A 57,671-nucleotide genomic window follows, 5' to 3' on the forward strand; every position below is an offset into this window, starting at 1 on the left:
TTTGCTGGAATAAATTGGCCGGCATGAACACACCGGCCTTTCCGCATTCAACACCCATGGCGAAGACGAACGCGCCCAGGATCTGGTTTTCATAAGGTGTACCCATGCAGTCGCACTTTCCTGTTCCAGAGTGAGTCTCTGATGGTAGAGATTCGGGCATTCAGAGACCGTAGGGCTATTCCCCACAGGCGCAGCCCACCGGCTGGCCACTTCCTAAGGTTGATGCCTCGGATGGGGGTCGATCTTTTGTTGGCATGGCATCGAGGAAGCTCCGTGCGCCTTGCACTCTCTGCCGGCGGATGGTCAACCTGGACTGACGATCCTGATGCCGGTCCAATCTCACGCTGTGCGACGCCTGATGCTGATGATCGCTCAGTCAACCACGAGATAGGCTGGGATCATGGAACGAGGAAACTGGATGGTGGTGCGAGCGTACGGTCTATCTGCGTCGCTGCTGGTGCTGGCTGCGCTATGTGTAGCCATGCTGTCAGCTTGGCCTCAGAACCCTCTGCTGGCTGGCCTGAAGTCCATGGCCAGCTTGGTGCCTGTCGGCCTTGTGGCCGCAAGCCTGGTGCTGATGGGGATGGCCACTTACCGGCTGCACAGGTGGCAGCGTGGTGCGGGCCATGACTGCTCTCATTGCGGTGGGCCGCTCGGCGCCGAGCGTGCCGGCCGTGCCCGGATGGGAGGTGCCTATCGGCGTTGCTATGCCTGTGGCTCCAACGTCAACCATCGACACTACCATTAGACGGCAATGACCGGGCCGGTCGGGTGTTGTCCAGGTTCAGCCACTTGAGCGCAGTGGTTTGAGTCGCGAGGATGGCGTACTCCAGCATGGTGCCGCCCGCGGCAACCTTGGCGCGATAGAAGCCGATCAATCGAGATCGATGCCAGAAAGTCTAAGCCCGCAGGAAGAAGGCCATTGCCAAGCAGGGCTAGTGGATCCCACCCAAGCGGTGGGTTGGAACAGCGCCTTCACATCGAGACGGCACTACTGAAAGAGATAGCCTTGAATCGATTGTGCTGGAAGGGGCTCCCTGACGGGAAAATTACCAGATTCACTCCGCCTGGGTGGGCCGCACTTGGGAAGATTAGTCCGTCGATGGAAACGCCATCGTCTCGAGAAAAAGACTGAGCTACGTACTCACAAACGATCTGCGAGGGGACATAGTCAATATGTTCTCTGCCATCCTTGTCGACAGGCTGTGTGATTGCCGTCACGAAGCCGGTCAAGAACAGCGCCCTGATGCGCTCAGACCTTAGGTCAGTTGCAAAGACGGAGGGCGCTCGGGGAAGCTCCACCAGGTCCACAACGTTAAGCAGTCGATCGGTACGGAAGACCGCGGTCGCGGGCACCGTGCCTTCGGGGGCCGCGCCGATCTCCGCAAGGGCGGTTTTCGCATCGAACGCGGCATAGAAGTATGGGATCCCTGCAGGGTTCATACGGCCGGCCGTGGCCCGCTCTTTCGGAGGCGGCCCTAGGGTCGACCCTGATACCTCAATGGATCCGTCAGCCGGGAGATACCTTGCCCTGTACAGTTCCGTTCCGGTATCGAGCGGCCTGATCAAGGAGCTTATTTCCACACCGACGACTTCCAGCATGTCGGCGACGGGTATCTCCTGCGAGTCCGTATCCGTACGAACATTTCGGAAGTTGAATCGAGTCTGATGCTTCACCGCATAGGAGAAGCTCTTCCAGGAGTGGAGCATGAGTTCCTCGTCCTGGACATCCGCCCAATGCCCGCGCGCAGCTTCAACCCAGTATCCAGTGACATCAGCCTCGACAATATCCTCACGCAGCGCGTCGGCCGGATAGAAGCCGAGCACGTCCAGAACATCGTCCGTGTCCAAGGTGGGAACGATCCACCCTCCGTCCATCCAGGGAGTACCCGCATTTGCAGGCTCGGCGTAGTACTTTCCCACCACTTCGTAGAGGTGTTCTTGAACGTGTTCGACAGCAAGAACAGGGATGCTGCTCTTGTCACAGTAGTCGCACTCGCCTTGGCAAATGTTGGCCTTCGACAGTCGCCAGATATCTGCCTGATTCAGGCAATCCTCGCAGGTGCTCCCCTCGATGGAGCTCCAGCCTCTGTCCTGATCCTCCATCCATTCGTGCTTTGCCCGTCCCATTGTTACGCCCCCGATCGACCCATGCTGGCGCGAGTATAGCTACAGAGAGCGATGTCTTTGATCGAGGCGGCCGGTCCTTGGGGCGGCTTCCAAAAGGGGCGCCAGATCCTACGCCGGTCCCAGGTACTGGGTAGCCGCTACTCATATCGGAGGCAATACAGTTCTAGAGGGCAAGCCCAGGGCGCCTAAGTGCTTAAAACTATAGAGGGGGGCTAGGGGTTTGGTATGCGCAATCTAACTGCCAGTCGCGCAACTTATGATCCAGTCGCGTTCAATGTGAATCGTGACAGAGGTTGAGCTTGATCCAACTATGAAAACCGAATCAGACACCAACAACAAGAGCTTCAACGACCGCCTCTGCGACGAATGCCTCAACGAGCAGTCATTCCGGACAGTACTGCACGCCGGCACCGAGATCGAAACCTGATGGCGGGAATACGACGTCGAACGACCAAGGAAGATGCGGAGCACTTGGCACCAGCTGCCCTAGCCCAACAGATGGCGATCAAGGCCACTGCAGTGCGACTTGGACTCCCCTGATCTCTGCTTCTGAAATCAGGGCATGCGGGAATCACCAGGCAGTCGATAGCGAATTTTCATATACAATAAGAGCATGTAAATCAAGCGTGACGGAATATGAACTGGATTGCGGGTGTCGATGAAGTAGGTTCTGAAACTCAAATATCAGAAGGCTGGACTTACGCCATCCTTCCCGACATCGCCATCTCGGCAATCGATCGCGCCGTTTCAAGTTGTGACGTCAAAAATTTTCACGGAAAGAAATTCAAGAAGGCACAAGAGTCGCAGTATGAGACTTTTCTTTCTGCAGCACGGGATGAGCTGATTAAACATCAAAACTCATCTCTAACATTTACGCTTCTTAATCTCTCCTGGAAGAGTACGTTCATTGATTTCTCAAACCGGCTAGTTTCCGGGGGACTGGGAGGCGCGGACGTGAATGATAGCGATGCGCTAGCGATAGCCCAGCACCTCTTCCCCGGCCTTATCACTTTCCAGCGACTTACAGCGTCATCAAATCTGGAAGCTATCGACATTGAGATAGATTCAGATGATATTGCCAAGAAGCTTTCGCTGAAAACAGTCTTGATCAATGGACGATCCGTGCCGGTAGCCAATCTTCTGTGCTGGGCATACGAGGCGCATAGAAAACAACGGTTTCAAGGCTCACCCAGACTCGGCACTGGCGGCATTCGCGCGTTGAGCGACGCCAAATCGCGCGCCATCCAATTGGCTGACGTATTTGGAAACTTCGCGCTTTCCTACATTTTCGTCCAGCATGGCAACCAATCCAAGAGTCGCATCGTCAAGGCGGGAATATTCGAGAGAGTTTTTGGTAACGAGATCAAGCCCGGCCCTATCCTTAGCGATACAAGGTTGTCAGGTAAAAACTTGAATGATATTGAGATTTCTCATTCGGGCGCGCTGACACTGCGGCTGGGCTAGTAGCAGAAGGCGAGGAAAGGTTACGTCGCCCGAGGGAGCGACCGCACAAGCACCACCAGTAGACCAACGCGCGATTATCGATCGCATCCGCTCTATCACGTCTATCCCAGCGTGGGCGTGAGCGCACTCATCTATGATCGACACTCCTGACCTCTGATCGAGCACGACACTTCCAAAGCTGCTTCGTCGAACATCCTGGTGTGCCCAGTCTCATTTCATCAGGCACAGACCCGTGATCCACGCCGCAGCGGATCACGATAGTGCCGCACAGCACGATCGTCTTCGGACGACTCCTGGCGCTTGGAGCATAACTGGCATTTGGACGCAGCCTAGCGCTGGCGCACGCAGACTTTGGTTAGTTCGAAAGGGGGTTATCGGAATCGGAGGCCCGACAAGCGTGCTACCAAGGGCGCAGTGGGCAACTTGAATGCTGTTTCCACAGGGAAACAAAGTTGGCCCACGCCGCGCGCGGAGCATCCCAATGTTTCCCCGGGGAAACATCTCTGAGGCGTGCGGTCGCGAAGGTAGCAGCGTTAAGTTTGCGCACATTCGACCTCATCCGTGAGAAATCGCGCATCACGACATCGAAGTTGCGATCCGCAAACGTGCTTTCGTAATACACCTTAAGCCCTCGCAACTTCCTGATTCGTCGGGAAGTCAAAATTTCTGTCGCAAGCCTCAGATGGACGCTCATCAGCAAAGCATGCGGAACCTGCGCCACTGATCTTTGCTATCCGCGGGAAATCGTTTAGGTTCTCCCGATGCACAGTTCAATCCAGTTGCTGGCCCTTCGCGCAACCAGCGAAGACGATCTGGCAGAGCAAATCACGATGGATCACGGCCTCTTCGTGCCAGTGGCTGACGCTTGGCAGGCACTGGGCTATCCGTCGCGGGGAGCTGCGCGCCGAGCGGCCGCCAGCGACAGGCTAGGCATGGAGTGCATTCAGATCCCAGGGAGAAGAGCCCGCGTGGTGAGATCTGTCGATCTGGCCCATTGGCTCTTCCGTCACTTTGGCAGGTCAGCATGACCACAAGTACGGCAACCGACACAGGAGGCTGCGCACTGAATTAGGCCAAACCTGAAAAGCAAAGCCCGTGCTTAGGGGCACGGGCTTCGCCTACGACTGGGCTTGTCTGCTTTGGAGGCTAGACGAGCTCAAGATAGGATCTTCTTGGGTGCCCGTCAAGGCGGGACGGCTTTGCTTTGCGCCTAGAAAATGGGCAAGTCAAATGTACCGCGACAAGCCGATCAAGCCGGGGAGGGCGAAGGAACGACACCCTCAGTACAACCGGAAGACTTGGTGCGCTCCGATCTGCTGGTGTGGACCCCGGCTTTCACGCCCCGCACGCGTGAACGCCACATTGCCCCATTGCCACAAGAGGAAGTTGAGCGCCACGCAAAATCTCTTGGTGTGACTCCTCCTGGGATCGAGTATCTGATCTCGGCCATCCTCCTCCCCCCGGCCAGAAAGGTCGGAAACTCGCACGGAACAAACCGAATTGGCGAACGCCATGGCTACGTCCAGGGGAGCTTTCTCTCAGAGGACTCTGAAGCGCGTGTTCAGACCGAGTCAGATGGTGAGATGGCCTTTGCGGAGATCGTGTCCTGCAATCCGTCTACGTTGATCCTCTTGGATCAGCCCAGCACTGTCGCGGTGACCTACGCCGACTCAATTGGTCGCCGACAGCCACGTAGGTATACGCCAGACTACCTATTGGTCATGTCTGACAGAGTGGTCGCGATTGAAGTTAAGCCCTTACAGGCACTCCTGAAAAACCACCAACGTCGTCCAGACCTTTGGACGTTCCGCGATGGAAGATTTTCCTTCGGCCCCGCCGAAGACCACTTCGGATCCATCGGTATCGACCACGAAGTTGTTCCGACTGAGACAATCCCCTGGATTCTCGCCCGTAACCTCTCTCTGTTGGAACCCGTCCCCCACCCCATCACCGATGCCGATCAGGCGGCGATCAAAGCAGTGCAACGTGCGGTTCATCGCAGGCAGCCGGTGTCCATTGAAGGGGTAATGAACCATTGCGGTCTGGCGAGCGGACTGCCGGTACTCCAGGCCATTCTGCTGCAGAAGGTATACGTGGATCTCTCCCGGTGCTGTCTGTGGGAACCCGACTCCTCCACAATCTGCTCAACCCTTGACCGGGCTACAAAGATTGGCATTGCGATCGAGCAGAGGGATCACGTGCTGCAGAGAGGCCTCGGCGAGGCCGAGCAGCTGTTCAGCCCGCGATACCTTGAGAAAATTGGATTCCGGCTTGCCGTCATCAATGGACAGGCCTTGGCCCTGTTTCCCGGATCAGCTGAGGTTAGCGAACGAACTATTCAGCGCTGGCGCGCGAGCTATAGAGATCATGGACTAGCAGGACTCGCGCCAAGATCAGAGAACGCCGGCCGCCCCCGCTCGATTACGGATGCCAATCTTGACATCGCAGTTTGCCAGATAGCGTCTGATCGATCGTCAGGGAATGGGGTGACGATTGAGAAGTCCTATGCGAGCTACTGCGTGACAGTGGATCGCATGAGCGCAGGGCCGCATGGGCTTCATCCAATGTCCAAGGCGTCCTACAACCGGCTATGGCACTTACGCGATCACAACAGGATCGACGCACTTAGGGCTGGAGGTAAACGAGCTGCCAATGCGGACGCGGGGCGTGTGGCCACTGAGAAACAAGCTCCACTTGCCGTCATGCCATTCCAGATCGCCCAAGTAGATCACTGCACTTTGCCCGTGGCCTGCGAGGTGAAGGGCGACGCGATCCTCAGCATGCTAGTTGACCAAGTGAATGAGGAAGTACTCGCATGGATAATTCTGTTCTCACCGCCAAGTTCGACTACAAACGCTCTACTCCTGCGCGATTGCGTCCGCAGGCATGGACGGCTTCCTAGGACGATCTACTCCGATGGCGGTAGCGACTTCCGCAGCGATGCCTTCCAGTTATCCCTTTGGGATCTCAAGATCAACTTCCTCCAGCGAGGAGCCGCACACCCGAAAAGTGGGAGTCAGGTTGAGCGTAGACATAACCTAGTTCAGGAAGCGGCCATTCGTGGAGCAACAGGCTTCAAGGTAGACGTAAAGAGCAGCCGCGCCGTATCTGCTAGCCATAGCCCTGAGGCCAGGAGTAAGCAACTGCGTAGCCGAGTTCTCAAGAAAGTCTCCTTGGCAATAGACATGATCAACCAGGGCACTGCGTGGGAAGGTGCGCCAAGCCTCATCGACACGCGCCATCACCTAGAGAAGATCTATGGAGAACAGGGTGTTCCGGTCAAGAAGGATCTGCATTTCTTCATTACCACTTCACCCTTCATTGAAATCCGCGGCTACACCAACCCTCGGGGCGCCATCCGCTGGGATCAGCGCCACTTCACCTCGACGGTCCTTATCTCGAAATCCATCGCGGTTGCTAACCTCTCACCTCGACTGGACCCAGAGAGTGACGGCAATGTCATCTACTTCTATCTCGATAAAGCTTGGCACAGGGCAGTCTGTCGGAAGCACAGTCTTCGCACAGGCATCAGCGACGAACTTCTCTCCGGAACTGCACCATTCGCCACCAGGCCCTCGTCGGAAAGAGGGATACATCCAATGCACAGGGCGATAGAGCTGGAGCAGAGAGCATACGATCAGGCGGCGCGGGCTGATGACTTCGTTCCCACTGAAGGCTCTGTAATGACAGGCAAGAGTTCCGAGCTCGCGGAACAGTCCAGTCAAGGCTTGGTCGACAGTGAAGAGCCTCCTCCGACCTGCACATCCAGCCTGTGTGTGGACGATGGCTGGGATGACGTCCAGCCAGCACCTGTGGATCCTGCGACAGGTGTCTGATGACAGCAGAGCCAACGTCATTCGAGCGCGATCTTGATCGCATCACGCCAAGACTCATCGGAGTGGTCGGGCATCGCAACTTCATAGCGACAGAGGTGTTCCTTAGAACATTTTGCGAGAACATCGGCGGAGGAAACATCATTGCGATCATTGGCCCGTCAAACAGCGGGAAGTCTCTTCTTCTCCTGAGGCTAGCCAAGCATCTCCGAGAGGTTGTCTTCAAAGCGGCAAAGCCAGAGTCAACTCCCATCATTGGCGCTTTCGTCCTGCCTTCTAATGATTCTCGCGTAACGCCGAAGTACGTGATTCAGATGCTTCTCGGTGATGCTCGCCATCCTCTTTACGATCCGGTGAAGCTAGAGCAGTCGCGCCATCGCGGAAGTGCTGGATCCAAGACTGAGGCCGACCACCTAAAGCTGCTCAGGAACCTGTTCTCCATCAGCAGGATCGAATTCGTACTGCTGGATGACGCACAGAGCATTGCACGCACGAAGAACGAGGAGTTCGGGGCCACGCTTTTGGAGGCCCTGAAAGTACTGTCAGGGCCTGGACAGAACCTCGTGCTCACCGGGGGATATGAGCTACTTGGTCCACTGCTAGCCCACAGAGCACACCTGGCCGCGAGAGTCACGATTGTCCATCTGGCCCCTTACGAGGGCGAGGCCGACTATGGCGCGTGGCAGAGCATCATCAAAGCTATCGAGAAGGCCAACCCCCATGGCATCGGCGAGAGTGGCGCACTGAGAGCCTGCAGTCGCGAACTCTACATCCAATGCCATGGATGCATTGGTGTTCTGGACAAACGTCTCCAGCAGGTGGTTGCGTACGCAGCCGCCTGTAACGAAAGCATCACCACTAAGATGATTCGCGCCGTCAAGCCGGTGCAGGCCGAATGGTCCACTATCGCGAAGGACATCGAGCTTGGCAAGGCCGCCCTTGCTCAGGTTTCCGATGTGATCACGCCCGGAGCACCTCACATCGACTCGAACCGAGAAGGCGGCCGCTCCTCAGAGCGCACTGAGGGCACGAAGAGCAGCACCAGCCCAGCACTTAAGAAGCGACGCGCCGGTAGTCGTCCATTCCAGCGAAAGCCTGCACGAGTTCCAGGAGGCTGATTGATGAGCACCTTCTTGCTACCTGTCCAACCCATATCATTTGGAACTGTGGAGACCGAGTCGCTCTCGTCTTTCTACTCACGAGTGGCGATTCTTCACGGATATGGCAGCTCGCAGCTCCTACGAGCGCTGCGGGGCGCCTTCAATCCAGGTGCCGCCGCCGACGGCGAGTCCAGGCTCTACACGGGCAATGGGCTCAATGGCACAGGTCAATGGGTAAGGGGAGTTTCGTATCTCCTGGAACGGGGACTTGGCAGAACCGACCTCAGCAGGCTCACGTTGTTCGCACTTCCGTCATACCTCCCAAGGACGAGCCGGAGCGTGCGTGCTGGAACAAAGAACATCGCGCGTCTGCGCACTTGGTGCGAGATGTGCTTGTTGGAAGATGCCAGGCACCATATCGATGCACATGACCGGCTGATCTGGAGCATCAGCTATATCGAGAGATGTCCATTCCATCGGGTGCGGCTCCGCGCCAGCTGTCCATCCTGTTTCCAGTCTCAGAGGTACCACAACATGAGGCTCGGCCTTTCCCATTGCTACTCATGCGATGCGTCGCTCGTTGGCAGTGAGACTCTCATTCAGCCGGATTTGCTTCCCCATTACGGAGAGAAAGAGTGCCTAGAGCTGGTTGCCGCCATCGCCTCCGGAGACATCCTAAGCGTCGCCCCCGATGTTGTCCCTCGCTTCTATCGTACGTTGGACGCGATGTGTGCCCGTTTACACCGACTTGATAGGCGCAAAGTGAAGGACAAAGTAGTGTCTCGCGGAGTGAAAAACTCCTCTACTTTGAGCAACTTGATCGAGATCTCCATGCGACACCAGGTCTCGATCTCGCAGCTTGCGATTGAACCTGAGCTTGCTGCGAAGGCATCCTTTGGACTGGTTCTGGCTTGCCCAGGTAAAGAGATTCCCTTCGAAGGACGGAGCTACGACGAAATCATCGACGACGTTCGCTCCCTAATGGAGAGGGGACTTGCCTCCCCCGATGGAATCCGCATTCCAACGCTCGCTGAGATCTCCACACTATTTCGCCTGCGCAGCTTCTCCTTCCGACTTGAGTTCCCGAACCTCGCTCAGCGCTACATAGGAAAAATTAGGCGACAGGCGCAGATGCTGCTGCGGCGAGAGACGGGCATGGCGCTCATAGAGCGTCTTGACGCGGAAGGAAAGCTTCCGTATCTCACCGAAGGAGAAGTGCGGAGCATGCTGGAGGACGAGCTCGACATGAGCCATGGCTCAGCCCGTACGCTGCTTAGCCAATGTAGGCGGAGGCGCGCTGCCCGAGCTCCTTAGACTGCTGAGCCTGAGCCTACTGTCTCTTCCTTCCTCCGATCCGGCTCAATGGAGTGGTAACCATGCCCCACCTTCCAGGCAGCATCTCGAAGCGCGCCTTCTCGGTACTTGCCAAGCTCGGTGAAATTAGTGAAGTTTCCAAGCCATCAACCGAGCTATTGGATCAGGACGAGATCCTCAGCAAGAGCTTCAGCTTTCTTGAGCTTGAAATGCGCGGAATGCGCCTACTTCTGGCCTGCTCGCGTGGCGGGTACAAGCTGGATTGGATAGTAGCCAGGCACTTGGCCTACCGTACATCAGGGCTGTACGACATAGTGACCGTTTCCGCTGAGAACCTTGTGGCGACGGAGAGGCTGGCGCTGATGTCCGCTGGGCTGTCCTACATCATCATAGATCGAGAGATCTTCATTCCAGATCTGAACGTCAATACTGCCGAAAGACCCCCCGACACCCGACCCGGTGCCAAGCTATCGGTCGCAACACAGGCCGTGCTTACCCATGCGCTCAACAGCGGTAAGTGCCGCTATGAGATTTCCGGGACGTTAGCCCAACTCGCAATTCCGCTGAAGCAGCTCAGTTGTGTCAGCCAAGAGATAGTTATTGCCGGAATTGGCGCAGTGGATCGCTTCGGAGCAAGGTCTCATGTCGAGATGGATGAGTGCAGCGTCACTTGGGCGAGAGTAGAGCCGGTGTTGTCGACTCCGATTATCGATGTTCTGCGTGTCCGCACGCGCTCCGTGGCGCGCCTCGGACAGATGCGCATCGCGAGTGAGGCCGCACTCCCTTGGAGGGAGTGCGGCCAGGACGAGCATCCGCGTCATCTCGCAGTACACCAACGTCTTCTGAGGTCAACAAGAAGAAATCTGTCACCTGACGAAGCCGATTCATTCGCCGAAGTTGAGATCTGGAACCGCTGCCCAGCAAGGCTGAGTCCGCATTCCACTCAAGTTGACCCCATCTCGCTCTATCTCTGCAGGCGCCGTCACGCCACGCTAGCCGAACTTGGCCGACTGCGGCAGATCATCAGCGAAAGATGGTAGATGACATACCCGTTCAAAGCTGATCGGAACCCAGCTTGGACTGTCCTCCAGCGCACCACCACCGAAACGGTAGCCTACAGGTTTCAGCGCGTGCGGGCCGGAAGCAGTGCAGCAAGATGCTTGGCAAAGAGCTTGGGCCGGCCAGCGCAGCTGCTCCGCCCTCAGCTGGCCCGTTTGCGCAACCGCGTGGCTTTGAGCATTGCCATAGGGCTGACTGTCGGGAGGCTGGCAATCGAGTTCAGCTGATGCTCCAAGCCGAGAGCTTTGAGCACACAGATCAGGGTGCGCACAGTCGATCCTTGTCCTCCTTCAAGTTGCACCAAGGCTCTGCGGGAGATCCCCGCTTTGTCGGCTAGGTCGGCTTGTGAGATGTTGATTCTGAGGCGGCGCTCCTTGATTCGCTGCCCGAGAGCCTCAGTTATCTCTTCTGGTGACTGGATAGGCGTGTGCTTCATTTGCGCGCAATTCTGCTCACTAGTGCGGAATCTAGTCGAAGTGCGCGGAAAAGCGCGCAATCTATGACCCATCCAAGAAGATGACGCTGGGTGCCGCCGACGCCCCCTCCCCCGCCGTGAGTATTGGTCGGGTTTAGAGTCCGGGGTTGATGATATCGATGTTGACCAGATGTTTCGCGTAGGCGGCCGGTGTCATGCCGCCGATGGCGTCCTTGGGGCGTTCTTCGTTGTATTCTCGGCGCCATCGCTCGATCTCGGTGGGCACTTGCACAGCTCCGTGGCTCTATGCTTGCGAAATGAATGCCTTGGATTCCGTTATGGCAAGCGAGTCAGCCTTTCTCCGTGGATCGCAATTCTGTCGAAGTCGGCTTCGGTCAGCTTGATGAGGCTTGTGGGGAACGTGGCTACGAACCTTGCCTCTTCCTGATCTGCAGAGTCCATACCGGCAGGACTACCGATGTAGATCATTGCTCCCCTATTAGGACCCTTAGAAAGGTAGTGGTGAAAGGTACGAACCCTTAGGGCGTGTGACTGGTCAGACATGATGTCGGCCACGCGCCTGATCCGGAATGGATTCAGAGAGTATTTGCTAAAGCCCATATCCAAGGGCTTTCCTGCATCTGACACCAGGATGAAGTGGCCGTTCGGCTCCTTCGGCTCTCCACTACCCGCATCAAAGAAGGGCTCGAGTCCAAGGTTGTCGTATACGCCACCGTCGTAGAGATGGATCACAGAGCCTGGCTGGGAGTCTACGGTTTCGTGTGCAGGACCGCTCCAGCTCGCTCGACGCTTCCACCTGAATTTGTCCGCCCTGAGGCGAAGCGGACCAAAGCCGCCTGGGAAGGCGGCCGAGACAGCCATTGCGCTGGCCAGGGGGAAGTTGCCCGTCGCTGCGTAACCCGTGAGGTAGTCTCCCAAGTTTGCACGCTTGAACCGGAAGCGGCGTCCGTTCTCAGCGTTGGTCCCGTTGATTGACCAATCAGGTGTCGCGGGAAGATCGCTAAGCTTGTTCTCAATGCCCCACCGACGCCGCAGGGCAGCGGCCAAGAGATTTGAGCGGCTTAATAAGAAGCGGAGATTCGAGATGCTCGACAGTTCGCGGAGGGCATCCCACTGGAGACTGCGTGAAGTGAGCTCATCGCGGAGTGCCGGGTAGATCTCTCCCAGAAATCGCTCTGAAGTCGGCCATTTCATGCCAGAGCGATGCAGCACGAGTCCGGTGACAAGGCTCCCTCCCGACACGCTGGATATCCTAGACACTGACTCCAAACAACCAGCATTTGCCAGCGCCCGCATGACCCCCAAGTGGAAGGTCATTGCTCTGATCCCTCCACCGGAAAGCACTAGATCGATCTGGCGATCTTTCAAGGCTGAACCTCCGCCTGGACAACACGAATGTCATGGCTCCCAACGATGACTTGGATTACCGGAAGGCCTTCTTCGTGCATTCCCATAGCGAGCTCGACCAGCTGCACAAGATCAGCTCGGCTTGGCTCTGGCGGACAGCCGTCTGGGTGGCTGTGCCACTCTCCAACGTATCCAACGATTCCAGCAGTGCGGTTCTGTGCCTCTGCAACGGCCTCTGGCATTCCTGCAACACCGCGCTCGAACGAAGCGGGCGTACCCTTACTGTCAGTTGGCGCCGACAGCGCATCTACAACGACGAGGAGGTTCTGCGTGAAGTCGTGGTAGCCGAGGAGGATACCGCCCGTCTCGTTGGGAAGACTCGTTGTGCGCAGAGCATGCAGGTGTTCGTGTAGGCCTTCATCCATGTAGATGCTGAGGCCATTAGTTGCCTGGTGTATCCGCCTATCAAACAGTGGGACCTCTATCGCTTCCGTTTGGCCACTCACATCTCGCTGCCAGATCAACGCGGCAGCCTGGGGGTCGGCAATATGGGCTGGGATGCTCTCGGCAAACTGACAGGCATGAATCATCACACTGGAGTACGGTAGGACCATTGAGATGTCACGGCACGATGCTCCGCTCCAGAACGCTCCGCGATGGCCCTCAAGATGGACTCTTCCCCAATCGGAATTGATGATGGCGCGGTAGTACTGAGCTTCAATCGTACGCAGGCACCGCTCCTTGGCGACGTCCTCAAGCATCATAACTCCCGACCGACCGTTGGGAGTTACGAACACGCTCACATGCCGTGATCGATCATCCACGACTGCTGACGCCCGCGGGTAGCTCAGGTCCGCAGTTGCATCTACGACTAGGTCTGCACTCCGAAGGGCCTGCTCCAGCTCCGGCAAGGTGCTGGTAAGGACGTCTTCCTCGAGAGGAGTCACAGCCGAACCGTTGCGCGTGACCTCCCTGGCATTTGCGGAGACTGCCAGAACCTTGGGTAGCCCAATCTGTCTATTGAATGCAGTGTGGCGTGACAGATTGTGCGGTCGGACATGATCCTTATCCACTACAGTCCACCGACCCCAGCCAGATCGAACCCATAGGTCCAGCAGAGCACTTCCCAAAGATCCAACGCCGATCAACACGCCTTGCGGCCCCGCATCGCTGAAGCCCGACTGGCTTCGTGCACGTTCAGGGCTGTTCTCCCAAAGAACGGTGACTGGATCAAGCCCGATAGACTCCCATCCTTCCTGCGGCTGATTTCCAACAACACCAACTGAGCTGAAGTATCGACCGTCATGCGGAATAAGGGCACCGAGCATAGTGCCGATCTTCAGTGTCCCACCATCAAGGAAGAAGGCGCGATAGGTGATTCCTTCTACCTCGCCGGTCGACGCACGCTTGATGGGAACAGAGAGCAGCACAAGCGTGCTCGGAACCTCATCCTGGCGAGTGAGTCCGCATGAAGGCGTAGCTGCCTGGATAGCCGCTGTTACAAGCGGAACCAGGTCCGCTCCTCGCCGTGCCAAGAGTTCATTCAGCTGTCCGAGAGTATGCGGATCCCATTCAATCATCCCGCTTTCAATAGGCTCAAGATCTACCTTGACCAGAGTAGCGTGGAGAGATTTGTTGGCAGGCAGTTGATCAACGATGCGCAGTGTCCAGCCATCGCTCTTGCGCGCTGCTGCAGCGATGACGCTGAGCTTTCCCCTTGCCGCCAGTTGATCAAGATCCCAGGGGATCAGCAGTTCATTCCGAGACTCAAAGAACAGCATGTCCAAAGGCTGATCGGCCAGATGCAGCTCGCCCTTAGCATTCTTCTCCATCCACCACTGGATCCGAGCGAGAAATGACGAAGGAGTCCAGGTGCGGGCGACAACCGAGGGCGGCTCGAAATACAAGCAGAGCTGAGCTGGGCCCTGCGACGTTACGCTGTTCTGGTGTGCAAGCCTCGGAAAGTCCTTCCGCATGGACCAAACGACCGTTGCCTTCGCATCGTCCTGAGGCACATGTATGAGCATGCGCTCCCGAAAGCGGAGCCCGTATTCATTGTGGGTTGGCACGCCATGGCATTCGACGTCCACCATTAGGTAGACGGTGTCCAGCTCATCTACCTTGGCGCTACGCATCACCTCGATGAGTTTGAAGTCACGGTGAGCATTGACAGCGGCGATCATCGCGCTTGTACGCGGTGTGACTGCCGCTAGCTCGTCGAGAGCAGTCAATGTATGCGCAAAGTACTCCGAGCTCATGTTCCTGCCCTGGCAGGGCGGGAGGCAACGATAGCCGCAGAGCCAAATGACGACGCTGCTTTCGTCCAGGTGACGCCTGCGGCAGCCACCTCAAAGACAATCGGCTTAGGCTTGTTCGCGTTGGGCTCTTCCATAGTTACGAGGAAGGATCGTCCACCAACCTTCTCAAGATAGGACTCGTAGGTCCTGCGGGCTTGGATGTGGGGTGGTTGGACCCGCTCGTAGGACTCTTTGATGTCGGGCAGCGGTATGCAGCAGGCTACGATGTACGAGTCCTTCTTCCCCTTCATGAGAAGCTCAGCGACCTTCTCGGAGGGAACAGTGTCCTTGTCTCCCTTCTCTTTCCCAAGCGCCTTGTAGCTGCAGTGATGGGGAATGTTGAAGAGATCCCAGGCAAGGCGGTCTTCATTGCCGTGGTACTTCGTAATGTCGACAATTCTCTCCAGGTCGCGGTAGTCGGCATCACCAACTTCCAGGTAGTCGTAGGTGCGGCCGTCTGCCTGGAGCCTCACGTTGAACACCAAGGCTGCCGAGTTTCTGATGATGTCGCCGTCTTCGCAATGGTCGATAAAGGGCGAGTGGCAGAAGAACTCCACGTTGTCTTCTTGCAAGGTAAAACCCGGAACGATAGTGCCAGCATCGACAAACAGGTGATCCCGGGCCGTCGATGCTTCATCACGAGCCTTCAGCTTGGGCTCCAGCCACTCCATCAATTCGGGTGGCTTGGAGAAGACCAGAATACCTTCGCCTTCGAGAAGACGGTGGCGCGCCTCTTGCCTCAGAAGCACGAACTCTTCGCTCAGCTGTTCTTGGGTAGCCTTCTCCACGAGCATCGCTGCAGGGACCCAGAGCTGGTCGATCTTGATCCGACCCTCGCCGTGATAGATCTTTGCATGCTCAAGCCAGAAGAAGTCAGCGCTTCCCTCGATGTGATCGTTGTCTGCGTGGGTGAATGCAACGACATCGAAACTTTCCTTGCCTGCGTCGGCAAGGTCTTTCTTGAGAGTTGCTTTCAGATCAATCTCTGGTGTCGACTCTTCTTCCGCGCACTGTTTGTGACGGAAGTCGAAGAGAATTCGTTTTCCATTATCAAGAATGATCTGCGTCGTGTCCCCGTTACCAACCGGGTAGAAAATCACTTCGTGCTTGGTCGCCATCTCGACATCCCCCTGAAGGTTGGTCCATCAATCTCAGATTGCCGCTCTGCCGTCTCGAGCAATGAGACCGCCTGCAGCCGGCTGTTCTTGTTCAGCCAACTGTCAATTTTGTGATGCACATCAACTTTTTCAAGGGGGCGAGCGGAAACTTCTTTCTTGTTCTGGAAGGAGGGCCTGGGCCCTTTAAAATCAATCACATAACAGGCCATTGAATCGTTCGTCGGCTTGTTTGAAGGAGAGGTATCCCGAGTGAGACACGATCCCATCTGGATCTTCTCGTCCTGGGTCATCCGCGCAACCAGCTCATGTGCCCGGCTGTCTGCCAAGGCACCATCAGTGGCCGCTGGCTCTGCCGCAACAGCCAACGGCAGTCCCAGAGCAATAGCCATCGAAAGTCCCAGCACGCGCTTGCTCAGCGTACGGGACGCTCCAATCTGAAATCTCTTCAAAACCACTCCCTCACCTTGGTTGTCCGCCCAACCCCCGGAAATGACGGATGGTTGAGTCCGACTGTGATATGAGCGATTTAGGGCTAAAGCTCTAGCTGTCTGCTTGATTGGAGAGGCGCAGGCGCTAGTCGAGCCACGTGCCAGTGTTGTTAGCGGGAATTCGTCGCCCTAAGATCGGGCTGCGCCAGTTGGACGACCTCTCGATTCAGCTCGCAACGCAAGCCAAGCAACCGGGCCCGGGGATCGGCCTATCGGATATCCTGCCCAAGGAGAATTATGCGCAAGCTGATAGTTCCACCAGCACTCAAAGAAGAGTTCAGTACGGTTGAGGCACTCTGGCAGTGCAATGGCAGTACTCGCAGGGTAGACGCGTTGGTAGTGAGCTGGGTGAAGTACGAAAAGCAACTACGGCGGCTCTTCAGCTTCTTCGTTTTTCAGCATCCCGCGATCACTGAGAAGACTCTGGACGCGGTTATCGAGGCGTTTGTCGCTAACAGGAACTTGAATCCAGAGACCTTCATTTCTGGAATCAAAGCGCTTGGCGTAACGCCGATACCGAAGCTACTAGGTTCTTCGCATGCTCCCCTGTGGAAAGAGATCAAGCGAATAAAGATCTATCGCAACAAGATCATGCACGGACAACAGACTGGCCAAGGAATTCAGTCTGCTCAGCTGGAGAAGGACGTCATACACATCATCAACTGGATGTCTGCGCTAGCAGAGGCATCGAACTCCGCGTACGGATATGACGGACTCAGGCGGGGCGCATATCGGATAGCGAAGGCAAGTGCCGACGTCCCTGTTCAGCGATATCCTTTTAGCAACCCTGCGGAGCTCAAGAGCTGGCTCTCACGGCTCAAGGCGGATGCCAATGGCTGAAACCCAATTCGCTGCGCCGAGAGCCTGACTACAGTTGGCCTAGCTTAGAGGGCGTACAGATCGGCGGTGTACCAGCTCCACGGGGATTACGATCTTCCGTGCCGCTCATTTGTCACCGCGCATTCTCGCTTGCAACGACTGGAAGGCCCACTTGGCCTGTTCCCGCATGTCCTAGCGCAGGGTCGTCAGGGAAAGGGTGTCAGTTGCAGCTGCCGGGATGTCATCGAAGCCGGTGACGGAGACGTCGCCGGGAACAGTCAGACCGAGTCCCCCTTGCTTCACCAAGAGTCCCCTGGACCCGTACCAGAGGGCTCACACCCGTGCGTACCACTAGGCTCACGCGATAGACAGCCGTCCGCCTAAGGAGCAAGGTGGGCATAAGCTCCTATGGCGGAGGCAGCGGGTGAGCCCATTAGCCTGATCGCAGGGTCTCCTCCAAAGAGCGGATTGAGGTTCGCACGGTGAATCCATGCGTCCGCCTGTGCTGGGTTTGCAAAGATGGTATGCAGGCTTCGGTAGATCGAGATAATGATGCCAATGCGAAGCAGGAGATCTGGGCCGGCCGGTCCTTTCAGATCTTCGGGCACAGGCAGAGCAGGCACAGCGAGGATCTGACACTGTTCCTCCTCAGTCAGTGCCCATGCCACTGCGATCTTTCTGTAGACCCTAAGAACAGCTACTTCAAGGTCCGCTGGCCGGCTGCTGGACCCTTGGTGCATCGACGTCAGACATGTTGGACTGTTCGAATGGTAGCGCTAGATGGAAGCACTTCTATCGACAGCTCGCAAAATCACAATGATTGGCGCCCGGAAATTCAGCCAGTATGTGGCGCAAAAGGATCGAACTCGGGGGCGTGGGCAAACGCACCTCGAGGGCATCTAATCATCACACCCCAGCGGCCTGACAGGTGCACGCACCAGATCCAGGCGGTGTGTGCCATCGCGAGGTTCAACCTAGCAAGAGAGCGTCATGACGCTCGGCTACTCACACTTCGACGTTTCAACTATTCGTCTACATCCGGGCCATAGCCATGCCAAGCGGGCAGCCTAATTGGATTGAGTTCGACACCGATCTTCATACCCTTGAGCAAATCGAAGAACTTCTTCTGAAGATCCCCTTGACCATTATCGAGATGAACGGCAAGCATCAAACTGCAGTACAACGCTCTTGCCGCTAACGCTTCGGCTTTTATCAGAAGCGAACGTTCAACGCTAGTTGCACCGGTATGCACAATGCTTGATCGAGCATCGTAGATATTTCCAAGATCCACATGGACGCGCCTCCGGTCCTTGCCCTTGAAGCAAAGTAGTGACGCGTAGTCAGCCAGTGTAACCTTGATGGGTGCGTGCTTATCGCGAGAGAAGATTGCCTCCATTGATATGACAAAGAAAATGAATCGCGCCACGCTATCTTTCTCGTTCACGGCTCGACCAAAGAATTCCAGCGCATTCCTAAGCTGTGCATTCAAGGTTTTCTCCTCACCCGAGGAGAGCAGCTTGAGGGCAATTGGTACGTCCGGACGCCTCATTACCTGAACAAGCTTTCTCTCTAGCGAAATGGACACAGTCAACGGGCGCATTGTCATAACCCGATCAAGCCACCCCGTACGCTTGTTGATCAGGAACAAGTAGTTTGGTGTGACTTCCTTCCCCAGCGCTGGCTTCTTTACGCCAAAAACTCGACCAAGCAATTCAATCAACCCGATCACTCGGCGAGCAGATGCACGTGTCTGGTGACGCAGGGAATCCGACGAGCCATGGGTTGGCAGGAACAACAAAGGAGTGCTGCTCAGTGCTTGGTCAGTCTGCCGTTGCTGATGTTCGAACAAGTCGTCCGGTACAGCTTTGGAGTCAAAGACCTGGATGCGCTTGTTTAGCGCCGCGCTTGTGACTGCAGGTGGCACCAGTGTGAATGGACCAACTTGGAATGGACGAAAAAATGCCCTCTGCCTCTTCGAGGCGAAAGCCATTGGCTGAAAGAACCCCAGAGGGACGACGGCAATGTAGTCGAGATGCTGCGCCGTTTGTTTCAGTGCAGCATCAAGCCGCGTTGCAAACGAACGGGCATCGTCGAGATCGCCAGAATTCAGCACTGCATAGACTAATTCGAGCGCGTGTTCCCAACCTATGTGACTACGTGTGTACTCCGATTTATAGAAGGCATTCCACAATTTCTGGTTCGCGTAGATGAGCTTGGCTTTCTCATCCTCATCCAACTCATCTCTCTTTTGCAGCGCCTTCAACTGGGGCAGAACGGATCTCATGACCCGCTCAACCGCACCTATGTCGATTCCAGGCATTGTACTCAGTGACATGTTGGCTACGCGTCCGTGTGGTCAGATGGTGCGGATGAGTTCTTAGACCTCCACTATAGCGTCTCCGTGCTTTTGCGATGCCGCTCCAGGAGATGGCAAGGGAGATGGTCGGCGGCGACTCCCCATTTGAAGCAAAGTCACTAGCAGCTGCAGGTGACCGTTCGCTCTTCCTAAGGTGGTCTTCTGCCTGATGGCTGCGCACCACAGCATCTAAGCTGGCTACCCAGCGGTGCGCATTGATGCGCCGGAGAGATCGCTCGGCCAGAGAGAGGACTCCTCGGCCGCAAAGTGGCGCCGTCGCTCGCTCGGCGAACGTGGGGGCTACTCTGGGTCTGAATGATCAGGAGTATTGACTGCAAGACCAAGCAGTTCACTGTCCTCGTCACTCATCGGATTCTTGATTGCATCCTCGACCCGGCGTGCGCACCAGTCGTAGAACGCCGGGTGCTCAATCATGAGCCGCGCTTGACCGATCTCGTTGAGCCTAACTTGGTAGCGATAACGAACAGGCCCTATGGTAAGAGTCGAGTAGAAGGACGCCGGCGCGAGCGAGTCCCGATCTCCTGTGATAGCAAGTCCACCGTGGGCGGCGTACGGCATCTCGGGGAGATGAATTCGCAGCCGCTCAAATGCGACATCCGCATCAACCGTCAAAAGGATGAAGTTGTCGTCATTCGCTCCGATGGCAAAGCCTGCAACATCTTCAAATGATGGCGCGCTCATCTCCGCAAGATGACAGCACATCAGCTTCGCAAAGTATCTGAAAACGTCCAGATACAGAGGTCCGTCTTGTATGAATCGTGGATCTTTAAAGACATCGGCAGGATTCGAGCCGAGCGCCATAAGCTCTAGAGCTCGCGCGTTGAACTGGTCGAATGCCAGATCGGCCGGCTGAGTCCTTGAGTTGTTGCAAACTTCGCAGACACGGGCGGAGAAATGGAGCGCTTTGGAGCTTGGACTTTGTGCGAAGCGATAAGGGCCACCGTGTTTGGCGATCACCATTCCCTGCTTGCCAAACACGGCTCTGAGAGCGGATGCCTTGATCTTGTGCTCACCGGAAAGCGCGTCCTTCGATCCACACAAGCAGCATTCTGAAGTAAGCGGTGGAGCGAAAGTTTCCATCTCTTTGCTCTTAGGACAAGGTCGGAGGGAGGGCGCTACATCACACCAGTGCCTCAGAATACACCTGGTGGAGATATCGGGTCTCGGCGGCGTTCATGATCATCAGTCCAGCGCGGGCTAGAACATTGCCGCGTCGTCTGTGGATAGGAGATGGATACCCATTTTTGGCGACGGCCCAAACATGTCTCCTGGCTCGGAAGTGCTCACCCGTTGTGACTCAGCGCATGCTCTGAGTACCGCTTCCGCCTGGCCCGACGCATTAGCCTACCCAGTTATGCCAAGTTAGATCTGCTGCGGTCTGCGCACAGCCTGATCGGTGCAACGACCATCCTCAACGACTTCCAGTAGGCTTCGGAGCGCACTATGGAGGCCGTCATCGCCTTCAGGATATGGATATCCGAATAGAGGAACCTGAATCCAGAGATGTTCCTGGCCAGAGTGAACGTAGGGGCCGTAGTCGTCGAGCAAAAGGGTATCGCCCAGAGTCGGCGAGGCAAGTCGCAAGTCCTTGGTTTGACCGGACCAGATGATGTATTCCAGATCTGCGAACCACTCGGGCGCGCAACCCTCCCTGACTAGTAGCGTAGCGATGCTACGAAAACGTTGCTCTGGGACCGTCGTGAACATCACCAGACGGTCAAACCGCGCATGGATCTCCTCAAGGAACCGGTAGAGTCCAGGCCTTGGTATCTGGCTGATCGCATTGGAAATGAGGGTGCCCTCAAGGTCCAGTGCCAAGATGGTCGGTCTCATGTGCCACCTATTTATTCTCAGGGTACATCACTCTGTCTGCAGGATCGTGGCGACAGGTCCGATCGCGATACATGTCTGAGTGATTCCGATCCGTCGAGCATTTGCCACCGAAGCCCGAGCCATCTGAAGCCAATGACACCGTGGCGAATCACAGGTCAGGCTAACAGGCAGTGGTTGCGTACGGAACGCCAGACATTGCGATTTTTTCCTGCCAATCATTTTGGCGGCGCACAGGCAGGTACAGCAGGCTGGCATGCGTGGCGGCCTGTGGCGGTACCTCCTCGCGGCAGCTGCCGCAGACGATCAGGGCGTTGTCGGGCAGCGGCAATGCGCAGCGCAGGCAGGCGCGGCCGGCCCAGGGCAGTCCGGCCAGGCAGGCATCGCAGAGATCGAGTCCATCGTGGCCCGGGTCGTTGCAGACCAGGCAGCGGAGCGGTAGCAGCACACGAAGTGCGGCCTGCACGTGGCGGACTGGGTTGAAGAAGGCAGACATGCACTTCAGCATGTCGCCGCCGTCAGCGCGTTGCCATCGGGGGCGCCCTCAACGACCCGTAGGCATTTTCATCGCCCACATTCTGCCCTGATCACTTCACCGCGTTGCCGCAGGCTTCGCATCCACCCGAGTGCGATACACCATGTACGGCGTCTGCCGGCGATCCACGCCGCCATTGAATCCGGCCTGCCGATGCAGCTGGTTGGCGGTGAAGTACAGGTAGCCACCCGGCCCCATCGACAAGGTATCCGGCCACAGGATGCGCGGGTCGTGCACCACAGTCGTCCAGCGCCCCTGGGCATCGCGGGCATGGATGGCGTTGTGCTCGTAGTCGCCCGCATACAGCCGGCCGTTGGCGTCCATCTCCATACCATCGGACGCGCCCTTGTCGCCGAGGTCGACCACGGCCGCAGCCAGCGCCGCCTCACTTACCTTGGGGTCGCGCAGCAAGGCGGTGGGCACGCTGTACAGATGGCGACTGGACAACGGGGTATAGAACAGCGTCGCGCCATCCGGCGACAACGCAATGCCATCGGCAGCCACGGTGAACGGCTGCGTGGAACCATCCGCGTTACGCAGCCGCATCTGTTGTCCTTCCACGATCGGTACGAATGCCGGATCCGCCGATGTGGACACATGACCGATCAGGCGCTTGGACGCGGCGCCGGTAGCGAGGTCGATCACGATGATGCCGCCGATGCCGCTCAGCGACGAGTCGGTCACGTAGGCCACGCCCTCGCGACCGACACGGAAATCGAAGCGCACATCGTTGACGTAGGTGCGCGCGTCGATGACGTTGGCCGGGAACACCAGCGTTCTGGCCACGGTATTGGTGGCCAGATCGATCGCCACCAGCTTGGCGCCGCCGGCCTGTGGTGCAGAGAACCCGGGCGCGGCGGGGTCCAGCACCCACAACCGACCCTGGCCATCGGCCACCACACTCTGCACGCTGATGAAGTGGGCCGCCGGATCGGGACCGTCCTTGCGGTTGATGTGCGCATCCGGATAGGGCACGGCGCGGCCGTCGCGCCATTCGGCCACGCTGTAAGGCACCTCATCGCCCCAGCGCGGGAAGTTGACAAAGATCCTCCCGGTCTCGGACACCGCCACGCTGGTGGGCATGGCGCCCTCGAAACGCGCCACCGGCTCGATGATGCCGATGCTGCGATCGCTGGGCAGCACAGGCGTTCCTGCCAGCGCCAGCGCGGGGGAACTGGCCAGGGCCAGCACGGCAGCCGCCAGGCGGCGGATACGGCAGTTGATCATGGTTGCTCTCGATGCAGGTCCGGGTGCAGCCCCGGCGTGGGTGCATCTTCAGCGGCGCACCTGGCATCAGGTAGACGGCGCAAGGGGAAATCAGCTTCACTGCAGGAGTGAAGATGGAAGGAAGGAAAAATATTTCGAAAATTATTATGAAAAATAAAGAAGAGCTAAAATCGTTGATTGATACATTGACCTCCTCAGAGGACTATGAAGGAAATTACGGATACCGCATAACAGACACGAGGGCGATGTTATGCAATGTTGATGAGTCACATCGCCAGCAGGCTCCAGCTGACTACCTGGAATTTCTCACCGAGTTTGGTTTCGGGGAGTTAGACGCGGCATTTCATCTTGATGATGGTCCGGAGAAATATTCGACTATATTCGGCCGGGAAATTGAGGGCCATGAATGTATCTACGTATTCGGCGGAAACTCTAGCGATGTTTTATATGCTTTCGACGCAAAAAATAATTGGCAAGTTGTAGAGGTTAGTTCCGAATTGGATGGGGTAGATGTGCTGGCATCAAGCTTTTCTGACTTTATCCTGGAACAGCTGAAGTACATTAATTCTCTAGTTGAGCGGCGTGCGGCGGGCTGATTGTTAGCGTTGCACTTTAATTTAATAGGTGCGGAAGACGTAGGCCCTGCACTGGAAACAACCAATCCGATTGCTGCGAGTGGTAGTCGTGCCATTGATAAAGCGCAAAGTTAGGAAATTGGTGTATGTGAAATCTACGAAAATACTCCACATGCTGATCGTCAATGCTGGGCGATACCTGTCGACAACGCTCGCGGCGACTGACGCTATTGGCCAGCGCGCCCTGATCGTGCATCGCTCCGGCGCGATGAAGCGCAGCAGCAGATCGGAAGAGGCTCAAGGCGCTGCGCTGGTGTCCCGACCGCGATCCACGGCGTCTGCATGCGCAGATGCAGGCATCATCAACACCTCCGCCAGACCACGATAGATCGGCACGCGGCACACCAACCCAGACACGCCGCGCGCGATCAGGACCGTGGCCAGGATCGGCAGCAGCAGATCACCACTATCGGTCAGCTCCAGCGAGATCACCGCCGAAGTCAGCGGTGCCTGGGTGACGCCGGTCAGATAGGCGCACATGCCCAACAGCACAAACGCACGCGGATCCACACCCGGCATCAGCACCGCGAGGTTGTGCCCAAGGCCGGCACCGACCGCCAGCGCCGGCGAGAACAGGCCACCGGGGATGCCCGCCACGTAGGACGCCAGATTCGCCAGCAGCTTCATCAACCCGAACTCGTGACCGACCATCGCCTGCCCCTGCACCAGACTGCGCGCCTGCTCGTAGCCGGTGCCGAACGCGCCTTCACCGAAGACCAGGGCGAGCAGTACCACCACCAGGCCGCAGCCTGCGGCCAACAGCACGGGATGCCGCTGGCGCAGCTGGCCCAGCCAGCGCGGGCGGCCCGCCGCACTGGCCAGCACCGCACGCGCGAACAGGCCTCCCAGCAAGCCCGCCACCACGCCGCACAGCAGGATCGCCAGCCAGCCCTGGCCCAGCGGCAGGCGTGCGCTCACATGGCCGAAGTAGGTGTAGTTGCCCAGCAGGCCCAGCGACACCACGCCACCGACGATCACTGCGGTCAGCAAGGTGCCGGAAAACCGATGTTCGAAGCGGCCGCTGAGCTCTTCGATGGCGAAGACGATACCCGCCAGCGGTGTGTTGAATGCCGCAGCGATGCCGGCCGCGCCACCGGCCAGCAGGAAGTGCGAGAGCTCGCGCGGGTCCTTGAAGCCGAACCAGCGGCCGAACAGGTACATCAGGCTGGCGCCCACATGCACCGTCGGGCCCTCGCGCCCGACCGACGCGCCGCCAAGCAGCGACAACGAGGTCAGCAACAGCTTGCCGGCCGAGACCGCAGGCGAAAGATTGGTCCTGCGAAACAACTCATCCGGCTTGTCCAACGCGGCGATGACCTGCGGAATACCGCTGCCCCGCGTGGGTTTCAGCACACCGGAAGTGAGCCAGGCCAGCAGCGCGAAGACGCCCGGCGTCAGCAGCAGGGCCCACCACGGCGAGTGCGAGGTGATGCGCTGGAACAGGTGAAACGCCGCGTCGCTGGCCTTGGCGAACAGGATGGCCACCAGTGCCACGGCCACGGCGCCGCCCCAGAGCGCGGCACGGCGGCGCCAGGCCTCGCTGAGAACCAGCGCGGTGATGCGGCCGCGGAGGCGATGGAGATCGGTCATGCAAGGCAGTCTGGACGCTGCGGAGGAAGGCGGACAGCGGCCACTGTGGCTGAAGGCCTTGCAGGATGCGGTGAAATGCACTGGTACTGCCGGAAACGCACCCGAAACCCGGACAGATGCAACGATCTGCCACGCCCGATGTTCAGATCGCCAAACGATGGAGAACGTGGGTCAGCGCAAGCTGGGAACACCCCCGGTCCGGCAGTACACCATCCTCGCCGGGCGCCCCCACCTCGAACCCTTCCTCGACGTCCTCGTAGTACAGCAACCCGTCAGGTAGATGTGCGACCACCCACACCGACTCGATGGTACGCAGCCTGTGCAGTGGCATTGCGCGCAATGGCACACGCAGAGACTCGAAGATGGCTCGATGCCCCGGTGAGCAGTCCTGCAATTGCCGCGCGATCAGGGCTTCCAGTTCTTCGCGGGTGATGGGCAACCAGCTGTCGAGAGGGTCCATTGCAACGCGCCCGATTGAATGTGCACGCCTGAGTGTATCTCCAGGGCCCCGCGCACCGCCTCTTTCCGGATCAGCTTCAACGCGTGTCCCGGCAGCACGTGCCGGCCTGTTGTTGCGTCACCGGCTAGTCGGTGAAGCGGGCCACCACCGCACCGTAAACAATTTTCAATACATTGCAGTTGACAGCCTGAACGCCCCCACCCACACTGCCGCCCTCGCTCCACTCGTACCCAAGGTCCCGCCATGGCTGCTGCCATCCGCCACGACTGGCAACACGACGAACTGCAGGCGCTGTTCGATCTGCCGTTCCCCGAGCTGCTGTTCCGCGCCGCAGCGGTCCACCGCGAGCACTTCGACCCATCGCAGGTGCAGGTCTCCACGTTGCTGTCGGTGAAGACCGGCGGCTGCCCGGAAGACTGCGCGTACTGTCCGCAGGCGCAGCGCTACAGCACCGGGGTGAACGCGCAGAAGCTGATGGAGACCGATGCGGTGCTGGCCAAGGCACGCCAGGCCAAGGCCGCCGGTGCCTCGCGCTTCTGCATGGGTGCCGCGTGGCGTTCGCCGAAGGACCGCGACATTCCGAAGGTGGCGGCAATGATCGCCGGGGTGAAGGCACTGGGCCTGGAGACCTGCGCCACGCTGGGCATGCTCAGTGGCGAACAGGCACGTGCGCTGAAGGACGCCGGCCTGGACTACTACAACCACAACCTCGACACCGCGCCGGACTACTACGATTCGATCATCCACACGCGCCAGTACCAGGACCGTCTGGATACGCTGGAGCACGTGCGCGATGCCGGTCTGAAGACCTGCTGCGGCGGCATTGTCGGCATGGGCGAGACGCGCGCGCAGCGTGTCGGCCTGCTGCTGGCACTGGCCACGTTGCCGGCGCATCCCGATTCGGTGCCGATCAACAAGCTGGTGCAGGTGGCCGGCACGCCGCTGCATGGCAGTGCCGAGCTGGACCCGTTCGAGTTCGTGCGCATGATCGCGGTGGCGCGCATCGCCATGCCGCGCTCGATGGTGCGGTTGTCCGCCGGGCGCGAGGCGATGAGCGACGAACTGCAGGCGCTGTGCTTCCTGGCCGGTGCCAATTCGATCTTCTATGGCGACAAGCTGCTGACCACGGGCAACCCGGAAAGCGAACGCGACCTGGCCTTGTTCGCACGCCTGGGCCTGCAACCGATGGCGGTGCAGGTAGATGCCGAGGGCCACGACCACGGCGGCACCGTGCACGCCGATATCAGTGCCGATACGCCCGGCTGTGGCTGCGCTCACGCGGCCTGAGACGGGCCGCAAGCAGGCGTCGCGGCAACGCGCTACCCTAGCCGCCCCGTCGTCGCATTCAGCCACCATGGCCCGCCCCGACCTGACCGCCCGCCTCCACGCCCAACGCGCCCTGCGCGATGCCCAAGGCCGTCGCCGCCCGCGACGCACGGTCAGCCGTCGTGATGGCGTGCGCCTGGAAGTGGACGGCCAGTGGCTGACCGGCTTCTGCAGCAATGATTACCTGGGCCTGGCCCAGCAGTTCAGCGTGGTCAATGCGCTGCAGGATGCTGCCGCGCGCGAAGGTGCTGGCGCCGGTGCCTCGCACCTGGTCTGCGGCCACCACGCCCTGCACGAGGCACTTGAACGCGAAGTGGCCGAGTGGCTGGGCTATCCGCGTGCGCTGCTGTTCGGCAGTGGCTTCGCCGCCAACCTGGCGGTGCAGCAGGCATTGCTGAGCGAACAGAACGATGTCTGCGTACAGGACAAGCTCAACCACGCCAGCCTGCTCGATGCGACGCGGTTGGCCGGTGCACGCCTGCGCCGCTATCCGCATCTGGATGCGGAAGGCGCGATGCGTCAACTCAAGCACGCGCCCGATGGCGCGGCGATGCTGGCCACCGATGGTGTCTTCAGCATGGATGGCGACATCGCACCGCTGCGCGCTTTGTCGCTTGTGGCACGCCTGCAGCAGGCGCTGTTCTACGTCGATGACGCGCACGGCGTGGGCGTGGTCGGTGATGGCCGTGGTGCCGTGGCCGCCGCCGGGCTGGGCGTGGACGACGTACCGCTGCAACTGGTCACGCTGGGCAAGGCACTGGGCGGTTCCGGTGCACTGGTGCTGGGCCGTGACGACCTGATCGAGCATCTGGCCGAAACCGCGCGCCCGTACATCTACACCACCGCCGTGCCACCGGCGATGGCCGCTGCGGCGCTTGAAGCAGTGCGCCTGGCGCGCCGCGACCACTGGCGCCGCACCAAACTGACCGACCTGATCGCGCTGTTCCGCAGTGAAGCGCGTCGCCACGGCCTGGACCTGATGGCTTCGGAAACGCCGATCCAGCCGCTGCTATGTGGTGATGACCATACCGCAGTGGCGATGTCCACGGCGCTGGAACAGGCCGGCTGGCTGGTCGGCGCGATCCGCCCACCGACGGTGCCGGAAGGCAAGGCGCGGCTGCGCGTCACGCTGTCCGCGCTGCATACGCCGGAACAGGTGCGTGGCCTGGTCGAGGCCATCGCCAGCGCGCGCGACCGCGTGACCCTGGCCGTGCGTGAAGCCGCGCCACCGCCGCTGCCCGCTTTTGCCTGAGTTCCGTGTCGTTGCCCATGCATATTGAAGTGACCGGCCGTGGGCCGGACCTGGTTCTGATCCACGGCTGGGCCCTGCAGGGCGGTGTGTTTGCACCACTGGTGCAGCGCCTGGCGGACCAGTTCACCCTGCACCTGGTCGACCTTCCCGGGCATGGCCACAGCCGCGAGGACACCACGCCGCTGCGCCTGCCGTTCGTGGTCAATGCCATTGCTGCGGCCACGCCGCCGGCGGTGTGGTGCGGCTGGTCGCTGGGCGGCCTGTTCGCGCTGCATGCTGCCGCGACGCTGCCGAAGGTGCGCGGGCTGGCGATGATCGCGGCCACGCCGCGCTTCGTGCGTGGCGAAGACTGGCCGCACGCGGTGGAACCGGCGGTGTTCGAACAGTTCGGGCGCGAGCTGGCCAGCGACTTCGGTGGCACCCTGGAGCGCTTCCTGGCGCTGGATGTGATGGGCTCGGCACACGCCCGCGAGGAGCTGCGCACGCTGCGCCAGCGCCTGGTCGAGCGCGGTGCGCCCACCGAACGCGCCCTGCTGGAAGGCCTGCGCCTGCTGGAAGGCACCGACCTGCGCGGCGCCCTGCCGACGCTGGGCAAACCCAGTCTGTGGATCGCCGGCCAACGTGACCGGCTGGTGTCGCCGACGGCGATGCAGGCGGCCGCTGCGCTGGCCCCGGGCGGGCAGGCGCTGACCATCGCCCACGGCGGCCATGCACCCTTCCTCGGCCATGCCGACGAGGTCGCCGCCGCCCTGCAACACTTCGTTGCCGGCCTGTCACCGGCCGATGGCGGACAATGAGCGCCTTCCGAATTCCGCAGGATTGACGCATGGATCTGGGTATCAATGGCCGCTGGGCACTGGTCTGCGGCGCAAGCAAGGGGCTGGGCCTGGGCTGCGCGCGTGCGCTGGTGCGTGAAGGCGTCAACGTGGTGATCGTGGCCCGCGGCGAAGCCGCCCTGCAGGCCGCCGCTGAAGAGCTGCGCGCGCTGGCCGGTGCCGCCGAGGTGCGCGCGATTGTCGCCGACGTCACCACCGAAGCCGGCCGTGCCGCCGCGCTGGCCGCGTGCCCGCAGGTGGACATCCTGGTCAACAACGCCGGTGGCCCGCCGCCCGGTGATTTCCGCAATTTCGAGCGTGACGACTGGATTGCCGCGCTGGACGCCAACATGCTGGCGCCGATCGCGCTGATCCGCGCCACCGTCGACGCGATGATCGCGCGCGGCTTCGGCCGTGTCGTCAACATCACCTCGTCGGCGGTGAAAGCCCCGATCGACATCCTGGCGCTGTCCAACGGCGCGCGCAGTGGCCTGACCGGTTTCGTCGCCGGCCTGTCGCGCCGCACCGTGGCCCACAACGTCACCATCAACAACCTGCTGCCCGGCCAGTTCGACACCGACCGCCTGCGCGCCAACTTCGCCCACAGTGCGGGCAAGGACGGCGACGCCGGCGAAGTGGCCGAACGCCGCCGCCAGCAGATCCCCGCCGGCCGCTTCGGCACACCCGACGAATTCGGCGCCGCCTGCGCCTTCCTGTGCAGTGCACAGGCCGGTTACCTCACCGGGCAGAACCTGCTGATCGACGGCGGCGCCTACCCCGGTACGTTCTAAGAGACTTTCGCAATGCCGTCCCACTTCGATGCCCGCCACGTCCGCCGCGCGTTCGCCCGTGCCGCCAACAGCTACGACGCCGCCGCCGCCCTGCAGCGCGAAGTGCAGTCGCGGCTGATCGAATCGCTGGACTACCTGGAGGCACGCAAGCCCGAGGTGGTGCTGGACATTGGTGCCGGCACCGGCCATGCCAGCGCGTTGATGAAGAAGCGCTGGCCGAAGGCGCAGGTGATCGCGCTGGACGTGGCGCTGCCGATGCTGGACCAGGCCAAGCGCCAGGCCGGTTGGTGGAAGCCGTTCCAGCGCCTGTGCGGTGACGCCGCCGCGCTGCCGCTGGCCGACAACAGCGTGGACGTGATCTTCAGCAACCTGTGCCTGCAATGGGTGGACGACCTGCCGGCGGTGTTCGCCGGGTTCCGCCGTGTGCTCAAGCCAGGTGGCCTGCTGGTGTGTTCCACCTTCGGCCCGGAAACGCTGGTCGAGCTCAACGAGGCATTCGCCGCTGCCGATGACCGCCCGCACGTGAGCCGCTTCGCGCAGATCGCCCAGTTCGGCGATGCGCTGATGATGGCCGGCTTCCGCGACCCGGTGCTGGACCGCGACCTGTTCACCCTGACCTACGACGATCTGCCGTCACTGATGCGCGAACTGCGTGCGATGGGCGCGACCAATGCACGGGTGGACCGACGCCACACGCTGACCGGGCGTGGCCGCTTCGCTGCTGCGGCGGCCGCCTACGAGCCGATGCGCCGCGCCGACGGCAAGCTGCCGAGCAGTTGGGAGGTGATCTATGCGCACGCCTGGGCGCCGGACCCGGGCGCGCCGATCCGCGAAGGTGGGCATGACGTGGCCTCGGTGCCGGTGTCGGCAATTCCGATCCGGCGCAAGCAGAGCTGATCGTCCGGTAGTGCCGGCCGCTGGCCGGCAACTTCATGATTCCATGCTGGGCATCTGCCGGCCAGCGGCCGGCACTACCGCATGCCACTCCGCACGCGAATCGCTCCGGTAGGTGCCAACCTTGGTTGGCACACCCCATCAGATCGCGGTGCCGCCAGCAGTGTGCCGACCAAGGTCGGCACCCACCCAAATGCAGGCTTCCGCCTCAGGTGTTGGCCGGCGAACTCAGCGGCGGGCGCACCAGGTCGCGGTGGAAGAAATAGATTTCCTGCACCAGGAAGCGCCAGCTGGTGTGGAAGCTGCGGAAGCGCGTGCTGGGCGTGGACGAGGCCAGCGCATCGATGCCCAGCGCCTTGCTCAGGCGCAGCGCGCGCGCCATGTGCAGCGGATCGCTGACGATGATCACCCGGTGCAGGTCGCGCTGGTCCATCAGCCGCTTGGCTTCAACCAGGTTCTGCACGGTATTGCGCGAGGCGGTTTCGATCAGGATCGCATCGTCCGGCACGCCATGTTTCAGCGCATAACGCCGCGCCACCTGCGATTCGGAAAAACGCGCGCCGGTGCCGCCATAGCCGCCGGTGAAGATCAGCAGCGGCGCGTACTGGGCCTCGTACAGGTCCAGCCCATGCCGGATACGCTCTTCGAACACCGGTGACGGTTTGGCGTCATAGGCGGCCGCACCCAGCACGATGATGGCGTCGGCCTTGGCGGCCTGGTCACGCTCGCCGACCCAGACGATCCAGGCAGTCACGCCCAGCAGCCAGATCACCAGCAGGACAAACAGCCGCCACAGCCAGCCCAGCAGGCCGGTGCGAGGCCGCTGCCGGTCGCGGCTCACGGCGCGCCCCAGCGCAGCGCTGGCAGGTCGACGTTGCCGCCGGACAGCACCAGGCCCACGCGCAGTCCGGCGAAACGTTGCGGCTGCGCCAGCACCGCAGCCAGCACGGTGGCCGAGGACGGCTCGACCACCTGCTTGAGCACCTCCCACAGCAGGCGCATCGCGGCCATCGTCGCCGCGTCATCGACCACGATCACCTCGGCACCGGCCGCGCGCAGCAGTTCGAAATTGGGCGCGCCGATCAGGGTACGCAGGCCATCGCAGATCGTGTCCGGGGTGAACGCGTCCTGGCGCTCGCCAGCGGCCAGCGAGCGCGCGGTATCGTCGGCACCGGCCGGCTCGGCCAGCACCAGACGGGTCTGCGGGCTGGCGTGCTGCAGCGCCAGCGCAGTGCCGCTGGCGAGGCCGCCGCCGCCCACCGGTACCACCAGCACGTCGAACGGGCCGTCGCTGTGCAGCAGTTCCAGGGCGGCGGTGCCCTGCCCGGCCATCACCGCCGGATTCGTATAGGGATGCACCAGGGTCGCGCCGGTGTCGGCCTGCACCTTGGCGCAGGTGGCCTCACGGTCGGCAATGGTCGGCGGGCAGTGCCAGAGCGTGGCGCCATGGCGGGCAATATTGGCCAGCTTGGCCGCCACCGCACCTTCCGGCACCACCACGTGACAGGGAATGCCCCGGGTACGTGCGGCCAGCGCCAGGGCGGCGCCGTGATTGCCGGAGGAGTGGGTGACCACGCCGGCACTGGCGGAATCAGCCTCCAGCGACCACACCGCGTTGCAGGCACCGCGGAACTTGAACGCACCACCACGCTGCAGGTGCTCGGCCTTGAACGCCAGCTGTGCCCCGGCCAGCGCATCGAGCGTGTGCGAGCGCAGCACCGGGGTCACGCTGGCATGCGGGGCGATCCTCGCGGCAGCAAGCAGGACGTCGTCGGCGCGGGGCAACAGTGAATCGCTCATGACGCAAGATTAACGTATGCCCCCGCGCTGGCGACCGGGACACAGGTCATGCCAGCATGCAGCCCTACGCCTCCATTCATCCTGGCCGGCGGAATTAAGGGCCGATTCAACGCTGGCGCCCGAAGCTGACTGCACACCCGTCCTCTGGGGGGACCCACCATGAAAATGCGCCTGATGCTTGCCGGTGGCCTGTTGCTGGCCCTGACCGGCTGCACCACCTACGACTATGTCGGCGGCGGCCGCAGCGGCAGCTACTACCACGGTGCGCCGTCGGTGGAATACCGCTACCCGGCCGGCTACCCCTACAACTACGGCCCCTACTACGGTGGCTATGGCGGCTACTACGGCGGCTACGGCAACCCGTATTACTCGCGCCCGATCTACCGCCCGCCGCACAACCACCGCCCGCCGCCGCGTCCGGGCAATGGCGGCGAGCACCGTCCGCCGCCGCCGTCGCGACCGTCGTACAACGGGGGTTCGCCGTGGCGGAACATGGACTCCATGCGCCGCCCGCCGCAATCGAACGCCCAGCCGTCGGCGCCCCCGCCGCAGGCCCGTCCGGCACCGGCACCGAGTGCGCCGAGGATGAACGGTTCCCCCTGGCGCAACATGGATCGTGCGACGCAGCGCACAGTTGAGCGCTGAACCGTCTTGCATTTCACACGGTCTAAGCCGCAATCTACGCGGACAGTGACGGCCCGCGTCACAAAGTGACAAAAACGACACGGGCCGCCGCAAAAAGCTCTACGTCGATATCCGACAGGAACATCTGGATCCCCCCTGTTCCGGCCCTGTCGGATGTCGGCACCTCTGAAGACAAACGGCCCCGCAATGCGGGGCCGTTTGTTTTGGACCGGGGTCGCCGAGCCGTCCACGCATGGCGTGGATCTACCGGGCATTGCGCGCGATGGGCATCCACACGCGGCGTGGATCGACCCTGGGGCCGTCATCAAGTAGATCCACGCCATGCGTGGATGAAGCTCTCCCGACAGCCCCAAAAAAACAGGGCCGGACAGTCCCCCGACTGCCGGCCCTCTGCTCCCCCACCGTGCGCCTGTACCGGCCCCTGTTCCAATTCCGGTCACGGGCGCCTACGGCGCCAGCCACGATGGGTGCTATTGGGTTATCTGCAAAAATCCTGCCAACTTTAGGGCTGATTTCGACGCCGGCCGGCCGGCACCGACGTCCCGGCCCCGAATGGCGCTAAAATCGCCACCCCGGCGCCGCCCCCGGTCCGCGCCCGCCCCCAGCTGAACAGCCCCCCATGAACCCGTCCTTCCATCGTTACGACGTCATCGTCATCGGCGGTGGCCACGCCGGCACCGAAGCCGCGCTGGCCGCGGCCCGCACCGGCGTGCGCACCCTGCTGCTGACCCACAACATCGAAACGGTGGGTGCGATGAGCTGCAACCCGGCCATCGGCGGCATCGGCAAGGGCCACCTGGTCAAGGAGATCGACGCGCTGGGCGGTGCGATGGCGCATGCCGCCGACCGCGCCGGCATCCAGTGGCGCACGCTCAATGCCTCCAAGGGCCCGGCCGTGCGCGCCACCCGCTGCCAGGCCGACCGCAACCTGTACCGCATGGCGATCCGCGCCATCGTCGAGGGCCAGGCCAACCTGACCGTGTTCCAGGCCGCCGTGGACGACCTGGTCATCGAAGGCGACGCCGTGCGCGGGGTCATCACCCAGACCGGGCTGCGCTTCGATGCCGAGGCCGTGGTGCTGACCGCCGGCACCTTCCTGGCCGGCAAGATCCATGTCGGCCCGACCCAGTACGCCGCCGGCCGCATGGGCGACCCGCCGGCCACCACGCTGGCCGCGCGGCTGCGCGAGCGCCCGTTCCAGGTGGACCGCCTGAAGACCGGCACGCCGCCGCGCATCGATGGCCGCTCGCTGGACTACAGCGTGATGGACGAGCAGCCCGGCGATTCGCCGCGGCCGGTGATGTCCTTCCTCGGCTCGGTGGACGAGCATCCGCAGCAGGTCAGCTGCTGGATCACCCACACCACCGAACAGACCCATCAGATCATCCGCGACGCGCTGCACCGTTCGCCGCTGTACAGCGGCCAGATCGAAGGCATCGGCCCGCGCTACTGCCCGTCCATCGAGGACAAGGTGGTGCGCTTCGCCGAGAAGGCCAGCCACCAGATCTTCGTCGAACCCGAAGGCCTGGGCATCGTCGAGATCTACCCCAACGGCATCTCCACCTCGCTGCCGTTCGACGTGCAGCTGGAGATGGTGCGCAGCATCCGTGGTTTCGAGAACGCACACATCACCCGCCCCGGCTACGCGATCGAGTACGACTTCTTCGACCCGCGCGGGCTGAAGGCCTCGCTGGAAACCAAGCTGGTCAACGGCCTGTTCTTCGCTGGCCAGATCAACGGCACCACCGGCTACGAAGAGGCCGCCGCGCAGGGCCTGCTGGCCGGCCTCAACGCCGCACGCCAGGTGCGTGGGCTGGACGGCTGGTGCCCGCGTCGCGACGAGGCCTACCTGGGCGTGCTGGTGGATGACCTGATCACCCACGGCACCAACGAGCCGTACCGCATGTTCACCAGCCGCGCCGAGTACCGCCTGCAGCTGCGCGAGGACAATGCCGACCAGCGCCTGACCCCGACCGGCCGCGAAATGGGCCTGGTGGATGATCGCCGCTGGAGCGCGTTCGAGACCAAGCAGGCCGCCGTCGCTGCCGAGCGCGCACGCCTGGGTGCGCTGTGGGCAACCCCGGCCAATGCACTGGGCCGCGAAGTGAACGAGACGCTGGGCGTGGCGGTCAGTCGCGAGACCAATGTGCTGGACCTGATCAAGCGCCCCGAGCTGGATTACGCCAAGCTGATGCAGGTGCCCTCGCTGGGCCCGGCGGTGGCCGATGGCAAGGTCGCCGAGCAGGTGGAGATCGGCGTGAAGTACGCCGGCTACCTGGACCGCCAGCGCGAGGAGATCGAGCGCCAGCAGCGGCATGAAGCCACGCCGATCGCTGAAGCCTTCGACTACACGACGGTGCGCGGGCTGTCGGCCGAAGCGCTGCAGAAGCTGGAGCGCGTACGCCCGCAGACCATCGGCCAGGCACAGCGCATTCCGGGCATGACCCCGGCAGCGATCTCGCTGCTGCTGGTGCACCTGGAGCGCGCACGCCGGGGACGCGTGGCGTAACACGAGCGCGATAGATGCCATCCACGCATGGCGTGGATCTACTGCAATGCTGCGCGCGATCCGCTGTTCCGCATACAGCATCGGCTACAGCTACGAACCGTAGCGGGTAGTGCCGGCCGCTGGCCGGCAACCGCAGAACTCCAGACATGACCTTGAGGTTGCCGGCCAGCGGCCAGCACTACCCTGCGGTGCGCGCGCGGCGTGCAGACCACGCAGGTATCATCGTCGTGAACGCCCTGATTTCCGGAGACTTCGATGAACCCGCTGCGCCCCTTCCGCGACAAGATGCCCGTCCTCGGCGAACGCGTGTACATCGATCCGGCCTGCACCATCATCGGCGACGTGGAGCTGGCCGATGACGTGTCGGTGTGGCCGGGCACGGTCATCCGCGGCGACGTCAACCATGTGCGTATCGGTGCACGCACCAACGTGCAGGACGGCACCATCATCCACGTCAGCCACCACAGCCCGTACAACAAGGCCGGCTACCCGACCCTGATCGGCGAAGGCGTGACCGTCGGCCACGGCTGCATCATCCATGCCTGCACGATCGGCGATTACAGCCTGATCGGCATGGGCGCCTGCATCCTCGATGGCGCCCGCGTGGAGCGCCATGGCTTCGTCGGCGCCGGTGCGGTGATCGGCCCCGGCAAGGTGGTGGGCGAAGGCGAGCTGTGGGTCGGCAACCCTGCACGACCGGCACGCACGCTCAGTGACAAGGAGATCGAGGCGCTGCATTACTCGGCCGACCACTACGTGCGGCTGAAGGACGAATACCGGGGCTGAGCCCCCGACGCTGCCATGCGGCTCTGCTAAAGTCTTGGCCCGACCAGGACCTGTCGAGACCCCCATGCCTGTGGCTGCCCGCCGGAGAGGACTCCGGCGCCCACAACGAAGGCCATCGCGCTGATGGCCGCACCGATGCTCGATACCTACCGCGAGGTGGTGACGCCGGAGGGTGTGCCGCTGCAGTTGCCTGCCGCCGGCCCGGTACCGCGGGCGATGGCCTGGCTGGTCGATCTTGGCGTGCGCATCGCGGCACTGGTGCTGGTGTCCATTCCGCTGGCGCTGCTGGACAAGTTCGGCTCCGGCCTCTACCTGGTGCTGATGTTCCTGGTCTACTGGGCCTACCCGATCGTCTGCGAAGCGTTGTGGGGGCGCACGCTGGGCAAGCGTGCGCTGGGGCTGCGCGTGCTGTCCCGCGATGGCGCGCCGGTAGGCTGGATGGCGGCGATCACCCGCAACCTGCTGCGCACGGTGGACATGCTGCCGTTCGGCTATGCGCTGGGCCTGATCAGCAGCCTGTTCGATCCGCATGGCCGCCGCCTTGGCGACCTGGTGGCGGGCACCGTGGTGGTGCACGCACCCGCGCTGTACCTGCCACCGCCGCCGACCATCGACAGCGTGCTGGCCCCGCCGCAGCCGCTGCGACCAGAGGAACAGGCTGCGTTGATGGCCTTCGCCGAGCGCGCGCCACGGTTGTCGCCGGCGCGCCAGCAGGAGCTGGCCGGTATTGCCGAGCCACTGACCGGCACCCATGGCCAGGTCGGCGTGCTGCGCCTGTATGCGATGGCCAACTGGCTGCTGGGGCGGCGATGAAGCAGGAACAGTTCGTCGCCCGCTACCAGCAGGAATGGCAGGACCTGGAGCAGTGGCTGCTGCTGCGTGCCGGTGCCTCACGCCGCACGCGCCGCAAGGCCAGCGGCCTGGCACTGGATGACACCACCTTCCCGCAGCGCTACCGGCGGCTGTGCCAGCAACTGGCGCTGGCCCGCGAACGCGGCTACAGCCCGCAGCTGGTGCAGCGCCTGCAGCAGCTCATGCAGCAGGGCCACAGCGTGCTGTACCGCACGCCGCCGACGCGCTGGCGGGGTGCCCTGGAGTTCCTGGTGGCCGACTTCCCGCTGCTGGTGCGCAGCCAGGCGCGCAGCATGTGGGTGGCGCTGGCGATGTTCGCGCTGCCGGCGGTGGCCTGCTTCGTGCTGGTGCAGGTCTATCCGGACCTGATCCACATGCTGATGGACAACCGCCAGATCGCCGAGATGGAGCGCATGTACGATCCCGCCGCCGAGCGCCTGGGGCGTGACAGCGGCACCGACTGGATGATGTTCGGCCACTACATCATGAACAACATCAGCATCGCCCTGCGCACCTTCGCCAGCGGGCTGCTGGCTGGGCTGGGCACGCTGCTGGTGCTGTTGTTCAACGGCGTGATCATCGGTTCGGTGGCCGGTCACCTGCAGCACATCGGCCATGGCGACCCGTTCTGGCGCTTCGTGGTCGGCCACGGTGCCTTCGAGCTGACCGCGATCGTGATCGCCGGCGGTGCAGGTCTGCAGCTGGGCATGAAGCTGCTGGCACCGGGTCGGCGCAGCCGCCTGGATGCACTGGTCGAAGGCGGCCGCATCGGCGCACGGCTGTGCCTCGGCGTCGCCTTCATGCTGCTGGTGGCCGCCTTCATCGAAGCCTTCTGGTCCTCGCTTGCCGAAGTACCGGCGTGGGGCAAGTTCAGCGTGGCCGGTGTGTTGTGGGCCGGCGTGCTGCTGTGGCTGTGGCGCGGCGGACGTGGAGGCGGCCATGCGCATTGACCGCCTGGACGTGGCGCTGCGCGCCCGCAGTGGCTGGGAAGCGATGGAGCTGGGCACCGCCCTGTCCCGCCGTCACGCGCGTGCGCTGTGGGGCAGCTGGCTGCTGGCCAGTGCACCGCTGTTCGTGATCTTCAACGCGCTGGGCTGGTGGCTGGATGCCTTCGGCTGGGCCTGGCTGGCGATGTGGTGGTGCAAGCCGCTGTTCGAACGCGCGCCGCTGTACGTGCTGTCGCGCGGCATTTTCGGTGAGCCGGTCGGCACGCTGGCCGCGCTGCGCGCGCAGCGCCACTGGGGCAACACCGGTTTCTGGGGCTACCTGGGCTGGCGTCGCTTCAGCGTGCTGCGCAGCCTGTGCCTGCCGGTGAACCTGCTGGAAGGCAACACAGCGGGCCAACGCGGCCCACGCCGTCGTGCGGTGGCAGCCGGCGCAGCGGGCGCGGCACTGGTACTGACGGTGACCTGCCTGGCGTTCGAAGCCGTGTTGGTATCCGGCGCGATCGGTGCGGTGTTCATGTTCATGCCACTGGAGCTGATGTCCGAATCGTGGCGTGCGGCGTGGGACATGATTGGCAAGGACACGCCGGCATGGGCACGGCTGGGCTTCAACCTGGCGTGCTGGCTGGCCTCGGTGCTGATCGGCCCGTTCTTCGTCGGTGCGGGCTTTGGCCTGTACCTGAACCGTCGAACGCAGATGGAAGCCTGGGACGTCGAAATCGCCCTGCGCCGCCTGCGCGAGCGGCTGCTGCCGGCAGCATCGACGCTGGCGCTGCTGCTGTGGCTGGCACTGCCGCTGGTGTCCGCACCGGTGCATGCGCAGGACGCGCAGACGGTCGCGGAGCAGGCAGGCGATGCCGAAGAGGACGAAGACAGTGCGGAAGAACCGGCCACCGCGGCCAACGACCCCGCCAATACGCCGGCAATGATCTTCGGTACAGCGCCGGTGGACACCGCCGGTTTCCGTCAGGCAGTGAACCGCGCCTATGAAGACCCGCTGCAGCGCCCGACCCGCCAGGTGACCCGCTGGAAGCCGATCGAGCAGGCCGAGGAAAAAAAGAAGGAAGACAAGCAGCTGCAGCGTGACACCAACAGCAAAGGTGAACGCAAGGCGCGCAAGGACGGCATCGCCTGGCTGGCACAGCTGGCCGAATGGGGCCTGTGGGGCCTGCTCGGCATCCTGCTGCTGGTGCTGCTGCTGACCGCGCGGCTGTGGCTGCCGTGGCTGCGTGGCAGTGGCCGGCGCAAGGCCGACGCTGCACCGAAGGTGCTGGAGGAGCAGGTGGAGTTGCCGGTGGTGCTGCCGCCGGACGTGGCCACCCAGGCCGGCCTGCTCTGGGACCAGGGCCGGCCGCGGCAGGCGCTGGCCCTGCTGTACCGCGCCAGCGTGCGCACGGTGGGCGAGCGCAGCGGTATCGCGCTTCCACCCGGTGCTACCGAAGCGCAATGCCTGCGCGCATCGCGACGCATGCCCCAGGCCAGCGACCGTGACCTGTTCGCGCGCATCGTGCGCATGTGGCAGTACGCCGCCTACGGTGGCCGCCTGCCCAGCCGCGCCGATTTCGATGCGTTGGCCGATACCCTGCGCCAGCAGTACGGGTGGCAGGCATGAGTCCGCGCCTGTTCTGGTCGCTGCTGCTGGGCGCGCTGGTGCTGTTCGGCGTACCGCTGACCATCCTCTACCTGCGCACGCACGAGCGGGTGACCGAGACGATCCGGCTGCCGCCACAGGGCGAGGCCGCCTACAACCCGCTGTACGTGCTCGGCCAGGCCCTGCGCGCCGATGGCATCGACGTGCATTCGCGACCGCGGCTGGAGTTGCAGCAGATGACGCTGGGGCGCCACGACACGGTAGTGCTGCTGCAGGACAGCAGCGAACTGCCGCCGCCCGTCGCCAGCGCACTGCTGGACTGGGTCGACGGGGGTGGCCACCTGCTGGTACGTACGCCGCCGCCGGCCGAGGACGATGCCGGCAGCACACAGGGCCCCCTGCTGGACCGGCTGGGCGTGGACAGCCTGTTCCAGCGCAGCGACTGCCAGGCCTTCCATGTCGACGACGATCCTGGCCACGTCGAATTCTGTGGTGGCCGCCGCTTCACCCTGGGGTTTGCGGCCAGTGCGCAGGCCGAACGCCGCTGGGGCACTGATCGCGACCTGGTGTTCGCGCGCCTGCGCCACGGCCAGGGCAGAGTGAGCGTGCTGGCCGACATGGAGTTCATGCGCAGCGAAGTGGACTCACCGGCAGCGCGCCTGGCGTCGGCAGGTGGCGGGGCCAGCGACGGCCTGCACGACGCGTCGCATCGCGACCTGACCCGCTACCTGCTCGATCCGAACTATGGCAAGGGTGCGGTCTGGCTGGTCTATGCCAGCCGCCCGCCGTCGCTGTGGTCGCGCATGTTCTATCAGGGCTGGCCGTTGTGGGTGCCGTTGCTGCTGGCCTTGCTGGGCTGGCTGTGGGGCCGTTCACAGCGCTTCGGCAGCCTGCTGCCGTCGCCGGTGCTGGAACGTCGTTCACTGCTGGAGCACGTGCGTGCCAGTGGCGAACTGCTGCTGCGCTTCGGTCACGGCATACGCCTGTACGAGGCCGTGCTCGCCCTGTTCCTGCACCGCCTGCGCCTGCGCGCACCGATTGCCGCCGCATTGGATGGTGCGCCGCGCGATCAGGCCATCGCCGAGCTGCTGAAGTGGCCGCAGGGCCGCGTCGCCAGCGCGCTCACGCCCCCACCGCCGCACGATTCCTCCGCCCTGCGCGAGCGCATCCGCTTGCTGCTCCAGATGAGATCCCTGCTATGACTGAAGTCCCCGAGCTGCCGGCGGCTGCCAACGCCCGCCTGATCGAACGCGTCGATGCCATCCGCGATGCCGTCGGCCACGCCTTCATCGGCCAGGCCGATGTGCTGGACCAGATCCTGGTGGCGCTGCTTGCCGGTGGTCACGTGCTGATCGAGGGCGTGCCCGGGCTGGGCAAGACCCTGCTGGTGCGCGCACTGGCACAGGCCCTGGAGCTGGATTACGGGCGTGTACAGTTCACCCCCGACCTGATGCCCAGCGACGTCAGTGGCCACGCGGTGTACGACCCGAAGAGCGAGAGCTTCAAGATCCGCCGCGGCCCGGTGTTCACCAACCTGCTGCTGGCCGACGAGATCAACCGTGCACCCGCCAAGACCCAGTCGGCGCTGCTGGAAGTGATGCAGGAAGGCCAGGTGACCATCGAAGGCAAGGCCTTCACCCTGGCGCCGCCGTTCATGGCGCTGGCCACGCAGAACCCGCTGGAGCAGGAAGGCACCTACCCGCTGCCGGAAGCACAGCTGGACCGCTTCCTGCTGAAGGTGCTGATCGACTACCCGCAGCTGGAGGACGAGAAGCGCATGGTGACCGCGATCACCAGCGGCCGCGCCGCCAGCGATTTCGACCTGAGCCAGGTGCCGCGCGTGCTCGGTGCTGGTGAGCTGCTGGAACTGCAGCGCGCCACTGCGGCGATCACCGTCGACGACGAAGTGATCGACTACGCGGTGCGGATTGTGGCAGCCACAAGGCAGTGGCCGGGTATCGCGGTCGGCGCTGGCCCGCGTGGCAGCATCGCGCTGGTGCGTGCCTCGCGCGCGCAGGCGGTGCTGGCCGGTCGTGATTTCGTCACTCCGGATGATGTGCGCGACATCGCACGCCCGGCGCTGCGCCACCGCATCGCGCTGGCCCCGGAACTGCAGATCGAAGGCCAGGACGCCGACGACGTGCTGGGCGCGCTGCTGGCCAAGGTGGAAGCGCCGCGCCGATGAGGCCGGCCCCGCTGCTGCTGGCACTGCTGCTGGCCTGGGCTGCCCTGGGCGGTCTGGTGCTGGGCGGTCTGCTGCCGCGCTGGAGCTGGGCGCTGGCGGCGCTGGCGATTGCCGTGCCGGCGCTGATGGATCTGTGGCGCCAGTGGCGGCGTCCGTCGCCGCAGGTGCAGCGCGAACTGCCCGAAGCGCTGGCACTGGGCGTGCGCCGCGAGGCTGCACTGCGGCTGCAGGCGGACGCACCGATGACGGTGCAGGTGTTCGACCTGGTCCCCGGCGGCTGGCCGCTGGAATCACTGCCGCAGCGCGTGCGCCTGCAGGCGGGCAGTGCTTCCACCCTCCACTACCACCTGCAGCCGCTGCAGCGTGGGCATTTCCGCTTCGAAGGCGTGCACCTGCGCATGCGTTCACCGTGGCGGCTGTGGTGGCAGCAACGCACGCTGCCGCCCGCACTGGACGTGCGGGTCTATCCGAACTTCGTGCCGCTCACCCGCTTTGCCCTGTTCAGTGCCGACCAGGCCTCGCGGCTGGTCGGTGCACACGTGAAGCGCCGCCGCGGCGAAGGCACCGACTTCCACCAGATGCGCGAGTACCGCATCGGCGACAGCCTGCGCCAGCTCGACTGGAAGGCCACCGCGCGTGCGCGCAAGCTGATCTCGCGCGAATACCAGGACGAGAAGAACCAGCAGCTGCTGCTGATGCTCGACAGCGGTCGGCGCATGCTGGCCAGCGAAGGCGGGCTCTCGCACTTCGACCATGCCTTGAACGCCTCGCTGGTGGTGGCCTACCTGGCGCTGCGCCAGGGCGACGCCGCCGGCCTGTTCGCCACCGGTGGCGAGCGCCGTTGGGTGGCGCCGCAGCGCGGCATGGGCACCGTCGAGCACCTGCTGCGCGCCAGCTACGACCTGCAGCCGCGCGCGGTGGCCACCGACTACCTGGCCGCCGCTACCGAAGTGTCGCTGCGCCAGCGCCGGCGGGCGCTGGTGATGCTGGTCAGCAATGTGCGCGACGAAGACATCGAAGACCTGCTGGCGGCGGTGCGCCTGCTGCAGCAGCGCCACCTGGTATGCGTGGCCAGCCTGCGCGAGCGTGAGCTGGACGGTGTGCTGGACAGCGAAGTGCAGACACTGGAAGACGCCACCCAGGCAGGTGCAGCGGCGCTGTACCTGCAGCAGCGCGCGAAGGCGCACGACGCGCTGCGCAGCGAGAAGGTGATGGTGCTGGACGTAACCGCCGATGCCCTGCCCGGTGCGCTGGTGGAACGCTACCTGGCGGTGAAGCGCGAAGGGCTGCTCTGATACCAACGATCGCTTTGGTGGGTGCCAACAACGGTTGCCGGCCAGCGGCCGGCACTACCCCTGCAACAACCAACGTATCGCTCTGGTAGGTGCCAACCTTGGTTGGCACGAAACCCACGGCGCCGACCAAGGTCGGCATCTACCAACGGCGATTGCCGGCCAGCGGCCGGCACTACCCCTGCAACAACCAACGTATCGCTCTGGTAGGTGCCAACCTTGGTTGGCACGGAATCAACGGCGCCGACCAAGGTCGGCCACTACCCACAGCGGTTGCCGGCCAGCGGCCGGCACTACCCCTGCAACAGCCGACGCATCGCTCTGGTAGGTGCCAACCTTGGTTGGCACGAAACCCACGGCGCCGACCAGGGTCGGCATCTACCAACGGCGATTGCCGGCCAGCGGCCGGCACTACCCCTGCAACAACCGACGCACCGCTCTGGTAGGTGCCAACCTTGGTTGGCACGGAATCAACGGCGCCGACCAAGGTCGGCCACTACCCACAGCGGTTGCCGGCCAGCGGCCGGCACTACCCCTGCAACAACCAACGTATCGCTCTGTTAGGTGCCAACCTTGGTTGGCACGAAACCCACGGCGCCGACCAGGGTCGGCCTCTACCAACACCGGTTGCCGGCCAGCGGCCGGCACTACCCCTGCAACAACCGACGCACCGCTCTGGTAGGTGCCAACCTTGGCACGGAATCAACGGCGCCGACCAAGGTCGGCCTCTACCCACAGCGGTTGTTCTACGACGGGCGATGGTTGCCCACGCCGGCCCGGGGGCGCCGCACTGTCATCAGACGTAGATCCGCGTCGGCGCCTCGTCAACGATCGCGTGCGGCACGAAGCGCGCGCTGTCGCGGGTGATCGCGCTGTCGTCCTCGCGGAGGCCGATGCCGCAGGCGTGGTCACCCACCACCCAGCTGCCGATCAGCGGGTAGCCGCCTTCGAAGCGGGTCAGCGGATGCGCTCGCTGGATGATCGCAGGGCCGTCGTAGGGACCGTCGCTGCGTTGGGTGCTGCCATCGGCCAGGTGCATCTCGATGTTCGCGCCTTCGCGCGAGAACAGCGGCTTGCGCACCCAGCCCGACGCCAGCGTGCTGCCGTCATCGAAATGCGCTTCCAGCAGGTTCGGATGACCCACGTTGCGCTGCCACAGCAGCGGCAGGATGCCTTTGTTGCTCAGCACCGCCTTCCACGCCGGCTCCAGCAGCTGCACGCCCGAGCCGGGCAGCGCGCGGCCGAACTCCTCGGCCATCAGGTCTTCCAGTGGGTACAGCTTGAACAGCGTGCCGATCACCGAATCGTCCAGCGCGGTGAAGCGTCCGTCCTCGGACAGACCGATATCCTCGATGGCGATGGCCTGGCCATGCAGGCCGGCCTGCGACGCACAGTCGCGCAGGTACTCCACGGTGCCGCGGTCTTCTTCCGAACTGCCCACGGCGCTGAAATACAGCGGCGGCGGCAGCTGCGTGGCCAGTTCGCCGAAGCGTTCGACCAGCGCTTCGTGGATCGCGTTGAACTGGTCGGCATGCTGCGGCAGGCGACCGGCATTGCGCTGGTCTTCCAGCCATTGCCACTGGAAGAAGCTGGCCTCGAACAGCGAGGTCGGCGTGTCGTAGTTCAACTCGTACAGCTTGGCCGGGCCGGTACCGTCGTAGGCCAGGTCCAGGCGACCGTACAGATGCGGCTGGCGCTGGCGCCAGCTGTCGGCGATCCAGTCGCGGTAATGCGACGGAATCGCCAGCTGGTCCATCAGGCGTTCGCTGCCGATGACATCGCCGACCAGGTCCAGCGCCATCTGGTGCAGCTCGGCGCTGGGGTCTTCGATGTCCTGCTCGATCTGGCGCAGGGTGAAAGCGTAATACGCGCTTTCATCCCAGTACGGCTGGCCGTCGATGGTATGGAAGCGGAAACCCGCCTCTTCCGCGCGTGCCCGCCACTGGGCACGCTCGGCAATCCGGATACGCTGCATGGGTCGATCAGCCGCCGTAGCTGCCGCTGGTGCTGCGGCGTGCGCTGGTATTGCCGAAGCCACCACGGCTGGCGGTGACCGCACGGTTCGGTTCGCTGGTGACCGGCGCCAGGCCCGCCTTGCCGGCGCCGATGCCGCTGGCGGTGTTCAGGCCACCGCTGCCGCCCGGTGCCGGACGCGCCCAACCAGCGCTCTTGTCCTGGTAGGCCGGCGACGCCGCCGGCGCCTGCGGAGCCAGGCCGCCGCGGTTACTCAGCATCTGCGACATGAAGAAGCCCATCATCATCGGGCCGATGAACGAGGTACCGGCCGAGGTGTGCTGCTGCACGCACTGTTCCGGCTTGTAGTCCTTCTCGCAGGCTTCCTTGCTGGCGTACTTCGGCGCAGCATCGGCGGCCTGCTTCTGCGCTTCGGCGAAGGCATTGCGGCACGACGACGGATCGCCGGTGGCCTCGGTGCAGGCCTCCACCGAGGTGTACAGGCCTTCCTGCACCTTCACCTCCGGCTCCTTCTGGCAGGCGGTGAACAGCAGCGGCGCAGCGCTCATCAGCAGCAGCGCGGTGGTGCGGGAACGTTTCATGGCCTCATGCCCTGTCGACGGATCAATGCCCCAATGATGCCAAATCCGGACCAGCAACCGGAATCGGCAAAGTCCGAAAGATGAACGGACTTTCATTTTCGTCGTTCCCCATCATCCACGCATGGCGTGGATACATCGTGTCGACCAAGGTCGACACCCACCAACAGCATTGGGAAAGTGTCGAAGGCGGGGTGGGTCCGGTTGCGGGGGCGTGAGCGCCATGGATGGCGCGACCGAGGCTACATGGACGTACTTGCGCCGTCCCCCGCAGCCGGACCCACCCCGCCATCCCACGGATAGCCCAGCTGTTGCCGTTGAGGTTGCCGGCCAGCGGCCGGCACTACTGCGGGTGCAGGGCGCAGCCCTGCCCTCTCTCCCCGGTGGTTGCAGCAGCAACCGAAAAAATTGGCCATGATCGGGCGACCCCCACGTTGTACGGCCCGCCCGTTCCGCCAGCCATGCCTGAATACCGCTCCCGCACCTCCACTGCCGGCCGCAACATGGCCGGCGCCCGCGCCCTGTGGCGTGCCACCGGCATGAAAGACGGCGACTTCCACAAGCCGATCATCGCCATCGCCAACTCCTTCACCCAGTTCGTGCCCGGCCACGTGCACCTGAAGGACCTCGGCCAGCTGGTCGCGCGCGAGATCGAACAGGTCGGCGGCGTCGCCAAGGAATTCAACACCATCGCCGTGGACGACGGCATCGCGATGGGCCACGACGGCATGCTGTATTCGCTGCCCAGCCGCGAGATCATCGCCGACGCCGTGGAGTACATGGTCAACGCGCACTGCGCCGACGCGCTGGTGTGCATCAGCAACTGCGACAAGATCACCCCCGGCATGCTGATGGCCGCGCTGCGCCTCAACATCCCGGTGGTGTTCGTCTCCGGCGGGCCGATGGAAGCGGGCAAGACCAAGCTGTCCGAGCACAAGCTGGACCTGGTCGATGCGATGGTGGTGGCCGCCGATGACAGCGCCTCCGACGAGAAGGTGGCGGCGTTCGAGCGCAGCGCCTGCCCCACCTGCGGCTCCTGCTCGGGCATGTTCACCGCCAACTCGATGAACTGCCTGACCGAAGCGCTGGGCCTGTCGCTGCCGGGCAATGGCACCACGCTGGCCACCCATGCCGACCGCGAGGCGCTGTTCCGCCGCGCCGGCCGCCTGATCGTCGAACTCTGCCACCGCTGGTATGGCGGCGAAGACCCGAGCGCGCTGCCGCGCGGCATCGCCACCCAGGCCGCCTTCGCCAATGCGATGACCCTGGACATCGCCATGGGCGGCTCCACCAACACCATCCTGCACCTGCTGGCTGCCGCGCAGGAAGCCGAGGTCGACTTCGACCTGACCCACATCGACGCGCTGTCGCGGCGCGTTCCGCAGCTGTGCAAGGTGGCACCGAACACGCCGAAGTACCACATCGAAGACGTGCATCGCGCCGGCGGCGTGTTCGGCATCCTCGGTGAGCTGGACCGCGCCGGCCTGCTCGAAACCACGGTGCCGACCGTGCACAGCGCCAGCCTGGCCGAAGCACTGGAACGCTGGGACGTGGTGCGCAGTGACAACGACACCCTGCATACCTTCTTCAAGGCTGGCCCGGCCGGCATCCCCACCCAGGAAGCCTTCAGCCAGGCCACGCGCTGGCCGACGCTGGACGTGGACCGCGACGAGGGCTGCATCCGCTCGCTGCAGCACGCGTATTCGCTGGAAGGCGGGCTGGCCGTGCTGCGCGGCAACCTGGCCATCGATGGCTGCGTGGTGAAGACCGCCGGCGTCGACGAGTCGATCCACGTGTTCGAAGGCCCCGCGCGCGTCTACGAAAGCCAGGACGCCGCCGTCGCCGGCATCCTCGCTGACGAGGTGCAGCCGGGCGAGGTGGTGGTCATCCGCTACGAAGGCCCGAAGGGCGGCCCCGGCATGCAGGAGATGCTGTACCCGACCAGCTATCTGAAATCGAAGGGGCTGGGCAAGCAATGTGCGCTGCTCACCGATGGCCGCTTTTCCGGCGGAACCTCGGGCCTGTCGATCGGCCATGTCTCGCCGGAAGCCGCCAGTGGCGGTGTCATCGGCCTGGTGGAAAACGGCGACCGCATCCGCATCGACATCCCGGCGCGCCGCATCGATCTGCTGCTGGATGAGGCCACGCTGGCCCAGCGCCGCGCCGACGCCGATGCCCGCGGCTGGAAGCCGCGCGCACCCCGCCCGCGCAAGGTCACCAGCGCGCTGAAGGCTTACGCGCTGCTCGCCACCAGCGCCGACAAGGGCGCCGTACGCAACACCGCCCTGCTCGGCGATTGACCCCCGTGCGGTAGTGCCGGCCGCTGGCCGGCAGCCTCATCGATGTGGGCCATCGCGGTGCAGGTGCCGGCCAGCGGCCGGCACTACCCCTGCAACAACCGCCGCATCGTTCTGGTGGGTGCCAACCTTGGTTGGCACGGAACCCACAGCGCCGACCAAGGTCGGCATCTACCAACAACGGTTGCCGGCCAGCGGCCGGCCCTACCGATCCGGTACGCTGCGCGGCATGACCCACCGCCCGCCGCGCCAGCCCCTCATCGATGCCCTGCGTGGGCTCGCGCTGCTCGGCGTGTTCCTGGTCAACCTGCGCTTCTTCTCGCTCGATGCACTGATGACCGAGGCCGCGCAGCAGGCACTGCCCAGCGCGGCGCCCGACCATGCCATCCGCACCGGCATGGCGTGGTTGGTGGACATGAAGGCGATCACCCTGTTCTCGCTGCTGTTCGGCATGGGCGTAGCAATGCAGATGGACGGCAACGCCCCCGGTAGCATGGCCGCGCACCTGCGGCGGATGGCAGTACTGCTGGTGATCGGCCTGCTGCATTCGGTGCTGCTCTGGTGGGGCGACATCCTGCTGGTCTATGCGCTGGTGGGCCTGCTGCTGCCATTGTTCCGTCACCTTGGTGATCGCGCACTGCTGTTCAGTGGGATGTTCATCGCCCTGTTGCTGCCACCGCTGCTGTCGCCGTGGATCCGCGAATGGGTCGCCCTGCTCACACCGCGCGCGCAGATGAACGCCATGGCGCTCGATGCCCTTGCGCACGGCACGCTGGCGCAGGCGTGGTGGCACAACCTGCAGCTGGCCGCATGGCTGAAGCTGAGCAACTGGGCGCTGTTGTTCTTCGTGCTCGGCCGCTTCCTGCTGGGCTACTGGGCCGGCCGCCGCGGACTGCTGCAGCAGCCGCAGGCGCATCTGCCGCTGCTGCGCTCGATCGCCATCGGCAGCCTGCTGCTGACGGCGGTGTTCCTGTGGATCGATGCCCAGGCCGATGCGCTCAAACAGGCATGGCCGGCGCTGCGCGCGGGCGTGCCCGGCTACCTGCTGCGCGTGTCCTATCGCGTTGCGCCGCTGGCACTGGGCATTGCTGCGGCGGCGATCTTCACCCTGCTCTATCTGCGCCCGTGGGCCGAGCGCATGCTGCGCGTGTTCGTGCCGGCCGGGCGCATGGCACTGAGCAACTACCTGCTGCAAAGCGCGATCTGCGTGCCGCTGTTTGCCGGCTTCGGGCTGGGTATCGGCCCGCAGTACGGGCTGTGGCCGGTGCTGCTGGTGGCAGCGGTGGTGTTCCCGCTGCAACTGTGGGCGAGCGCGTGGTGGCTGCGTGGCCATCGCTTCGGGCCAGCCGAATGGCTGTGGCGCAGCGCCAGCGAAGGGCAATGGCTGCCGTTACGGCGCTAGCGACCGGAGACGGCGGTGATGAGGTCGTTTGTGCCACTTACGACTTAATTCCCTCCGTCCCCTTTTTGCTACCGGTCAGCCGATCACGCGCTTGAACGGTGGCAGCGCGTCGATGATGCGCTTGCCGTAGCGGCGGGTCAGCAACCGCGAATCAAGAATGACCACGCGGCCGGTGTCGGTGGAGGTGCGGATCAGGCGGCCGGCGAACTGGGTCAGCGTGCGCAGCGCGTGCGGAATCGCGATCAGGTTGAAGGCGTTGAGCCCGCGCCCTTCGAACCACTCGCTGAGGGTGGCGGTCTGCGGGTCGGTCGGCACTGCGAACGGCACCTGGGTGATGACCACCGTGGTGCAGGCTTCGCCAGGCAGGTCGAGGCCTTCGCCGAACGAGTTCAGTCCGAACAGCACCGAGCCTTCGCCTGCCGCCACGCGCCGCAGATGCTCGTCGATCAGCCGGGTCTTGGACATCTCGCCCTGCACCAGCACCTGCTTGCGGCGCGCGGCCGACATCAGCCCGGCCACCTTCTCCATCTTCCAGCGCGAGGTGAACAACACCATCGAGCCCTTGGCCCAGTCCAGTTCGGTGTCCAGGTAGCGCGCCACTTCGCGCGGGTGGCCTTCGCGGTCGTCCGGCGTGACCGGGAACTTCGGCACGATCAGCTCGGCCTGGTTGGGCAGGTCGAACGGCGACGACAGCGAGACCATCTCGGCCTCTTCCGGAATGCCGTTGTCGATCGCCAGCGACTGGAAGTCGCCACCGCCGGTCAGCGTCGCCGAGGTCATCACCACCGAGTCCACTTCATCCCACAGCAGCTTGCGCAGCACGTGCGCGGCCGACACCGGCGAGCCATGCAGCATCAGGTCGCCGTCGCGGGTGGCGGTGACCCAGCGCGCCATCGGCGGCGCGCCGTCCTTGTCCTCGCGGCGCCAGGCCTGCCACAGGTTGTACTGCTGCTCGATCATCTCCAGCGCCATGCCCAGGTTGCGCTGCAGGCGCTCGCGCGCGGCATCGTCCGGCTTGCCCTTGGCCACCTGCGCGGTGGCGGCATGCGCCCAGTTGTAGAGGCTGCGGGTGTCGTCGGCCAGCGCTTCGATCGGCTCGCGCCAGGCCTCGGGCAGGCGGCCATTGGCCGCGCGCCACATCGGCTCTTCGTCGGCCGGTGCCGGCATCCACACCCGCTCGATGTGGTCACGGAACGCGCGCAGCTGCTTGGCCACGTTGCTGGCGACTTCGATCGCTTCGTTCGGCAGCAGGTTGCCCAACCGATCCTTGTCGACCGCGCGGTAGGCGCCGGCGATCAGGATCTGCAGGCGACCGGTGCGCTTGGCCATCTCGTCCAGCGCGAGGCTGGCCGCACCCTGGTCGATCGCCACGTTGCCGATGTGATGGCCTTCGTCCAGCACCAGCAGCATGTCCGACGGCGGTGCGATCAACGGCTGGCCGTTGTCGCTGTCGCCGATCGACAGCGCCGACAGCAGCAGCGCGTGGTTGGTGACCACGATCTGTGCGTCGCGCACCGTGTTGCGCGAACGCAGCACCGCGCACTGCGCCGAATAGGCACAACGACGCCCGGCGCAGCCCGAGGCCGGCGTGGTGATGCGGCTGCGCAGGCCGGGGCTGATGGTCTCCGGCGCGTTGTCGATGTCGCCATCCCAGCTGCCGCCGGTGAAGGCGTCGGTCAGGCGCTTGGCGATGTCCATCTCGATCGGCGCCAGCGGCCGGTCGAACAAGGGCGCGTCATCCTCGAACATGCCGCCCTGCGAGCCCTCGCCCTGCGCTTCGGCAGCATTGCGCGTGCACAGGTAGCGGGTACGGCCCTTGGCCAGCGCCACGGTCGCTTCCAGGCCGGTGGCCTTGAGGAAATTCGGGATATCGCGCTCGACCAGCTGTGACTGCAGCGCTACGGTGCCGGTGCTGATCACCAGCTTCTTCTTGCTGGCCAGCGCGATCGGCACGCCCGCGGTGAGGTAGCCCAGGCTCTTGCCGACGCCGGTGGGCGCCTCGACCACGCCGACGCCACCGCTTTTCGACAGCGCGCGCGACACCACGCCGATCATCTGGCTCTGCGAGCGACGGGTGGAGAAGCCGGGGGTATTGGCCTGCAGCGTCGTGTACGCCTTGCGGATCGCGTCCTTCAAGGTGTCATCGAGCGTGCGCGGAGCGGCGACGGTTTCGGTCACGCCGGGAAGTACCGTGGCTGGATCAGGCCGGTCATTGTCGCATGGCCGGCCGCGTTCACCGTCGCTGGCACCCTGAACGGGCCAGCGACGACGCCAGGCGGCGGTCACGGTCCGATGGCCGGACCGCCCAAGGGCCAGATACGCCGGGCATGGCCCGGCGCTACCGGTCAGGATGCCGGGATCGTGCGGGTACGCAGCAGGCGCACCAGCGCCCACACCAGCAGCACCACGCCGATGGCCTCGACCATCGCCAGCGCGAAGTGCAGCACGCCAAGGATGGCACTCATGCCCGAGATGGCGTCGAAGTTGCCGCTGTTGATCAACCACATCGGCAGGATGCCGGCGGCCATGCCGCCGAGGCTGGACAGCAGCAACAGCACCAGGCCGACCAGGGCGCCGGTGCGGGTGGCATCGCGCGGTGCGCCGACCACCCAGACCAGGCCCACGCACAGTGCGATCAGCACCGGCAGGCGCACGCCCACGATGCTCAGCACCGTCACCATCAGGGTCGTGTTGTCCATCGATCAGTCCTCGCCGGCCAGCACGGCCGAGCCCTGCCGCAGCGTCTGGTAGACCTCGTCGGTCTGCGGACGCACACCGTGCCACTGCAGGAAGCTCTCGGCGGCCTGCTCGACCAGCATGCCCAGGCCATCCACGGTATTGCGGCAGTTCGCTGCGCGCGCCCAGGCCAGGAAGGCGATGGCGGCCTCGCCGTAGTTCAGGTCGACGGCGGTGGTCATCGAGTTGACCAGCGACAGCGGCAGCTTGAACTCGACGTCGCGGTCGCGGCCGGCCGAGGTGGCATTGACGATCAGCTCGAAGTCGCCCAGCTCGCGCAGGTCTTCCCAGTAGCGGCTGATCGCGCGGCCCGGTTCGCCCATCGCGTCGATCAGTTCATCGGCGCGTTCCGGCGTGCGGTTGACCACCACCAGCTCGGTGATTCCAGCATCGAGGAAGGCCGGAGCGACGCTGCGCGCGGAGCCGCCGGCACCGATCAGCAGCATGCGGCGGCCACGCAGGTCCAGGCCATGGCGGTCGGTCAGGTCACGCACCAGGCCGATGCCGTCGGTGGTGTCGCCATGCCAGCGGTCGCCCTTGCGCAGCAGCGTGTTGACCGAGCCGGCGCGGCGCGCACGTGCAGTCAGCGTGGTGCACACCGAGAACGCGGCTTCCTTGTGCGGCGAGGTGACGTTGGCACCGACACCGCCGGCGGCGGCGAAGGCTTCCAGGCCGGCCAGGAACGCATCCGGGGCCAGGTCGATCGCGCGGTAATCCACCGCGATGCCTTCCTGGCGACCGAACGTCGCATGGATCTGCGGCGACTTCGAGTGGGCAACGGGGTGTCCGAAGACGGCGTAACGGTCGGTCATGGAATCCTCAAGCTGGCTAGACTGATGCTCTTTCGTGCACGGACCCGGATGATGCGCATCACCCCGCCCCTGCTGGTGCTTGCCGCCAGTCTACTCTCTGCCCCCGTGGCGATGGCGTTGAACGAGTACGGCATCGAAGGCATGGGCGTGGTCTCGACCCGTGCCGACGAGGGCCGCGCCACGATCAGCGCCGATGGCCAGCGCATCGTTTTCGCCCGCCGTGGCGAGGCCGGTTGGGGCCTGTGGGAGGCGCGCGTGGTGGCCGGCCGCTGGCAGCAGGCGCAGGCCTTGCCGGTAGGCGTGGCCGGTGAGGCCCATGATCCCTACTTCAGCCGCGACGGCCGCTGGCTGCTGTTCGCGGCCGGCCGCGAGGGCAAGCTGGCGCTGTATCGGGCCGCTCTCGCCACCGATGGCCAACTGGGTACCGCGCAGCTGCTGGCGGGCGACGCGGGCCGCCGGGAAGAGCGCGGGCCGGCCCTGAGCGCGGATGGCAGGCAGCTGTTGTTTGCCCGCCAGCAGGGCCGTGGCGCCGGCTGGGACCTGTTCGTGGCGACGCTGGATGCGCAGGGACTGCGTGGCCCGGCCAGCGCACTGAGCGCGTTGAACAGCGCCGACGACGAGACCGACGGCGACTGGCTGGGGCATGACGGCGCCGTGGTGTTCAGCCGCGGCAACGGCACGACCACGCAGGTGTGGAGCAGCGGCTGTGCGTGGACCGGTGCGGCGCTGCAGCCATTGGGGCTGTCGTTCAACCAGACCAGCGGCTGGACCGGCGCGCCGGTGATCGACAACGCCAAGCCCGGCGAGATGATGGTCGCCAGCAGTGCGGCGAAGGCACCGCGTGCCGGTGGCGTGGATGTGTACCGGTTGGCCGTGCCGAAGGTGGCGGCGGTGGCCGGGTGCCTACCGGGCGCACGGTGACGGCAAACGCCAACCAAGGTTGGCGGCTACCCGGGCGATGGAGGCGCCAGGTGCGTGCGGTAGATCCACGCCGTGCGTGGATGGCCGCTTGGTAGATGCCAACCTTGGTTGGCATGCGGGAAAGTGCCAACCAAGGTTGGCGGCTACCAGAACTGAGAGTCAGCGCGACAACACCTTGGCGCGCTGCTGCTCGTACTCGATCTCGCTCAGCTGGCCATTGTCCTTGCGCTGGTTCAACGCGGCCAGTTCGGCCTGCACGCTGTCCGGCAGGGCCTGCTCACGGGCGACATGGCGGGCGGCGGAGAGCTGCTCCGGCGGGCGCTTGCCGGCCCGCCAGGCCGCGATGAAGACACCGACGATGATGGCGCCGAACACCAGCGTACCGATGCCCCAGATCAGCCATTGCATCCATCCCAGTTCGGGTCCCATCGCGTAATCCTCCGTCTATCGTGGCGCTATTGTCAGCGCTCGCGCAGCCATCGCGCCACCTGCGGCGCGAAATAGGTCAGCACGCCATCGGCGCCGGCCCGCTTGAAGCCCAGCAGCGACTCCAGCACGCAGGCGCGCTCGTCCAGCCAGCCGTTGGCGAAGGCGGCCTTCATCATCGCGTACTCGCCACTCACCTGGTAGGCGAAGGTCGGCACGCCGAATTTTTCCTTCACCCGGCGCACCAGGTCCAGGTAGGGCATGCCCGGCTTGACCATCACCATGTCAGCACCCTCTTCCAGGTCCAGCGCAATCTCGCGCAGGGCCTCGTCGCCGTTGGCCGGGTCCATCTGGTAGGTCTTCTTGTCGGCCTTGCCGAGGCTGGCGGCGCTGCCCACCGCATCACGGAACGGACCGTAGAACGCCGAGGCGTACTTGGCCGAGTAGGCCATGATGCGCACGTTGATGTGGTTGTCGGCATCCAGCGCACGACGGATCGCGCCGATGCGGCCGTCCATCATGTCCGAGGGCGAAACGATGTCGACACCGGCTTCGGCGTGCGATACCGACTGCTTGACCAGCGCCTCGACGGTGATGTCGTTCAGCACATAGCCCTTGTCGTCGATGATGCCGTCCTGGCCGTGCGTGGTGTACGGGTCCAGCGCCACGTCGGTCATCACCCCCAGCTCCGGGAAGCGTGACTTCAGCGCGCGGATCGCACGCTGCGCCAGGCCGTCTTCGGCCCACGCCGCCGACGCGTCCAGCGACTTCAGCGAGGGGTCGATCACCGGGAACAGGTCGATCACCGGAATGCCCAGCTCCAGCGCCTCTTCGGCCACCTTCAGCAGCTCTTCGATGGACAGACGCTCCACGCCCGGCATCGACGGCACTGCGGTGCGGCCAGCCAGTTCGTGCACGAACACCGGGTAGATCAGGTCGTCGGTGGTCAGCGTGTTCTCGCGCATCAGGCGGCGCGAGAACTCGTCGTGGCGCATGCGGCGCGGGCGGTAAAGCGGGTGGGACATGGCAGGCTCCGAGGAGTGGCTATTGCAACAGGTAACCCTGCGGCAGCAGGGGTTCGGGCAAGGGGCGTTCGCCGAGCGCGTCGAGCTGGTCGATCTCGATCGTGCGCACCAGCGCGTCCAGCGGCAGGTCATTCGGCTCCAGGCCGAACGGGTCTTCCATTTCTTCGCCCAGCTGGTCCAGGCCGAAGAAGGCATAGGCCAGCACCGCCGACAGCACCGGCGTGCCCCAGCCCAGCGAACTGGCCAGGCCGAACGGCAGCAGCACGCAGAACATCCACGCGCAGCGGTGCAGCAGCAGGGTGTAGGCGAACGGCAGCGGTGTGGTGAGAATGCGCTCGCAGCCGGCCTGGATCGACGACATCGCGTGCAGGCGTTCTTCCAGCTGGGTGTAGAGGATCGGGTCGAGGTCACCGGCACGCAGGGCCTGGGCCAGCTCGGCAGCGATCATCGAGAGCAGCGCGTCGGGCACGTTCTCGCGCTGCCCGAGTTGTTCGCGCTGGCGCTTGTCCAGCCACGGCAGGGCCATCAGCGCCACGATGCGCCCGCGCAGGCGACCGGCCAGTGCATGAGCGAAGGCGGTGGTGAGGTAGGCGATGCGGCGGCGGCGGCCGGTGTCATCGGCCAGCAGCAGGTTCACCTGGCGGGCCAGCGAGCGCGATTCGTAGACCAGCTGGCCCCACAGCTTGCGGCCTTCCCACCAGCGCTCGTAGCAGGCGCTGTTGCGGAAGCTGAGGAAGATCGACAGGACCAGGCCGAGCAGGGTGAACGGCGTGACGGAAACGCGTTCGATGCCGGTGGGCGGCGCCAGTTCCACCACCGCAGCCACGGCAATGGACAGGATCAGGATGGCCAGCACCTTGGGCGCGATCGCTTTGACGATCGAACCGCGCAGGATGTAAAGCAGTTGCCAGCCGTGGGGACGGGGTCGGATGATCATGGGGCAGCCGCGCCGGGCGCGGATTCACAGGCACGCGGGGGGCTCGCGCAGCCATTCATTGTACGCCCCTGCCCGGCCATGGACCGTGCGCCTGCGACGCCCTGTCGCACCCGGGTGCGGGCTCAGATCACGCCGCCACCCAGGCCGAGGCGGAGGATGCCGACCACCACCACGATGCCGTTCAGCACCAGCCCGGCCCAGGCCCGGCCACGCTTGCTCGGGTGGGTGAACAGGATGCCGAGCGCGGCGATGACCGCGCCCACCGCAGCGAACGGGATCAGGAACCAGTTGCCCCAGCCCAGCAGTGGAATCAGCGCCAGGATCATCCACAACAGCGCCAGTACGCCCCACAACAGACTGATCACACCCATGCCGCTCTCCCGCAGTTGGTTCCTGCCCCAACCATAGACGTTCCCGCTGCCGCCGCCTACTGCCATTGGCGGGGCTGTCACCCCCGCCGTGCTAGCGTGCTGCCGTGCGTGCCCTGGCCCGGGTGTTGGCGCCGATTCAGAGTGGCCCGCCGATGATCGCAACCAGTCCTACAGGGGTCGTGCCATGAACATCCGTTGGGCCGCGTTGGCGGCCATCCTGCTGGTCGCCGCTGGCTGTGCCAGTACCTCCAAGGTGATGCTGGGCCGCGCCCGCGCACCGATCGATCCGGCGCTGGTGCAGATCTATTCGACGCCACCGGCCGGTTCACAGGAAATCGCCCAGCTGGAATCGGCGTCCGCCGTCGGCTTCGGCACCCAGGGCCAGACCGATGCCGCCGTGGCACGCCTGAAGCGTGAGGCCGCCGCGCTCGGCGCCAATGGCGTGGTGTTG

49 protein-coding genes and 3 pseudogenes (2 of these 52 cut by a window edge) are annotated in these 57,671 nt (G+C 63.6%); 26 read left to right on the forward strand and 26 right to left on the reverse strand.

Features of this window, described 5'->3' with window-relative positions:
- Both ACZLIB_RS21745 and ACZLIB_RS21750 read right to left on the reverse strand, forming a co-directional pair.
- On the reverse strand, positions 1-106 hold the 5' end (the start) of the coding sequence (locus ACZLIB_RS21745) for a hypothetical protein (protein WP_478468713.1). It extends 599 nt beyond the left edge of the window; only the first 106 of its 705 coding nucleotides appear in the window; it begins with the start codon at positions 104-106; its stop codon lies off the left edge, out of view.
- Positions 107-975: 869 nt separating this feature from the next.
- A complete protein-coding gene (locus tag ACZLIB_RS21750; protein WP_478468715.1) occupies positions 976-2,106 on the reverse strand; it encodes a HEPN-associated N-terminal domain-containing protein in 1,131 nt (376 codons plus the stop codon).
- Positions 2,107-2,766: 660 nt separating this feature from the next.
- Here ACZLIB_RS21750 and ACZLIB_RS21755 point away from each other — a divergent pair.
- The 6 genes and pseudogenes from ACZLIB_RS21755 (at position 2,767) to ACZLIB_RS21780 (ending at position 10,881) form a co-directional block, all read left to right on the forward strand.
- Complete coding sequence (locus tag ACZLIB_RS21755; RefSeq protein WP_478468716.1) at positions 2,767-3,594, forward strand: hypothetical protein; 828 nt, start codon at positions 2,767-2,769, stop codon at positions 3,592-3,594.
- 1,301 nt (positions 3,595-4,895) lie between these two features.
- Positions 4,896-7,430: a hypothetical protein gene (locus ACZLIB_RS21760; RefSeq protein ID WP_478468717.1), complete on the forward strand. Its 2,535-nt coding sequence runs from the start codon at positions 4,896-4,898 to the stop codon at positions 7,428-7,430.
- Complete coding sequence (locus ACZLIB_RS21765; RefSeq protein WP_478468718.1) at positions 7,430-8,545, forward strand: AAA family ATPase; 1,116 nt, start codon at positions 7,430-7,432, stop codon at positions 8,543-8,545. The genes ACZLIB_RS21760 and ACZLIB_RS21765 overlap by 1 nt, the downstream gene beginning before the upstream one ends.
- 3 nt (positions 8,546-8,548) lie before the next feature.
- Positions 8,549-9,004, forward strand: a pseudogene (locus tag ACZLIB_RS21770) (TniQ family protein); the annotation flags it as partial.
- 339 nt (positions 9,005-9,343) lie between these two features.
- Positions 9,344-9,841 carry a hypothetical protein gene (locus tag ACZLIB_RS21775; protein ID WP_478469967.1) on the forward strand — a complete coding sequence of 166 codons (498 nt, stop codon included), beginning with the start codon at positions 9,344-9,346 and terminating at the stop codon, positions 9,839-9,841.
- Between the two features lie 62 nt (positions 9,842-9,903).
- Complete coding sequence (locus ACZLIB_RS21780) at positions 9,904-10,881, forward strand: hypothetical protein (RefSeq protein ID WP_478468719.1); 978 nt, start codon at positions 9,904-9,906, stop codon at positions 10,879-10,881.
- Positions 10,882-11,042: 161 nt separating this feature from the next.
- Here the strand turns inward: ACZLIB_RS21780 and ACZLIB_RS21785 are convergent, their stop codons facing one another.
- From ACZLIB_RS21785 to ACZLIB_RS21810, 6 genes and pseudogenes are all read right to left on the reverse strand, one after another.
- A complete protein-coding gene (locus ACZLIB_RS21785) occupies positions 11,043-11,336 on the reverse strand; it encodes a helix-turn-helix domain-containing protein (protein ID WP_197650786.1) in 294 nt (97 codons plus the stop codon).
- Between the two features lie 133 nt (positions 11,337-11,469).
- A pseudogene (locus ACZLIB_RS21790) lies at positions 11,470-11,595 on the reverse strand (integrase core domain-containing protein); the annotation flags it as partial.
- Positions 11,596-11,651: 56 nt separating this feature from the next.
- On the reverse strand, positions 11,652-12,653 hold the full coding sequence (locus ACZLIB_RS21795) for a patatin-like phospholipase family protein (RefSeq protein ID WP_197650785.1): 1,002 nt from the start codon (positions 12,651-12,653) through the stop codon (positions 11,652-11,654).
- A 47-nt stretch (positions 12,654-12,700) separates the two neighbouring features.
- The gene (locus ACZLIB_RS21800; protein WP_478468720.1) at positions 12,701-14,941 is read right to left on the reverse strand and encodes a ThiF family adenylyltransferase; all 2,241 of its coding nucleotides are present in this window, start codon (positions 14,939-14,941) and stop codon (positions 12,701-12,703) included.
- A complete protein-coding gene (locus ACZLIB_RS21805; protein ID WP_478468721.1) occupies positions 14,938-16,098 on the reverse strand; it encodes a ComEC/Rec2 family competence protein in 1,161 nt (386 codons plus the stop codon). The genes ACZLIB_RS21800 and ACZLIB_RS21805 overlap by 4 nt, the downstream gene beginning before the upstream one ends.
- Positions 16,077-16,487, reverse strand: coding sequence for a hypothetical protein (locus tag ACZLIB_RS21810; RefSeq protein ID WP_478468722.1), 411 nt, complete (start codon positions 16,485-16,487; stop codon positions 16,077-16,079). Before ACZLIB_RS21810 ends, ACZLIB_RS21805 begins: the two co-directional genes overlap by 22 nt.
- 336 nt (positions 16,488-16,823) lie before the next feature.
- Here ACZLIB_RS21810 and ACZLIB_RS21815 point away from each other — a divergent pair, with 336 nt between their 5' ends.
- Positions 16,824-17,426 (forward strand): hypothetical protein, encoded by a 603-nt coding sequence (locus tag ACZLIB_RS21815; RefSeq protein ID WP_197650781.1) that lies wholly within the window; start codon positions 16,824-16,826, stop codon positions 17,424-17,426.
- A gap of 1,003 nt (positions 17,427-18,429) precedes the next feature.
- On the opposite strand, the gene ACZLIB_RS21820 is transcribed toward ACZLIB_RS21815, so the two are convergent.
- From ACZLIB_RS21820 to ACZLIB_RS21840, 5 genes and pseudogenes are all read right to left on the reverse strand, one after another.
- A complete protein-coding gene (locus tag ACZLIB_RS21820) occupies positions 18,430-19,689 on the reverse strand; it encodes a HEPN domain-containing protein (RefSeq protein WP_197650779.1) in 1,260 nt (419 codons plus the stop codon).
- 372 nt (positions 19,690-20,061) lie between these two features.
- The gene (locus ACZLIB_RS21825) at positions 20,062-20,862 is read right to left on the reverse strand and encodes a hypothetical protein (RefSeq protein ID WP_478468723.1); all 801 of its coding nucleotides are present in this window, start codon (positions 20,860-20,862) and stop codon (positions 20,062-20,064) included.
- A gap of 282 nt (positions 20,863-21,144) precedes the next feature.
- Positions 21,145-21,615 (reverse strand): NIF family HAD-type phosphatase, encoded by a 471-nt coding sequence (locus tag ACZLIB_RS21830; RefSeq protein WP_478468724.1) that lies wholly within the window; start codon positions 21,613-21,615, stop codon positions 21,145-21,147.
- Between the two features lie 232 nt (positions 21,616-21,847).
- Positions 21,848-22,108 (reverse strand): annotated as a pseudogene (locus ACZLIB_RS21835) (double zinc ribbon domain-containing protein); the annotation flags it as partial.
- 96 nt (positions 22,109-22,204) lie between these two features.
- Positions 22,205-23,374 (reverse strand): L-dopachrome tautomerase-related protein, encoded by a 1,170-nt coding sequence (locus ACZLIB_RS21840; protein ID WP_478468725.1) that lies wholly within the window; start codon positions 23,372-23,374, stop codon positions 22,205-22,207.
- A 113-nt stretch (positions 23,375-23,487) separates the two neighbouring features.
- Between ACZLIB_RS21840 and ACZLIB_RS21845 the strand changes: the two genes are divergently transcribed.
- Positions 23,488-23,970 carry an SMI1/KNR4 family protein gene (locus ACZLIB_RS21845; protein WP_478468726.1) on the forward strand — a complete coding sequence of 161 codons (483 nt, stop codon included), beginning with the start codon at positions 23,488-23,490 and terminating at the stop codon, positions 23,968-23,970.
- Between the two features lie 276 nt (positions 23,971-24,246).
- On the opposite strand, the gene ACZLIB_RS21850 is transcribed toward ACZLIB_RS21845, so the two are convergent.
- Both ACZLIB_RS21850 and ACZLIB_RS21855 read right to left on the reverse strand, forming a co-directional pair.
- Entirely contained in the window at positions 24,247-25,599 is a 1,353-nt protein-coding gene (locus ACZLIB_RS21850; RefSeq protein WP_478468727.1) for a chloride channel protein, read from the reverse strand.
- A gap of 142 nt (positions 25,600-25,741) precedes the next feature.
- Positions 25,742-26,059: a hypothetical protein gene (locus ACZLIB_RS21855; protein ID WP_049400858.1), complete on the reverse strand. Its 318-nt coding sequence runs from the start codon at positions 26,057-26,059 to the stop codon at positions 25,742-25,744.
- Positions 26,060-26,302: 243 nt separating this feature from the next.
- Between ACZLIB_RS21855 and bioB the strand changes: the two genes are divergently transcribed.
- The 5 genes from bioB (at position 26,303) to bioC (ending at position 31,140) form a co-directional block, all read left to right on the forward strand.
- Positions 26,303-27,346, forward strand: coding sequence for a biotin synthase BioB (gene bioB, locus ACZLIB_RS21860; protein ID WP_049412416.1), 1,044 nt, complete (start codon positions 26,303-26,305; stop codon positions 27,344-27,346).
- Positions 27,347-27,413: 67 nt separating this feature from the next.
- Entirely contained in the window at positions 27,414-28,637 is a 1,224-nt protein-coding gene (gene bioF, locus ACZLIB_RS21865; protein ID WP_478468729.1) for an 8-amino-7-oxononanoate synthase, read from the forward strand.
- Between the two features lie 17 nt (positions 28,638-28,654).
- Positions 28,655-29,434, forward strand: coding sequence for a pimeloyl-ACP methyl ester esterase BioH (gene bioH, locus ACZLIB_RS21870; protein WP_478468730.1), 780 nt, complete (start codon positions 28,655-28,657; stop codon positions 29,432-29,434).
- Between the two features lie 29 nt (positions 29,435-29,463).
- Positions 29,464-30,243 (forward strand): SDR family oxidoreductase, encoded by a 780-nt coding sequence (locus ACZLIB_RS21875; protein ID WP_478468731.1) that lies wholly within the window; start codon positions 29,464-29,466, stop codon positions 30,241-30,243.
- A 12-nt stretch (positions 30,244-30,255) separates the two neighbouring features.
- Positions 30,256-31,140: a malonyl-ACP O-methyltransferase BioC gene (bioC, locus tag ACZLIB_RS21880; RefSeq protein ID WP_049461689.1), complete on the forward strand. Its 885-nt coding sequence runs from the start codon at positions 30,256-30,258 to the stop codon at positions 31,138-31,140.
- Positions 31,141-31,345: 205 nt separating this feature from the next.
- Here the strand turns inward: bioC and ACZLIB_RS21885 are convergent, their stop codons facing one another.
- Complete coding sequence (locus tag ACZLIB_RS21885; RefSeq protein ID WP_032127185.1) at positions 31,346-31,990, reverse strand: YdcF family protein; 645 nt, start codon at positions 31,988-31,990, stop codon at positions 31,346-31,348.
- Entirely contained in the window at positions 31,975-32,937 is a 963-nt protein-coding gene (locus ACZLIB_RS21890; RefSeq protein ID WP_049400864.1) for a pyridoxal-phosphate dependent enzyme, read from the reverse strand. Before ACZLIB_RS21890 ends, ACZLIB_RS21885 begins: the two co-directional genes overlap by 16 nt.
- 159 nt (positions 32,938-33,096) lie before the next feature.
- Here ACZLIB_RS21890 and ACZLIB_RS21895 point away from each other — a divergent pair, with 159 nt between their 5' ends.
- From ACZLIB_RS21895 to ACZLIB_RS21935, 9 genes are all read left to right on the forward strand, one after another.
- Positions 33,097-33,582 (forward strand): hypothetical protein, encoded by a 486-nt coding sequence (locus ACZLIB_RS21895; RefSeq protein WP_019337023.1) that lies wholly within the window; start codon positions 33,097-33,099, stop codon positions 33,580-33,582.
- Positions 33,583-34,201: 619 nt separating this feature from the next.
- Positions 34,202-36,091 (forward strand): tRNA uridine-5-carboxymethylaminomethyl(34) synthesis enzyme MnmG, encoded by a 1,890-nt coding sequence (gene mnmG / locus ACZLIB_RS21900; RefSeq protein WP_478468732.1) that lies wholly within the window; start codon positions 34,202-34,204, stop codon positions 36,089-36,091.
- A gap of 255 nt (positions 36,092-36,346) precedes the next feature.
- Entirely contained in the window at positions 36,347-36,877 is a 531-nt protein-coding gene (locus ACZLIB_RS21905; protein ID WP_032129113.1) for a gamma carbonic anhydrase family protein, read from the forward strand.
- A gap of 123 nt (positions 36,878-37,000) precedes the next feature.
- Positions 37,001-37,690 (forward strand): RDD family protein, encoded by a 690-nt coding sequence (locus ACZLIB_RS21910; protein WP_478468733.1) that lies wholly within the window; start codon positions 37,001-37,003, stop codon positions 37,688-37,690.
- Positions 37,687-38,679, forward strand: a complete 993-nt coding sequence (locus ACZLIB_RS21915; protein WP_032129115.1) for a stage II sporulation protein M — start codon at positions 37,687-37,689, stop codon at positions 38,677-38,679. The genes ACZLIB_RS21910 and ACZLIB_RS21915 overlap by 4 nt, the downstream gene beginning before the upstream one ends.
- On the forward strand, positions 38,669-40,285 hold the full coding sequence (locus ACZLIB_RS21920) for a DUF4129 domain-containing protein (RefSeq protein ID WP_478468734.1): 1,617 nt from the start codon (positions 38,669-38,671) through the stop codon (positions 40,283-40,285). The genes ACZLIB_RS21915 and ACZLIB_RS21920 overlap by 11 nt, the downstream gene beginning before the upstream one ends.
- Positions 40,282-41,466: a DUF4350 domain-containing protein gene (locus tag ACZLIB_RS21925; RefSeq protein WP_049461684.1), complete on the forward strand. Its 1,185-nt coding sequence runs from the start codon at positions 40,282-40,284 to the stop codon at positions 41,464-41,466. Before ACZLIB_RS21920 ends, ACZLIB_RS21925 begins: the two co-directional genes overlap by 4 nt.
- Entirely contained in the window at positions 41,463-42,449 is a 987-nt protein-coding gene (locus tag ACZLIB_RS21930) for an AAA family ATPase (RefSeq protein ID WP_005411535.1), read from the forward strand. Before ACZLIB_RS21925 ends, ACZLIB_RS21930 begins: the two co-directional genes overlap by 4 nt.
- Positions 42,446-43,744: a DUF58 domain-containing protein gene (locus ACZLIB_RS21935; protein ID WP_478468736.1), complete on the forward strand. Its 1,299-nt coding sequence runs from the start codon at positions 42,446-42,448 to the stop codon at positions 43,742-43,744. The genes ACZLIB_RS21930 and ACZLIB_RS21935 overlap by 4 nt, the downstream gene beginning before the upstream one ends.
- Positions 43,745-44,537: 793 nt before the next feature.
- Here the strand turns inward: ACZLIB_RS21935 and ACZLIB_RS21940 are convergent.
- Together ACZLIB_RS21940 and ACZLIB_RS21945 are read right to left on the reverse strand one after the other, a co-directional pair.
- Positions 44,538-45,716, reverse strand: a complete 1,179-nt coding sequence (locus tag ACZLIB_RS21940) for a glutathionylspermidine synthase family protein (RefSeq protein ID WP_478468737.1) — start codon at positions 45,714-45,716, stop codon at positions 44,538-44,540.
- Between the two features lie 7 nt (positions 45,717-45,723).
- Positions 45,724-46,296 carry a DUF1190 domain-containing protein gene (locus ACZLIB_RS21945; RefSeq protein WP_014038869.1) on the reverse strand — a complete coding sequence of 191 codons (573 nt, stop codon included), beginning with the start codon at positions 46,294-46,296 and terminating at the stop codon, positions 45,724-45,726.
- A gap of 458 nt (positions 46,297-46,754) precedes the next feature.
- Between ACZLIB_RS21945 and ilvD the strand changes: the two genes are divergently transcribed.
- Together ilvD and ACZLIB_RS21955 are read left to right on the forward strand one after the other, a co-directional pair.
- Complete coding sequence (gene ilvD, locus ACZLIB_RS21950) at positions 46,755-48,593, forward strand: dihydroxy-acid dehydratase (protein ID WP_478468738.1); 1,839 nt, start codon at positions 46,755-46,757, stop codon at positions 48,591-48,593.
- 226 nt (positions 48,594-48,819) lie between these two features.
- Positions 48,820-49,992 carry a DUF418 domain-containing protein gene (locus ACZLIB_RS21955; RefSeq protein ID WP_478468739.1) on the forward strand — a complete coding sequence of 391 codons (1,173 nt, stop codon included), beginning with the start codon at positions 48,820-48,822 and terminating at the stop codon, positions 49,990-49,992.
- Between the two features lie 75 nt (positions 49,993-50,067).
- On the opposite strand, the gene dinG is transcribed toward ACZLIB_RS21955, so the two are convergent.
- From dinG to aroE, 3 genes are all read right to left on the reverse strand, one after another.
- Entirely contained in the window at positions 50,068-52,170 is a 2,103-nt protein-coding gene (dinG, locus tag ACZLIB_RS21960) for an ATP-dependent DNA helicase DinG (RefSeq protein ID WP_478468740.1), read from the reverse strand.
- A gap of 167 nt (positions 52,171-52,337) precedes the next feature.
- Complete coding sequence (locus ACZLIB_RS21965; RefSeq protein WP_006400655.1) at positions 52,338-52,691, reverse strand: hypothetical protein; 354 nt, start codon at positions 52,689-52,691, stop codon at positions 52,338-52,340.
- Positions 52,692-52,694: 3 nt separating this feature from the next.
- Entirely contained in the window at positions 52,695-53,540 is an 846-nt protein-coding gene (aroE, locus tag ACZLIB_RS21970; protein ID WP_478468741.1) for a shikimate dehydrogenase, read from the reverse strand.
- Between the two features lie 48 nt (positions 53,541-53,588).
- On the opposite strand from aroE, the gene ACZLIB_RS21975 reads away from it, so the two are divergent.
- The gene (locus ACZLIB_RS21975; RefSeq protein ID WP_478468742.1) at positions 53,589-54,461 is read left to right on the forward strand and encodes a TolB family protein; all 873 of its coding nucleotides are present in this window, start codon (positions 53,589-53,591) and stop codon (positions 54,459-54,461) included.
- Positions 54,462-54,620: 159 nt separating this feature from the next.
- On the opposite strand, the gene ACZLIB_RS21980 is transcribed toward ACZLIB_RS21975, so the two are convergent.
- The 4 genes from ACZLIB_RS21980 to ACZLIB_RS21995 all read right to left on the reverse strand — a co-directional run bounded on the left by ACZLIB_RS21980 (position 54,621) and on the right by ACZLIB_RS21995 (position 57,220).
- Positions 54,621-54,890 carry a hypothetical protein gene (locus ACZLIB_RS21980; RefSeq protein WP_049400875.1) on the reverse strand — a complete coding sequence of 90 codons (270 nt, stop codon included), beginning with the start codon at positions 54,888-54,890 and terminating at the stop codon, positions 54,621-54,623.
- A gap of 32 nt (positions 54,891-54,922) precedes the next feature.
- Positions 54,923-55,912, reverse strand: coding sequence for a porphobilinogen synthase (gene hemB, locus ACZLIB_RS21985; protein WP_032129123.1), 990 nt, complete (start codon positions 55,910-55,912; stop codon positions 54,923-54,925).
- 19 nt (positions 55,913-55,931) lie between these two features.
- The gene (locus tag ACZLIB_RS21990; RefSeq protein WP_010482217.1) at positions 55,932-56,849 is read right to left on the reverse strand and encodes a bestrophin family protein; all 918 of its coding nucleotides are present in this window, start codon (positions 56,847-56,849) and stop codon (positions 55,932-55,934) included.
- Positions 56,850-56,971: 122 nt separating this feature from the next.
- On the reverse strand, positions 56,972-57,220 hold the full coding sequence (locus ACZLIB_RS21995) for a hypothetical protein (protein ID WP_006475755.1): 249 nt from the start codon (positions 57,218-57,220) through the stop codon (positions 56,972-56,974).
- 184 nt (positions 57,221-57,404) lie between these two features.
- Here ACZLIB_RS21995 and ACZLIB_RS22000 point away from each other — a divergent pair, with 184 nt between their 5' ends.
- Positions 57,405-57,671: the 5' portion of a hypothetical protein gene (locus tag ACZLIB_RS22000; protein WP_014038879.1), read on the forward strand. 198 nt of this gene lie beyond the right edge of the window; 267 of the gene's 465 nt are visible here — the first part of the coding sequence; its start codon is at positions 57,405-57,407; the stop codon falls past the right edge of the window.

The sequence above is a fragment of the Stenotrophomonas sp. 220_Sma genome (assembly GCF_056487375.1).

Coding starts and splice junctions, on each gene's coding strand:
- ACZLIB_RS21830 (WP_478468724.1), bottom strand. CDS start 21,615: ATGAGACCGACCATCTTGGCACTGGACCTTGAGGGCACCCTCATTTCC.
- ACZLIB_RS21750 (WP_478468715.1), bottom strand. CDS start 2,106: ATGGAGGATCAGGACAGAGGCTGGAGCTCCATCGAGGGGAGCACCTGC.
- ACZLIB_RS21820 (WP_197650779.1), bottom strand. CDS start 19,689: ATGAGATCCGTTCTGCCCCAGTTGAAGGCGCTGCAAAAGAGAGATGAG.
- ACZLIB_RS21955 (WP_478468739.1), top strand. CDS start 48,820: ATGACCCACCGCCCGCCGCGCCAGCCCCTCATCGATGCCCTGCGTGGG.
- ACZLIB_RS21755 (WP_478468716.1), top strand. CDS start 2,767: ATGAACTGGATTGCGGGTGTCGATGAAGTAGGTTCTGAAACTCAAATA.
- ACZLIB_RS21785 (WP_197650786.1), bottom strand. CDS start 11,336: ATGAAGCACACGCCTATCCAGTCACCAGAAGAGATAACTGAGGCTCTC.
- ACZLIB_RS21845 (WP_478468726.1), top strand. CDS start 23,488: ATGGAAGGAAGGAAAAATATTTCGAAAATTATTATGAAAAATAAAGAA.
- mnmG (WP_478468732.1), top strand. CDS start 34,202: ATGAACCCGTCCTTCCATCGTTACGACGTCATCGTCATCGGCGGTGGC.
- ACZLIB_RS21995 (WP_006475755.1), bottom strand. CDS start 57,220: ATGGGTGTGATCAGTCTGTTGTGGGGCGTACTGGCGCTGTTGTGGATG.
- ACZLIB_RS21940 (WP_478468737.1), bottom strand. CDS start 45,716: ATGCAGCGTATCCGGATTGCCGAGCGTGCCCAGTGGCGGGCACGCGCG.
- ACZLIB_RS21915 (WP_032129115.1), top strand. CDS start 37,687: ATGAAGCAGGAACAGTTCGTCGCCCGCTACCAGCAGGAATGGCAGGAC.
- bioC (WP_049461689.1), top strand. CDS start 30,256: ATGCCGTCCCACTTCGATGCCCGCCACGTCCGCCGCGCGTTCGCCCGT.
- ACZLIB_RS21825 (WP_478468723.1), bottom strand. CDS start 20,862: ATGGAAACTTTCGCTCCACCGCTTACTTCAGAATGCTGCTTGTGTGGA.
- ACZLIB_RS21780 (WP_478468719.1), top strand. CDS start 9,904: ATGCCCCACCTTCCAGGCAGCATCTCGAAGCGCGCCTTCTCGGTACTT.
- bioF (WP_478468729.1), top strand. CDS start 27,414: ATGGCCCGCCCCGACCTGACCGCCCGCCTCCACGCCCAACGCGCCCTG.
- ACZLIB_RS21930 (WP_005411535.1), top strand. CDS start 41,463: ATGACTGAAGTCCCCGAGCTGCCGGCGGCTGCCAACGCCCGCCTGATC.
- ACZLIB_RS21890 (WP_049400864.1), bottom strand. CDS start 32,937: ATGAGCGATTCACTGTTGCCCCGCGCCGACGACGTCCTGCTTGCTGCC.
- ACZLIB_RS21920 (WP_478468734.1), top strand. CDS start 38,669: ATGCGCATTGACCGCCTGGACGTGGCGCTGCGCGCCCGCAGTGGCTGG.
- ACZLIB_RS21855 (WP_049400858.1), bottom strand. CDS start 26,059: ATGGACCCTCTCGACAGCTGGTTGCCCATCACCCGCGAAGAACTGGAA.
- ACZLIB_RS21965 (WP_006400655.1), bottom strand. CDS start 52,691: ATGGACAACACGACCCTGATGGTGACGGTGCTGAGCATCGTGGGCGTG.
- ACZLIB_RS21815 (WP_197650781.1), top strand. CDS start 16,824: ATGCGCAAGCTGATAGTTCCACCAGCACTCAAAGAAGAGTTCAGTACG.
- ACZLIB_RS21905 (WP_032129113.1), top strand. CDS start 36,347: ATGAACCCGCTGCGCCCCTTCCGCGACAAGATGCCCGTCCTCGGCGAA.
- ACZLIB_RS21910 (WP_478468733.1), top strand. CDS start 37,001: ATGGCCGCACCGATGCTCGATACCTACCGCGAGGTGGTGACGCCGGAG.
- ACZLIB_RS21875 (WP_478468731.1), top strand. CDS start 29,464: ATGGATCTGGGTATCAATGGCCGCTGGGCACTGGTCTGCGGCGCAAGC.
- ACZLIB_RS21810 (WP_478468722.1), bottom strand. CDS start 16,487: ATGGCTATTGCTCTGGGACTGCCGTTGGCTGTTGCGGCAGAGCCAGCG.
- ACZLIB_RS21800 (WP_478468720.1), bottom strand. CDS start 14,941: ATGAGCTCGGAGTACTTTGCGCATACATTGACTGCTCTCGACGAGCTA.
- bioB (WP_049412416.1), top strand. CDS start 26,303: ATGGCTGCTGCCATCCGCCACGACTGGCAACACGACGAACTGCAGGCG.
- ACZLIB_RS21935 (WP_478468736.1), top strand. CDS start 42,446: ATGAGGCCGGCCCCGCTGCTGCTGGCACTGCTGCTGGCCTGGGCTGCC.
- ACZLIB_RS21840 (WP_478468725.1), bottom strand. CDS start 23,374: ATGATCAACTGCCGTATCCGCCGCCTGGCGGCTGCCGTGCTGGCCCTG.
- ACZLIB_RS21925 (WP_049461684.1), top strand. CDS start 40,282: ATGAGTCCGCGCCTGTTCTGGTCGCTGCTGCTGGGCGCGCTGGTGCTG.
- ACZLIB_RS21850 (WP_478468727.1), bottom strand. CDS start 25,599: ATGACCGATCTCCATCGCCTCCGCGGCCGCATCACCGCGCTGGTTCTC.
- ACZLIB_RS21805 (WP_478468721.1), bottom strand. CDS start 16,098: ATGGCGACCAAGCACGAAGTGATTTTCTACCCGGTTGGTAACGGGGAC.
- ACZLIB_RS21980 (WP_049400875.1), bottom strand. CDS start 54,890: ATGGGACCCGAACTGGGATGGATGCAATGGCTGATCTGGGGCATCGGT.
- ACZLIB_RS21945 (WP_014038869.1), bottom strand. CDS start 46,296: ATGAAACGTTCCCGCACCACCGCGCTGCTGCTGATGAGCGCTGCGCCG.
- bioH (WP_478468730.1), top strand. CDS start 28,655: ATGCATATTGAAGTGACCGGCCGTGGGCCGGACCTGGTTCTGATCCAC.
- ACZLIB_RS21975 (WP_478468742.1), top strand. CDS start 53,589: ATGATGCGCATCACCCCGCCCCTGCTGGTGCTTGCCGCCAGTCTACTC.
- ilvD (WP_478468738.1), top strand. CDS start 46,755: ATGCCTGAATACCGCTCCCGCACCTCCACTGCCGGCCGCAACATGGCC.
- hemB (WP_032129123.1), bottom strand. CDS start 55,912: ATGTCCCACCCGCTTTACCGCCCGCGCCGCATGCGCCACGACGAGTTC.
- aroE (WP_478468741.1), bottom strand. CDS start 53,540: ATGACCGACCGTTACGCCGTCTTCGGACACCCCGTTGCCCACTCGAAG.
- ACZLIB_RS21895 (WP_019337023.1), top strand. CDS start 33,097: ATGAAAATGCGCCTGATGCTTGCCGGTGGCCTGTTGCTGGCCCTGACC.
- ACZLIB_RS21990 (WP_010482217.1), bottom strand. CDS start 56,849: ATGATCATCCGACCCCGTCCCCACGGCTGGCAACTGCTTTACATCCTG.
- ACZLIB_RS21765 (WP_478468718.1), top strand. CDS start 7,430: ATGACAGCAGAGCCAACGTCATTCGAGCGCGATCTTGATCGCATCACG.
- ACZLIB_RS21795 (WP_197650785.1), bottom strand. CDS start 12,653: ATGACCTTCCACTTGGGGGTCATGCGGGCGCTGGCAAATGCTGGTTGT.